The 57,391-nt window shown below is 69.5% G+C and carries 42 protein-coding genes, 1 tRNA gene, 1 rRNA gene, 1 other RNA gene and 3 pseudogenes; 20 read left to right on the top strand and 28 right to left on the bottom strand.

From position 1 onward, the window contains the following. From IEY86_RS31015 to IEY86_RS31005, 3 genes and pseudogenes are all read left to right on the top strand, one after another. Positions 1–333: pseudogene (locus tag IEY86_RS31015) on the top strand (DNA repair protein RadA); the annotation flags it as partial. Positions 334–445: 112 nt separating this feature from the next. Continuing rightward, the gene (locus tag IEY86_RS31010; protein WP_189135233.1) at positions 446–676 is read left to right on the top strand and encodes a helix-turn-helix domain-containing protein; all 231 of its coding nucleotides are present in this window, start codon (positions 446–448) and stop codon (positions 674–676) included. 11 nt (positions 677–687) lie between these two features. Next, a complete protein-coding gene (locus tag IEY86_RS31005) occupies positions 688–1,959 on the top strand; it encodes a tyrosine-type recombinase/integrase (protein ID WP_189135243.1) in 1,272 nt (423 codons plus the stop codon). Between the two features lie 79 nt (positions 1,960–2,038). Here the strand turns inward: IEY86_RS31005 and IEY86_RS31000 are convergent. Continuing rightward, positions 2,039–2,123 (bottom strand) — tRNA-Ser (locus IEY86_RS31000). Positions 2,124–2,221: 98 nt separating this feature from the next. Here IEY86_RS31000 and ffs point away from each other — a divergent pair. The 11 genes from ffs (at position 2,222) to IEY86_RS30945 (ending at position 14,017) form a co-directional block, all read left to right on the top strand. Next, an RNA gene (ffs, locus tag IEY86_RS30995) (signal recognition particle sRNA small type) lies at positions 2,222–2,312 on the top strand. A gap of 120 nt (positions 2,313–2,432) precedes the next feature. Further along, entirely contained in the window at positions 2,433–4,631 is a 2,199-nt protein-coding gene (locus IEY86_RS30990) for a DNA polymerase III subunit gamma and tau (protein ID WP_189135232.1), read from the top strand. A gap of 154 nt (positions 4,632–4,785) precedes the next feature. Beyond that, positions 4,786–5,124 (top strand): YbaB/EbfC family nucleoid-associated protein, encoded by a 339-nt coding sequence (locus IEY86_RS30985; RefSeq protein ID WP_189135231.1) that lies wholly within the window; start codon positions 4,786–4,788, stop codon positions 5,122–5,124. Between the two features lie 178 nt (positions 5,125–5,302). Then, on the top strand, positions 5,303–5,902 hold the full coding sequence (gene recR, locus IEY86_RS30980) for a recombination mediator RecR (RefSeq protein ID WP_189135230.1): 600 nt from the start codon (positions 5,303–5,305) through the stop codon (positions 5,900–5,902). After that, a complete protein-coding gene (locus IEY86_RS30975) occupies positions 5,895–6,596 on the top strand; it encodes a DUF5063 domain-containing protein (protein ID WP_229698905.1) in 702 nt (233 codons plus the stop codon). The genes recR and IEY86_RS30975 overlap by 8 nt, the downstream gene beginning before the upstream one ends. Before the next feature lie 268 nt (positions 6,597–6,864). Further along, a complete protein-coding gene (locus tag IEY86_RS30970; protein WP_229698904.1) occupies positions 6,865–8,025 on the top strand; it encodes a DUF3103 family protein in 1,161 nt (386 codons plus the stop codon). Positions 8,026–8,290: 265 nt separating this feature from the next. Then, positions 8,291–9,562 (top strand): aspartate kinase, encoded by a 1,272-nt coding sequence (locus IEY86_RS30965; RefSeq protein ID WP_189135229.1) that lies wholly within the window; start codon positions 8,291–8,293, stop codon positions 9,560–9,562. Then, positions 9,559–10,647, top strand: a complete 1,089-nt coding sequence (locus tag IEY86_RS30960; RefSeq protein WP_189135228.1) for an aspartate-semialdehyde dehydrogenase — start codon at positions 9,559–9,561, stop codon at positions 10,645–10,647. Before IEY86_RS30965 ends, IEY86_RS30960 begins: the two co-directional genes overlap by 4 nt. Positions 10,648–11,076: 429 nt before the next feature. Beyond that, complete coding sequence (locus tag IEY86_RS30955) at positions 11,077–11,643, top strand: SigE family RNA polymerase sigma factor (RefSeq protein ID WP_189135240.1); 567 nt, start codon at positions 11,077–11,079, stop codon at positions 11,641–11,643. Further along, positions 11,640–12,956 (top strand): hypothetical protein, encoded by a 1,317-nt coding sequence (locus IEY86_RS30950; protein WP_189135227.1) that lies wholly within the window; start codon positions 11,640–11,642, stop codon positions 12,954–12,956. Before IEY86_RS30955 ends, IEY86_RS30950 begins: the two co-directional genes overlap by 4 nt. A 188-nt stretch (positions 12,957–13,144) precedes the next feature. Next, positions 13,145–14,017: an SURF1 family protein gene (locus IEY86_RS30945; protein ID WP_189135226.1), complete on the top strand. Its 873-nt coding sequence runs from the start codon at positions 13,145–13,147 to the stop codon at positions 14,015–14,017. 7 nt (positions 14,018–14,024) lie between these two features. Here the strand turns inward: IEY86_RS30945 and IEY86_RS30940 are convergent, their stop codons facing one another. The 16 genes from IEY86_RS30940 to IEY86_RS30865 form a co-directional block, all read right to left on the bottom strand. Further along, on the bottom strand, positions 14,025–15,800 hold the full coding sequence (locus IEY86_RS30940; RefSeq protein WP_229698903.1) for a S9 family peptidase: 1,776 nt from the start codon (positions 15,798–15,800) through the stop codon (positions 14,025–14,027). Further along, a complete protein-coding gene (locus IEY86_RS30935; protein ID WP_189135238.1) occupies positions 15,797–17,539 on the bottom strand; it encodes an ATP-binding SpoIIE family protein phosphatase in 1,743 nt (580 codons plus the stop codon). The genes IEY86_RS30940 and IEY86_RS30935 overlap by 4 nt, the downstream gene beginning before the upstream one ends. A gap of 159 nt (positions 17,540–17,698) precedes the next feature. Next, a complete protein-coding gene (locus IEY86_RS30930) occupies positions 17,699–18,991 on the bottom strand; it encodes an RNA polymerase sigma factor (RefSeq protein WP_189135225.1) in 1,293 nt (430 codons plus the stop codon). Positions 18,992–19,050: 59 nt separating this feature from the next. Next, positions 19,051–19,497 carry a YciI family protein gene (locus tag IEY86_RS30925; protein ID WP_229698902.1) on the bottom strand — a complete coding sequence of 149 codons (447 nt, stop codon included), beginning with the start codon at positions 19,495–19,497 and terminating at the stop codon, positions 19,051–19,053. 380 nt (positions 19,498–19,877) lie between these two features. Further along, positions 19,878–20,603: an Rv1363c family protein gene (locus tag IEY86_RS30920; protein ID WP_189135223.1), complete on the bottom strand. Its 726-nt coding sequence runs from the start codon at positions 20,601–20,603 to the stop codon at positions 19,878–19,880. A gap of 134 nt (positions 20,604–20,737) precedes the next feature. Continuing rightward, positions 20,738–21,319, bottom strand: a complete 582-nt coding sequence (locus IEY86_RS30915) for an Rv1363c family protein (RefSeq protein WP_373287113.1) — start codon at positions 21,317–21,319, stop codon at positions 20,738–20,740. Further along, the gene (locus IEY86_RS30910; protein WP_189135222.1) at positions 21,286–22,563 is read right to left on the bottom strand and encodes an MCE family protein; all 1,278 of its coding nucleotides are present in this window, start codon (positions 22,561–22,563) and stop codon (positions 21,286–21,288) included. The genes IEY86_RS30915 and IEY86_RS30910 overlap by 34 nt, the downstream gene beginning before the upstream one ends. Beyond that, on the bottom strand, positions 22,560–23,915 hold the full coding sequence (locus IEY86_RS30905) for an MCE family protein (RefSeq protein ID WP_189135221.1): 1,356 nt from the start codon (positions 23,913–23,915) through the stop codon (positions 22,560–22,562). The genes IEY86_RS30910 and IEY86_RS30905 overlap by 4 nt, the downstream gene beginning before the upstream one ends. Continuing rightward, positions 23,912–25,054 (bottom strand): MCE family protein, encoded by a 1,143-nt coding sequence (locus IEY86_RS30900; RefSeq protein WP_189135220.1) that lies wholly within the window; start codon positions 25,052–25,054, stop codon positions 23,912–23,914. The genes IEY86_RS30905 and IEY86_RS30900 overlap by 4 nt, the downstream gene beginning before the upstream one ends. Next, positions 25,051–26,055, bottom strand: a complete 1,005-nt coding sequence (locus IEY86_RS30895) for an MCE family protein (RefSeq protein ID WP_189135219.1) — start codon at positions 26,053–26,055, stop codon at positions 25,051–25,053. The genes IEY86_RS30900 and IEY86_RS30895 overlap by 4 nt, the downstream gene beginning before the upstream one ends. Next, positions 26,052–27,080, bottom strand: a complete 1,029-nt coding sequence (locus IEY86_RS30890) for an MCE family protein (protein WP_189135218.1) — start codon at positions 27,078–27,080, stop codon at positions 26,052–26,054. Before IEY86_RS30890 ends, IEY86_RS30895 begins: the two co-directional genes overlap by 4 nt. Continuing rightward, positions 27,077–28,366 carry an MCE family protein gene (locus tag IEY86_RS30885; RefSeq protein ID WP_189135217.1) on the bottom strand — a complete coding sequence of 430 codons (1,290 nt, stop codon included), beginning with the start codon at positions 28,364–28,366 and terminating at the stop codon, positions 27,077–27,079. The genes IEY86_RS30890 and IEY86_RS30885 overlap by 4 nt, the downstream gene beginning before the upstream one ends. A 9-nt stretch (positions 28,367–28,375) precedes the next feature. Beyond that, positions 28,376–29,203 carry an MlaE family ABC transporter permease gene (locus IEY86_RS30880; RefSeq protein WP_189135216.1) on the bottom strand — a complete coding sequence of 276 codons (828 nt, stop codon included), beginning with the start codon at positions 29,201–29,203 and terminating at the stop codon, positions 28,376–28,378. A gap of 2 nt (positions 29,204–29,205) precedes the next feature. After that, positions 29,206–29,976 carry an MlaE family ABC transporter permease gene (locus IEY86_RS30875; RefSeq protein WP_189135215.1) on the bottom strand — a complete coding sequence of 257 codons (771 nt, stop codon included), beginning with the start codon at positions 29,974–29,976 and terminating at the stop codon, positions 29,206–29,208. Then, the gene (locus IEY86_RS30870) at positions 29,973–30,932 is read right to left on the bottom strand and encodes an ABC transporter ATP-binding protein (RefSeq protein WP_189135214.1); all 960 of its coding nucleotides are present in this window, start codon (positions 30,930–30,932) and stop codon (positions 29,973–29,975) included. The genes IEY86_RS30875 and IEY86_RS30870 overlap by 4 nt, the downstream gene beginning before the upstream one ends. 589 nt (positions 30,933–31,521) lie before the next feature. Further along, positions 31,522–32,730: an RNA polymerase sigma factor gene (locus IEY86_RS30865; RefSeq protein WP_189135213.1), complete on the bottom strand. Its 1,209-nt coding sequence runs from the start codon at positions 32,728–32,730 to the stop codon at positions 31,522–31,524. Between the two features lie 229 nt (positions 32,731–32,959). Between IEY86_RS30865 and IEY86_RS30860 the strand changes: the two genes are divergently transcribed. Then, on the top strand, positions 32,960–33,523 hold the full coding sequence (locus IEY86_RS30860; RefSeq protein WP_189135212.1) for a hypothetical protein: 564 nt from the start codon (positions 32,960–32,962) through the stop codon (positions 33,521–33,523). Between the two features lie 223 nt (positions 33,524–33,746). Continuing rightward, positions 33,747–33,962 (top strand): hypothetical protein, encoded by a 216-nt coding sequence (locus IEY86_RS30855; RefSeq protein ID WP_189135211.1) that lies wholly within the window; start codon positions 33,747–33,749, stop codon positions 33,960–33,962. Positions 33,963–34,109: 147 nt separating this feature from the next. On the opposite strand, the gene IEY86_RS30850 is transcribed toward IEY86_RS30855, so the two are convergent. Beyond that, positions 34,110–34,424, bottom strand: a complete 315-nt coding sequence (locus tag IEY86_RS30850) for a hypothetical protein (RefSeq protein WP_189135210.1) — start codon at positions 34,422–34,424, stop codon at positions 34,110–34,112. Positions 34,425–34,699: 275 nt separating this feature from the next. Between IEY86_RS30850 and IEY86_RS30845 the strand changes: the two genes are divergently transcribed. Further along, positions 34,700–36,160: a glycoside hydrolase family 16 protein gene (locus tag IEY86_RS30845; protein WP_373287112.1), complete on the top strand. Its 1,461-nt coding sequence runs from the start codon at positions 34,700–34,702 to the stop codon at positions 36,158–36,160. Positions 36,161–36,482: 322 nt separating this feature from the next. Beyond that, on the top strand, positions 36,483–37,748 hold the full coding sequence (locus IEY86_RS30840; protein WP_189135209.1) for a DNA sulfur modification protein DndB: 1,266 nt from the start codon (positions 36,483–36,485) through the stop codon (positions 37,746–37,748). Between the two features lie 70 nt (positions 37,749–37,818). Here IEY86_RS30840 and IEY86_RS30835 read toward each other — a convergent pair whose 3' ends face one another. The 6 genes from IEY86_RS30835 to IEY86_RS30810 form a co-directional block, all read right to left on the bottom strand. Beyond that, positions 37,819–39,090, bottom strand: a complete 1,272-nt coding sequence (locus IEY86_RS30835; protein ID WP_229698899.1) for a TIGR02679 family protein — start codon at positions 39,088–39,090, stop codon at positions 37,819–37,821. After that, on the bottom strand, positions 39,087–43,325 hold the full coding sequence (locus IEY86_RS30830; protein WP_189135208.1) for a TIGR02680 family protein: 4,239 nt from the start codon (positions 43,323–43,325) through the stop codon (positions 39,087–39,089). The genes IEY86_RS30835 and IEY86_RS30830 overlap by 4 nt, the downstream gene beginning before the upstream one ends. Then, complete coding sequence (locus tag IEY86_RS30825) at positions 43,322–44,647, bottom strand: TIGR02678 family protein (protein WP_189135207.1); 1,326 nt, start codon at positions 44,645–44,647, stop codon at positions 43,322–43,324. The genes IEY86_RS30830 and IEY86_RS30825 overlap by 4 nt, the downstream gene beginning before the upstream one ends. Further along, positions 44,644–46,266 (bottom strand): TIGR02677 family protein, encoded by a 1,623-nt coding sequence (locus IEY86_RS30820; RefSeq protein WP_189135206.1) that lies wholly within the window; start codon positions 46,264–46,266, stop codon positions 44,644–44,646. Before IEY86_RS30820 ends, IEY86_RS30825 begins: the two co-directional genes overlap by 4 nt. A gap of 817 nt (positions 46,267–47,083) precedes the next feature. Next, positions 47,084–47,617 (bottom strand): hypothetical protein, encoded by a 534-nt coding sequence (locus tag IEY86_RS30815; RefSeq protein WP_189135205.1) that lies wholly within the window; start codon positions 47,615–47,617, stop codon positions 47,084–47,086. 1,422 nt (positions 47,618–49,039) lie between these two features. Further along, positions 49,040–51,079 (bottom strand): ATP-binding protein, encoded by a 2,040-nt coding sequence (locus IEY86_RS30810; RefSeq protein ID WP_189135204.1) that lies wholly within the window; start codon positions 51,077–51,079, stop codon positions 49,040–49,042. Positions 51,080–51,451: 372 nt separating this feature from the next. Between IEY86_RS30810 and rrf the strand changes: the two genes are divergently transcribed. Beyond that, positions 51,452–51,568: ribosomal RNA gene (rrf, locus tag IEY86_RS30805) — 5S ribosomal RNA — on the top strand. A gap of 43 nt (positions 51,569–51,611) precedes the next feature. Here the strand turns inward: rrf and IEY86_RS30800 are convergent. From IEY86_RS30800 to IEY86_RS30790, 3 genes and pseudogenes are all read right to left on the bottom strand, one after another. Further along, the gene (locus IEY86_RS30800; protein ID WP_189135203.1) at positions 51,612–52,604 is read right to left on the bottom strand and encodes a BsuBI/PstI family type II restriction endonuclease; all 993 of its coding nucleotides are present in this window, start codon (positions 52,602–52,604) and stop codon (positions 51,612–51,614) included. A gap of 144 nt (positions 52,605–52,748) precedes the next feature. After that, entirely contained in the window at positions 52,749–54,308 is a 1,560-nt protein-coding gene (locus IEY86_RS30795; RefSeq protein WP_189135202.1) for an Eco57I restriction-modification methylase domain-containing protein, read from the bottom strand. Positions 54,309–54,907: 599 nt separating this feature from the next. Next, a pseudogene (locus tag IEY86_RS30790) lies at positions 54,908–55,484 on the bottom strand (IS701 family transposase); the annotation flags it as partial. Positions 55,485–55,547: 63 nt separating this feature from the next. On the opposite strand from IEY86_RS30790, the pseudogene IEY86_RS30785 reads away from it, so the two are divergent. Beyond that, a pseudogene (locus tag IEY86_RS30785) lies at positions 55,548–57,258 on the top strand (ISAzo13 family transposase). Here IEY86_RS30785 and IEY86_RS30780 read toward each other — a convergent pair. Next, a partial coding sequence (locus tag IEY86_RS30780) for a transposase family protein (RefSeq protein ID WP_229698907.1) occupies positions 57,221–57,391 on the bottom strand: 171 nt, incomplete at its 5' end. The pseudogene IEY86_RS30785 and the gene IEY86_RS30780 overlap by 38 nt on opposite strands.

Below are 57,391 nucleotides of genomic sequence, written 5' to 3'. Positions count from 1 at the left end.
GCCCGCGGACAGGCGGACGGCATCCTGCACGTCACCGGCCGCGACGTGGACGAAGCCGAATACGCCCTCTCCTTCCACGCCGCATCCGGCGCCTGGCAACTCCTCGAAGGCCCCGCCACCGACCACACCATCGGCGACACCCGAGCAACCATCCTGCGCCACGTCCGAGCCAACCCCGGCGCCCGCCCCAAGGAGTTGTCCGAGGCGACCGGCCTAGAGATCGGCCTTGCCCGAAAGACCTGCGCCCGCATGGTCGATGACTGCCAACTGCGTCGGGACTCCGGCGGCGCCTACTTCGCGCCCGGCTCCGAGACACAGGAGGGACAGGTATGAGGCGTCCCGGCTGTCCTACTGTCCTGGCTGCCTGTCTGACCAGCGCAAACAGCCCGGACACGGCTCCCCTAGCCGTGTCCCGGCTGTCCTGGCCCAACGAGAGGACCGAACCGTGAGCGACACCACCGCCGCAGCGCCCACCTTTGATCCCACGTTGGCGTTGCTCACCGTCGAGGAGGCTGCTCGGCGCCTCAGGATCGGCCGAACGACCTGCTACAGCCTCATTCGTTCGGGAGAGCTGGAGTCCGTGCCTGTCGGGCGGCTCCGGCGAGTCCCTGCTGACGCCGTGACGGAATTCGTCTCACGGCTTCGCATGACCCACCGCACCCACACCGCTGCATGAGGAGCCGCGTCATGACAGAGAAAGAGACGCGGACTCGTCAGCCGAACGGGGCATCGTCCATTTATCTCGGGAAGGACGGGAAGTGGCACGGCCGCGTCACCGTCGGTGTGCGGGACGACGGCAAGCCCGACCGGCGCCACGTCGAGCGCAAGACCAAGGCCGAAGTCACCAAGGCTGTTCGGGAGCTGGAAAAGCAGCGCGATTCCGGGACCGTCCGCAAGCCGGGCAAGCCGTGGACGGTCAAGATGTGGCTCTCGCATTGGATCGAGAACATCGCGAAGCCCTCGGTGAGCGAGAACAGTTACGACGGCTACGAAGTCGCCGTGCGCGTACACCTCATCCCCGGATTGGGCGCACACCGAATCGATCGACTCGAGCCCGAGCACCTGGAGCGGTTCTACCGGAAGATGCAGGACAGGGGCAGCAAGCCCGCAACGGCTCACCAGGCCCACCGCACGATGCGTACCGCGCTGGGTGAAGCCGTGCGGCGTGGGCACATCACGGTCAACCCGGCGGAGATCGCCAAAGCCCCTCGGCTCGAAGAGGATGAGATCGAGCCGTACACGGTGGACGAGGTGCAGAGCCTTCTTCTCGAAGCGGCGAAGAGGCCCAACAGCGCCCGTTGGGTTCTCGCGCTCGGGCTCGGACTCCGGCAGGGCGAAGCACTCGGACTGAAGTGGGAGGACGTAGACCTCGAAGCCGGATACATCCGCACCCGCAAGAACCGTCTGCGGCCGAAGTATGCGCACGGCTGTGGTGACACCTGCGGACGAAAACCGGGGTACTGCCCGGAACGCCGACAGATTCGGCGGGAGACAAAGCCCACGAAGTCTCGGGCGGGTCGCCGCACGATCGGCTTGCCGGATGAACTGGTGAAGCTGCTGTGCAAGCACAAGGAAGCGCAGGACCGACAACGGAATGAGGCCGCCGACGGGTGGAGCGAGAAGGGGTACGTGTTCACCAAGCCGGACGGTGAACCGCTCATCCCGAACACCGACTACCACGAGTGGAAGAAGCTCCTGGCGGACGCGGGTGTGCGGGATGGGCGGCTGCATGACGCACGCCACACCGCGGGGACCGTGCTCCTGCTACTGGGAGTCCCGGACAGAATCGTCGACGCGATCATGGGTTGGGAGCCCGGTGGGGCAGCACGGATGCGGGCGCGGTACATGCACGTCACGGATCCGATGCTGAAGCGGGTGGCGAAGCAGGTGGGCAACGCCCTCTGGGGAGCTCCCGACGACGGCGACTCCCCAGAGCAGGGGCCCGACGAGGGCGACTGAGACGGAAACTGAGACGGAAGATCACGAAAGCCCCCGCCGGGACCCGGCGAGGGCTTTCGTTTTGGCTGGTCAGCCGATGCGGAGGATACGAGATTCGAACTCGTGAGGGGTTGCCCCCAACACGCTTTCCAAGCGTGCGCCCTAGGCCTCTAGGCGAATCCTCCGTGGGAAAGAGTACAAGACGTGGAGGAGTGCTCGCGAACCCGTTCCCCGGGGGTGGGGGCTGGTCGGGAGGGGGTGGGGGATCCGCTACGCTGATACCAGCCCCTCGTGCGGCGCTATCTCGCTGAACCCCCCCAGGGCCGGAAGGCAGCAAGGGTAGGTGAGCTCTGGCGGGTGCGCGAGGGGTCCTTGCGTTCCGGGGGCATCGCGTTCCGGGGTCCCTGCGTTCCGGGGTCCCTGCGTTCCGGGGTCCCTGCGTTCCGGGGTCCCTGCGTTCCGGGGTCCCTGCGTTCCGGGAACCGTGGCTCCGGATGTCGGTGGGGACCTATATCGTCGGTAGCGTGTCGCTCGCTCTGTACCGCCGCTATCGCCCCGAGGCCTTCTCCGAGGTCATCGGGCAGGAGCACGTAACCGGCCCCTTGCAGCAGGCGCTGCGGAACAACCGGGTCAACCACGCGTACCTGTTCAGCGGCCCCCGCGGCTGCGGGAAGACGACCAGCGCGCGGATCCTGGCCCGCTGCCTGAACTGCGAGAAGGGCCCCACGCCCACGCCCTGCGGGGAGTGCCAGTCCTGCCAGGACCTGGCGAGGAACGGCCCCGGGTCGATCGACGTCATCGAGATCGACGCCGCGTCCCACGGTGGTGTGGACGACGCCCGTGACCTGCGTGAGAAGGCGTTCTTCGGGCCTGCCTCCAGCCGGTACAAGATCTACATCATCGACGAGGCGCACATGGTCACCTCGGCGGGGTTCAACGCCCTGCTGAAGGTGGTCGAGGAGCCGCCGGAGCATCTGAAGTTCATCTTCGCGACCACCGAGCCCGAGAAGGTCATCGGCACCATCCGGTCGCGCACCCACCACTACCCCTTCCGCCTCGTGCCCCCCGGCACCCTCAGGGACTATCTGGGCGAGGTCTGCGGGCGTGAGCAGATCCCCGTCGAGGACGGTGTGCTGCCGCTCGTGGTGCGGGCGGGGGCCGGTTCGGTCCGGGACTCGATGTCGGTGATGGACCAGTTGCTCGCCGGGGCCGGTGAGCAGGGTGTGACGTACGCCATGGCCACCGCCCTGCTCGGCTACACCGATTCCGCCCTGCTCGACGAGGTGGTGGACGCCTTCGCCGCTCATGACGGCGCGGCGGTGTTCGAGATCGTCGACCGGGTCATCGAGGGCGGCCACGACCCGCGCCGCTTCGTCGCCGATCTGCTGGAGCGGCTGCGTGACCTGGTGATCCTGTCGGCTGTTCCGGAAGCACTGGAGAAGGGGCTGCTCGATGCCCCGGCCGATGTCGTGGAGCGGATGCAGGCGCAGGCCTCGGTCTTCGGCGGCGCCGAGCTCAGCCGGGCCGCTGACCTGGTGAACGCGGGGCTGACCGAGATGCGCGGGGCCACCTCGCCGCGGTTGCAGCTGGAGCTGATCTGCGCCCGGGTCCTGTTGCCCGGTGCCTACGACGACGAGCGGTCCTTGCAGGCAAGGCTGGACAAGCTGGAGCGCCGGGCGGCGTTCGGCGGCGCGGTGGGGGCAGTGGGTGACGCCGGCCCCGTGGGACCGGCCGCTCCCGCGGGTCACGCCCCGCCTGCGGTGAGCGTGCCCGGTCCGCCTCCCGCCCCACCACAGTCCGCGCCGGCGCCCACGCCACCTGCGCCGACGCCCCTGCCACCTGCGGCGGCGCCCGCTCACGCCCCCGGTCAGCCGACCGCTCCGCCGGAGTCCGCCGCGCCGCCTTCCGCTGCTACGGGCGGGGACGGCCAGCGGCCCGGTGCCTGGCCCGTCCCGCGCAGCTTCCCAGGGCAGGGCGGCCAGCCCCCGGCGCAGCCCGCACCCGCCCCCCAAGCGCCCCAAGCTCCGCAGGCGTCGACACCCGCCCCGCAGCCACCTGCCGCCGCCTCCGCCGCGCCTTCCGCCGCCGCGGCGGAAGGCGCCGCCGGGGTGCGCCAGATGTGGCCGCAGATCCTGGAGGCGGTGAAGAACCGCCGCCGCTTCACCTGGATCCTGCTCAGCCAGAACGCGCAGGTGGCGGGCTTCGACGGGAACACCCTGCAGGTCTCGTTCAGCAACCCCGGCGCGCGCGACAGCTTCGCCAACGGCGGCAGCGACGAGGTGCTGCGCCAGGCGATCAGCGAGCAGTTCGGCGTGCAGTGGAAGGTTGAGGCGATCGTCGACCCGTCGGGCGGGATGGGCTCGCCCATTCCCTCCTCGCCGGTGTCCCCTCCCGCCCCGCCACCGCGCCCGGCCGCGCCGCCGCCTCCGCCTCCGGCGAGCCCGCCGTCCCCATCCGGCTCCGCGGCCTCTTCCGCCTCATCCGCACCGGCCTCCTCGGCGTCGCCGACGTCCGCGGCCCCGCGCCCCCACCCCACCGCTCCGCCGCCCCCGCCCGCTCCACCATCGGTGGCCCCCGAGGACGACATTCCCGAGGACGACGACCCCGATCTCGACGACACCGCGCTGACCGGCCACGATCTGATCGTGAGCGAGCTCGGGGCGACCGTGATCGAGGAGATCTCGCACGACTAGGGCCACGACGGCCACAGCCGGGCGGGATCCGTGCCGGGCCCCGGTGTCATCGGGCTTTGCGCAAGGCATACAGCGATCACACGCGGGACCACGTAGGCTCGCTCTACCGCTACTACAAGCGTTACAGCACCGTCGTCAGGTAGGAGCAGAACCAGTGATCCCCGGTGGCCAGCAGCCCAATATGCAGCAGCTCCTCAAGCAGGCTCAGAAGATGCAGCAAGAGCTCGCCGCTGCCCAGGCGGAGCTCGCCGACACCATGGTCGAGGGCACTGCGGGCGGCGGCCTGGTCAAGGCGACCGTGAGCGGCGCCGGCGAGCTGCAGAGCCTGCAGATCTCCTCGGAGGCGGTCGACCCGGACGACACCGAGACCCTGGCCGATCTGATCCTGGCCGCGGTCCGCGACGCCAACAACTCCGCGCAGGACCTCCAGCAGAAGAAGCTCGGCCCGCTCGCACAGGGACTGGGCGGGGGCATGCCGGGACTGCCCTTCTGAGCTCCGGGACTTCTGAGCTCCGGCCGGAAGCGGCACGACAGGCAGGACGGCAGGACAGGCAGGACGGCAGGACGGCAGGACAGGCGGGACAAGCAGGGCGGCCGAACCGGCCGAACCGGCTCAACAAGCCGAACAAACCGAACAAGCCGGACGAGCGGGAGAAGAAGGAAGGCGGAACGTGTACGAGGGCGTGGTCCAGGACCTCATCGACGAGTTGGGCAGGCTGCCCGGCGTCGGTCCCAAGAGCGCGCAGCGAATCGCCTTCCACATCCTGCAGTCCGACCCCGTCGATGTGCGCCGCCTCGCGCACGCGCTCACCGAGGTCAAGGAGAAGGTGCGTTTCTGCGCCATCTGCGGCAACGTCGCCCAGGACGAGCACTGCCGCGTCTGCCAGGATCCCCGGCGCGACATCGCCGTGATCTGCGTCGTCGAGGAGCCGAAGGACGTCGTCGCGATCGAGCGCACCCGGGAGTTCCGCGGCCGGTATCACGTGCTGGGCGGGGCGATCAGCCCCATCGAGGGCGTCGGTCCGGAGGATCTGCGGATAAGGGAACTGCTGGCCAGGCTCGCCGATGGCGCTGTCACCGAGCTGATTCTGGCCACAGACCCGAACCTGGAAGGGGAAGCCACGGCCACCTATCTCGCCCGGATGGTGAAACCCATGGGTTTGAAGGTGACCAGGCTGGCCAGCGGTCTACCCGTGGGGGGAGACCTGGAGTACGCCGACGAGGTCACGCTGGGACGTGCCTTCGAAGGGAGACGACTGCTCGATGTCTGACACGGTCAACACGACAACTGCCGCCGAGGCCGTTCCGCCCGGGTCCGCACGCAAGATCGCGGAAGCGGGTCCCACGGACTTCGCGGTTCAGATCAGCGACCAGATCGAGAGCTTCATCGTCGCGGTTCGGGAAGTCGCCAAGGGCGACGAGCCGGGCAGCGCGATCTCCATGCTGTTGCTGGAGGTCTCCCAATTGCTGCTGGCGGGCGGCCGCTTGGGCGCGGTGGAGGATGTACTGCCCGATGAGCGGTACGAGCCCGACGCGGGCCCCGAGCCGGACGCCGACCAGTTGCGGGAGCGTCTGGCGGTGCTGCTGGAGCCGATCGATGTCTACTCGGAGGTCTTCGACCCGTACGCGTCGCCGCCCACTCCGGTGGCGTGCCGGATCTCGGACGATCTCGCCGACGTCGTCACCGACCTCACGCATGGCCTTGTCCACTACAAGGCGGGGCGTACGGCGGAGGCGCTGTGGTGGTGGCAGTTCTCCTACCTGTCGAACTGGGGCGCCACGGTGAGCGCGGTGCTGCGTGCTCTGCAGTCGCTGGTGGCGCATGTCCGGCTGGACACGCCGCTGGACGCGATGGCCGACGGTATGGACACCGACAGCGCGGCGGCGGACGAGAACATGGAGAAGGAGGCGGGGGCGGTGATGGCGGCCGAAATCGCCGAACCGCTGGGCCTCAAGCCCCGCTGAGGACCCCCTCCGGATTTCGGAGCAGCTGATCTCCCACAGANCCCCCCCCCCCCGCCTCTTGCGCTGCCTGGAGGCAGTTTGCTCCGCCTCTTCTGTTCATGCCGAGTCCCTTGCGGTTTCTGGCATGTCAGCGTCATTCTTTCCCCAGCGGGGTCTACTCGCATAGACCCGCCTGGTTCCGCCAGATCCACGGCTCCATCCTCAGCGCACCCGGAACACCTCAGCCGCCCGGGCCCGGGCGGCTGCCCGTTTGCTCCAGGAGGACCTCTTGAGCAGAGAGAACGTACGGCGCAACGCTTTCGCCGGCGTCATGCTCTCGGCCGCCGCCGTCGCCGCCGTGCAGGGCGCCATCACGCCCGCAGCCCACGCGGCCCCGGCGCCGGCCCCATCCCCACACCACGCCACGCACCCCCGCACGTCCGCCGTCACCCGTATCGAGGACCGGACGGCACGGGCCGTTGCCGCTTCGCTGGCGGACCCGGCCTGGCGCTCCGAGGTGCGGACCGCGGCCCTCGCCTCCCGCCAGGTCGACCTGCGCGCCCTGGCCGCCCATGCCCCCGCAGGGGCCGGGGCGCATCTGAAGTCCGCCGTCACCAAGGCCGACCGGGCCGTCACCGCCGCGAAGGGGCTCGGCAGGAACACCGGCTCCCTCCTGCGCGTCCGCCTGGGCGCCGACTCGATGCGCAAGGACCTCACCGCGGGTGCCGTCCCCCTGGTGGCCGTCGCTCCCGCCGACGACCACGCCAGGACCGCCACCGCCTACGACAGCCGGGGCCGGGCCCACCTCCTGGATCTGACCCGGGTTCCCGAGAGTCCCGTCTACCTCGTCGACATCGACGTCGACAAGGCGCTCACGGCCGGCCTGGACGTGCTGCGCCAGGAGTTCGCCGAGCGGGGCCTGTCCGCCCCGCGCCCGGCGCCGGCCCGCACGGCGGCCGCGGGCATGTGGACCACCCGGATCAACGCGGTCGAGCTCTCGGACGACGAGGAGCCCTGGTTCAAGGGTGACGCCGAGATCTATTCGCTGGTCAGCGGCTTCGGCTGGGACGGCAAGGTCCGCGTCGACCCGGTCGACATGCCCTACCTGGACAACGACGGGCACGTCTACTACCCCAACCAGATCCTGGTCAACTGGTCCAACTACAAGTACAACCTCGCCGACGCCGTGATGATGGAGGAGGACGGCAGCACCAACTACCGCGACCTCGCGAAGGCCATCGCCACCGCCCTGCTCACCATCGCCGACCAGGGCGCCTACATCCCATTGGTCAACGCCGTCCTGGACGCCATCCCGAACGACTGGTGGACCGACGACCCGGACTACGTCGACTCCTGGTACACCCTCGCCAGGAACGACTCCGGCCGCCGCAACGGAGCACGCGGCAACGGTTGGATGACCGTCGAGCCCTACTACGTCCAGGGCTTCTGACACCGAGGCCCGGCCACGCCCGTCGTGTGATGCGCACCACTTCAGGCGTGGCCGGGCCCTCCGCTGGGCAGGTGCCGCCTTCGAGCGGGCTTCCCTGGTCGGTCATGACCGCATGCGATGGATCTGGTTCATTTTCTGAGCAAGAGATCTCAGTATGTGGTATCGCCAGGGGGTTGGGAGCCCGCTCGTTAGACTGAGAGCCGACCGCATTCCCCCCTGCGGGGTCCGGGCAGCGACCCGGAAGACACAGTTGCGAGGAGCGCACGTGGGCCTTGTCGTGCAGAAGTACGGCGGCTCCTCCGTTGCCGATGCCGAAGGCATCAAGCGAGTTGCCAAGCGAATCGTCGATGCCAAGAAGACCGGCCACGAAGTGGTCGTCGTGGTGTCGGCGATGGGTGACACTACGGACGAGCTGATCGACCTCGCGGAGCAGGTATCCCCGATCCCTGCCGGCCGCGAGTTCGACATGCTGCTGACCGCCGGAGAGCGGATCTCCATGGCACTGCTGGCGATGGCGATCAAAAACCTCGGACACGAGGCGCTGTCGTTCACAGGCAGCCAGGCAGGAGTCATCACCGACTCGGTCCACAACAAAGCGCGCATTATCGACGTGACCCCCGGGCGTATCCGGGACGCGCTCGACCTCGGTGCGGTCGCGATCGTTGCGGGCTTCCAGGGCGTGTCCCAGGAGAGCAAGGACATCACCACCCTCGGCCGGGGCGGCTCCGACACCACCGCGGTTGCGTTGGCGGCGGCTCTGGACGCCGAGGTGTGCGAGATCTACACCGACGTGGACGGCGTGTTCACCGCCGACCCGCGTGTGGTGAAGAAGGCTCGCAAGATCAACGACATCCCCTACGAGGACATGCTCGAACTCGCGGCCAGCGGCTCCAAGGTGCTGCACCTGCGCTGTGTCGAGTACGCCCGCCGCTACGCCATTCCCATCCACGTCCGGTCGTCGTTCTCCGGCCACGTGGGCACCTGGGTGCGCAACAAGCCCGAAGGAGCAGAAGCCATGGAGCAGGCGATCATCTCCGGGGTCGCCCACGATACGTCCGAGGCCAAGATCACGGTCGTGGGTGTGCCGGACAAGCCCGGTGAGGCGGCGCAGATCTTCCGCACGATCGCCGACGCCGAGCTGAACATTGACATGGTCGTGCAGAACGTGTCGGCTGCCGCCACCGGCCTGACCGACATCTCGTTCACCCTTCCGAAGACCGACGGCCACAAGGCCATCGAGTCGCTGAAGAAGGCGCAGCCCCAGATCGGCTTCGAGTCCCTGCGCTACGACGACCAGATCGGCAAGATCTCCCTGGTCGGCGCGGGTATGCGCACCAACCCCGGTGTCACGGCGACGTTCTTCGAGGCGCTGTCCAACGCGGGTGTGAACATCGAGCTGATCTCCACCTCCGAGATCCGCATCTCCGTCGTCACCCGCGAGGACGAGGTCAAGGACGCGGTCCGTGCCGTGCACACGGCCTTCGGCCTCGACAGCGACAGCAGCGAGGCCGTCGTCTATGGAGGCACCGGCCGATGACTCCCCAGCTGAGCGGCCGGAGGAAGCCGACGCTTGCTGTGGTCGGCGCGACCGGTGCGGTCGGCACCGTCGTGCTCGAGCTGCTGTCGACGCGCGAGGACGTGTGGGGCGAGATCCGCCTCGTCGCGTCCCCGCGCTCGGCGGGGCGCAAGCTCATGGTGCGCGGTGAGGAGGTCGAGGTCGTCGCCCTGAGCGAGGAGTGCTTCGACGGCGTCGACGTGGCCATGTTCGACGTGCCGGACGAACTGTCCGCGCAGTGGGCGCCGATCGCCGCGTCCAAGGGCGCGGTCGTGGTGGACAATTCGGGCGCGTTCCGCATGGACGGCGATGTGCCGCTGGTGGTGCCGGAGGTGAACGCGCACTCGGCGCGGGTGCGTCCGCGCGGCATCATCTCCAACCCCAACTGCACGACGCTCTCCATGATCGTCGCATTGGGCGCCCTCCACGCCGAACTCGGCCTCACCGAGCTGATCGTCTCCTCGTACCAGGCGGTCTCGGGCGCTGGACAGGTGGGGATAGAGACGCTGCGCGACCAGATCACCAAGGTCGCGGGCTCCAACCTGGGCACGCAGCCGGGCGATGTCCGCCGGGCCGTGGGCGACTTCGGGCCGTTCCCGGCACCGATGGCGCTCAACGTCGTGCCGTGGGCGGGCTCGCTGCAGGACGACGGGTGGTCCTCCGAGGAACTCAAGGTGCGCAATGAGTCGCGCAAGATCCTTGGGCTTCCGGATCTGCGGGTCAGCGCCACCTGCGTCCGCGTCCCGGTGATCACCACGCACTCGCTGACGGTGCACGCGCGTTTCGAGCGCGAGGTCACCGTCGATCGGGCGCACGAGATCCTGCGCGGTGCGCCCGGAGTGGTGCTCTACGACAACCCGGCCGAGGGGGAGTTCCCGACCCCGGCCGACGTCGTCGGCACGGACCCGACATGGGTGGGGCGGGTACGGCGTTCGCTCGACGACCCGACCGCGCTCGAGCTGTTCGTCTGCGGGGACAACCTGCGCAAGGGCGCCGCGCTGAACACGGCGCAGATCGCCGAGGTCGTCGCCGCGGAGCTCGGCCAGTCGGGACCGTCCTCCGGCTGATACGAAGTCCTTCGTCTTGTCAATCAGGGTCCTTCGTCTTGTCAAGCAGGCAAAACGCGGCATGGTTTGCCCCTGTTGGGCCGTTGCGCCCGCAGAAACAGTCTGCTCGGCTTGATCTGAAGAAGAATTCGGTCGAAAATTCGTGCCTCTGTCTCCCGCAGCCGGAACCGCGGTGAGGCAGGGGGCGTCTTTGTGTCCGGGCTTCCCCCGTGCGTGGAACGGTTCGCTGACAGACGGTTGTTGCGCGGAGGGTGAGAAGGCCAGTGGTACCGGACGAACATGGACGCTTCAGGCGCCGGAAAAATCGGTGTCCGCAACGTACAACCCTGGCGGGGGGACGCGTGTCCAACAGTCGTGGCAGAGGCACTGGGTATCGAGACGGTCAGCCGCGGCGAGCGTATGCCGCGGGCGCTTCGTGCGCCCAGCGGCCTGCCCGTGATCGCGCCTTGGCCCATCGTGCGTCTTCCCGCTGACCGCGGCGAGCGCGACGAGACAGTGGCAATCGGGACCACGGTCGACCATCTGACCGAGACCTACCGCGTCCACTACCGATCCCTGCTGGGACTCGCCGCGCTCCTGCTCGACGACACCGCCTCCTGCGAGGACGTGGTCCAGGAGGCATTCATCCGAGTGCACTCCGCGCGCAGCCGCGTCCGGGAGCCCGAGAAGACCCTCGCCTACCTGCGCCAGACCGTGGTGAACCTCTCCCGGTCCGCGCTGCGCCGCCGCATCCTCGGCCTGCGTCTGCTGTCCAAGCCGATGCCCGACATGGCCAGCGCGGAAGAGGGCGCCTACGAGCAGCTCGAACGCGACCAGCTCATCAAGGCGCTGCGCGGCCTCCAGCGCCGCCAGCGCGAGGTCCTGGTGCTGCGCTACTTCGCCGACATGACCGAGGCGCAGGCGGCCGAGACCCTCGGTATATCGGTGGGTTCGGTCAAGGCGTACGGCTCCCGCGGTATCGCGGCGTTGCGCGTCGCCATGGAGGCGCAGTCATGACCTCCTCCAAGGAACCCATGGACCCCAATCCCAAGGAACCCCAGGATTCGGTGGACGCCAGGGATCACAGCGATTCCCCCAACGAGTGTCCCGACCCCACCCAGTACGAGCGGATGGCATCACAAGACGACGACCGCGAGGTCGGACCCACGCCCGAACAGACGCCCGACGCCACCGCCGAGGGCGCCACGGGCGCCGAGAGTCGGCCGTCGAGCGGGCTCCCCACCGGACCCGCGGCCGAGCGCCCCGCCCCGGACGACCTCGCCGTCGATGACTTCGACTTCGTGGACCTCGACTTCGCGGACCTCGACTCCGACGAGTCCGGCGGACTCACCTCGGAGGAGGAGGTGCTGCGCCGCCTCCTCCAGAACTCCGTCCAGGGACTCGAGGGCTCGCCCCGTGCGCTGGAGCACCTGCGCCGCGCCGTTCCGGCGCGGCGGGCGCACCGCCGCCAGGCCCTCGTGGGCGCGGCGGCCTCCATGCTCCTCGCGGTGACGGCCGTCCCGGCGCTCATCCACACCGCCAACACCTCCAGCAGTTCGGCCGCGTCGCCGCTCGGCAACACCGCCTCCCACGAGTCCCGGGGCGGCACAGGCGGGGCCAGCGCAGGTCCGAGCGCGAAGCCCCAGGACAAGCCGCACGGCGCCGACTCCTCGAAGGGCACGGACGAGGGCTCCGGGGGCAAGGACAAGGGCTCCAAGGGCGCTCCGTCCGGCGGGGCCTCCGCCGGTCCGTCCCAGACGCCGGACGTCCAGGCCACCCACGACGCCAACTCATCCGCCTGCACGGCGGGCCAGTTCACCAACGGCAGCCCCGAGATCGGCGCTCCCGACGGCGAGGGCAAGGTCTACGGCACATTCACCGTCTCCAACAGCTCGACCGAGAGCTGCTCGGTCAGCGGCCCCGGATCGCTGAGCGCCGCGGCCCAGAGCGGCGCCGATCCCAGCCGTGTCAGCCAGGCCCAGCACACCGCGGGCGACCCGGCGACCGAGCTTCCCGCCACCGCGGCGCAGGAGTTCGTGCTGGAGCCCGGGCAGTCGTTCCAGGTGAAGTTCGGATGGGTGCCCGCCTCCGGCGGCAACGGCTGCGACACGGGCCCTCCGTCCACCACCGACAGCGGCGGCGGGACGAGCGGCACCACCGAGGGCGACAGCGGCACGGGCAGCACCCCGGCCGCCGAGCCGGACCCGCCGCAGGCCGGCAGCGTCACGGTGACCTATGCCCCGGAGGGGGGCGGCGCGGCGAGCGCCACGGTGCAGAACGTGTGCGCCGGCACCGTCTACTACACCCCGCCGATCGCACCGGCGGCGTAGCGGGGAGCAAAGACCTCGGAGGGGGAGGAGAGCGGGGGCGGGTCCCATGGGACCCGCCCCCGTTGTTTGTGCCGGGGCTCCCGCGCCGGGCTTGCGGGGCGGCCTTCTGGCGGAAACGACCGGGCGCGGGGAGCGCTGCCGTGCGGGGTGGCTGCGGGCGTGGGCCGGGGCGCCGTTACCGTTGACCCGTGTACCGGTTCCTCCTCACCCCGCGCCGGCTCGCCGGCACCCTGCTCGCCGTACTGGCCGTCGTGGTCTGCGTGCTCATGGGCACCTGGCAGCTGGGGCGCTTCGGCGACCGGGTGGAGTCCCACCGCGAGGCGGAGCAGCGGCCCGGGACGTCGGCGCCGGCGGTGCCGTTCGGCCAGGTGCTGGTCTCGCCGCAGGACGCGGTCGGTCCCGGGGACGCGGGGAAGACGGTCACCGCGAGTGGCCGGTACGACGCCCGCCACCAACTCGTCGTACCCGACCGGGCCCTCCACGGCAGGCCCGGGTACTACGTGCTGACCCTCCTGCGCGTGGACGGCGGGGGCGCGGCCGTCCCCGTGGTGCGCGGCTGGCACGAGGGCAGGGCGCCCACCGCGGCGGACGCTCCCCCCTCCGGCCCCGTGACCGTGCGCGGCACGCTCCAGCAGCCGGAGGACAACGACACCGGGGGCGCCCACGCCGGAGGCCTGCCCGTCGGCCAGCTCGGGGTGATCAGGGCGTCGTCGCTGGTCAACGTGGTCCCGTATTCCGTGCACAACGCCTGGGTGGCGCTGTCGGACGCGGACCCGGGACTGAAGCCGGTGCCTCCGGTGGCGCCGCACGGCAGCGGACTGGACATCAAGGCGTTCCAGAACCTCGGCTACACCGGTGAGTGGTTCGTCTTCGCGGGCTTCGTGCTCTTCATGTGGTTCCGCTTCGCTCGTCGCGAGGCGGAGGCCCGGCGCGACATCGAGCTCGGGTTGGTGCCGGACGCGCCGGACGTGAGGGACGCGCCGGACGTGAGGGGCGTGCCCGCGACGCCCGCCGCGGGGTCGGCGGAAGAAACGACGACGGAACCGGCACCCGCCCCGTAGAGCGCGCTCACCCCAGGTGGCGCCTGGCGAAGTCCAGCTCCAGCCGCACCTGCTTGATCCGCTCCTCCACGACCAGCGACCCGTGCCCCGCGTCGTACCGGTAGACCTCGTGGACCTTGCCCAACTCCTCCAGCTTCTCGACATAGTTGTCGATCTGCCGGATCGGGCAGCGCGGATCGTTCATCCCGGCGCTGATGTACACCGGCGCCATGACCTTCTCCACGTAGGTCAGCGGGGACGATGCCTCGTACCGCTCGGGCACTTCTTCCGGCGTGCCGCCCACCAGCGTGCGGTCCATCGCCTTCAGGGCTTCCATCTCGTCGTGGTACGCGGTGACGTAGTCCGCGATCGGCACGGCGGCGAGCCCGACGGTCCATGCGTCCGGCTGCGTCCCGAGGCCCAGCAGGGTGAGATACCCGCCCCAGGAACCCCCGGACAGCACCAGTTTGCGCGGGTCCGCGAGCCCGGACTGCACGGCCCACTCGCGCACGGCCGCGATGTCCTCGAGCTCGATCAGCCCCACACGGTGGCGCAGCGCGTCCGTCCACTCGCGCCCGTAGCCGGTCGACCCCCGGTAGTTGACGCGCACGACCGCGAACCCGTGGTCCAGCCAGGCGCCCGGCCCGGCCGAGAACGCGTCGCTGTCGTGCCAGGTCGGCCCGCCGTGGATCTCGAAGACGGTCGGGAACGGTCCCTCACCGGCCGGTCTCTGCACCAGGGCGTGCACCCTGCCGCCCGGGCCCTCCACCCACGCGTCCTCCACGGGCAGCGACTCCGGCGCCCGCAGCCCGGGGGCCTCCAGCACCACGTCACCGCTCGTCGTCCGCACGGCGGGCGGCAGGGCCGAGGAGGACCAGAGGAACTCCACCTGCCCGTCCGGCCGCGCCGTGGCGCCCGACACCGAACCCGGCGGGGTGTCGAGCCGGGTCAGCTCGGCGCTCGACAGGTCGTAGCGGAAGAGTTCGCTGCGGGCCTGGAAGGAGTGCACGACCAGCAGGGCGCTTCCGTCCGCATACCACTCCGCGGCCACGTCCCCCGGCAGCTCGAAGTCGAGCTCGGTCTCGCCTGCCCCGGCCGTGTCCCAGATCAGCGGCTCCCAGCGTCCCCGCCGCTGGTGCCCGACCAGCAGCCGCCGGTCGCCCTCGACCGGGGCGAAACCCAGGCACTCCAGGCCGAGTGGCTCGTCGCCCCGCCCGGTGTCGTCGAGTTCGGCGACGGTGGCGCCGCTCAGGTCCACGACCCTCAGCGCGGCATGCATGGCGTCGCCGTGCTCGGTGTGCTCGATCGCGATCAGCGTTCCGTCGTGGGACAGGTCGCCGACGCCGGCGGACTCCCGGTGGCGGTAGATCTCCACGGGCTCGGCATCGGGACGGACCACATGGACCGTCGAGCCGTCCTCGTCCGTGGAGCGCCCGACGACGGCCAGGCCGTCCCGCCCGAGGGCGAGTCCCGCGGAGTAGGAGGGCTCGAGGCCGGGGGTGGCCGGCTCGTCCTCGCCGCCCGTGAACGGCTGGCGCATCCACACGCCGAACTCGTCGCCGTCGGTGTCGCGGAACCACCAGATCCACTCGCCGTCGGGGGTGAGAACGCCGTCCGTCGTCCCGTTCGGCCGGTCGGTCACCTGCCGCCGTGAGCCGCTCGCCCGGTCCCAGGCGTAGAGCTCGTAGGTTCCCGTCGTGTTGGAGACGAACAGCGACCTGTCCGGTGCGTCCTCCGCCCAGTCCGGCAGTCCCACCCGCGGCGCCCGGAACCGCTTCTCCCAAGCAGGCATCTCATCGGTCATCCCCCCATCAAACCCGATGCCGTCCCGGAACCCGCCGGGATGTCCTGCTCCGCCCACACCACCTTGCCGGTCGTGGTGCGGCAGGAGCCCCAGCGGCGGCAGAGCATATTGATCAGCTGGAGGCCGCGGCCGCCCTCGTCGATGAGCGAGACGGGCTGGATCTGCGGCAGGTCGGGACCGGTGTCGGAGACCTCGACACACAGGCGCTCGTACCGGATCAGCCGCAGCTCTCCGGGGGCGCCTCCGTAGCGCAGGGCGTTCCCGACCAGCTCGCTCACGACCAGCTCGGTGACCTCGACGAGGTCGTCCATGCCCCACAGCTCGAGCTGTTCCTTGACGATCTTGCGTGCCTCGCCGGCCGCCGACCCGTCCGGGGAGAGCGTCCAGACCCGCACCTCGGCCTCCGGCTCCAGCGGCTTGGTGCCCGCCACCAGCACGATCGCGTCGTCCGAGCGGTCGCCGCCCATCCGGGCGCTCAGCAGCTCGCACGGATTGCCCTCGCCCGGCCGAAGACCGCGTGCGGCCTCCCGCAGAAGCTCCAGCTGAGTGTCGAGATCCTCGGTCCGGGACTTGATCAGGCCGTCCGTGAAGAGCAGCAGCCCGCCGCCGTCGGGGGCGCGGCACTCCACGGGGTCGTAAGGGATCACCCCGGCGCCGATCGGGCCGCCGACGGGCACGTCCACGTACTGCGCCTCGCCGTCGGCGAAGAGCAGGAGGGGAGGCGGGTGGCCCGCGCTGGCCATCCGGAAGGTGGCGGTGGCGGCGTCGTACACCGCGCACAGGCAGGTCGCCACCTGGTCCTCCTCCAGGTCCCGCGCGGCGAGGTCCAGACGGGCGAGCACCCGCTCCGGCGCGATGTCCAGCGCCATGAGGGTGCGGGCCACCGAGCGCATGCTGCCCATCGTGGCGGCCCCGGACAGGCCCCGCCCCATCACGTCCCCGACCATCAGCGCGGTCCGCCCGCTCGGCAGGGCCACCACGTCGAACCAGTCGCCGCCCACCCTGCCCGGGTCGGGCGTGGGGGTGTAGCAGGAGGCGACATCCAGACCGGGGGTGCTGGGGGTGACCCTCGGCAGCAGGGCGCGCTGGAGGGTGACGACGTGCTCGCGTTCACGGCCGTAGAGGCGGGCGTTGTCGATGAAGACCGCGGCCTTGGAGGCCAGCTCCATGGCCAGCGCCAGATCGGTGGTGCTGAACGGAGGCCGCTTCCCCACCCGTATGAAGTCCGCGGCCCCCAGCAGCACGCCGCGGGCGATCAGCGGCACCGCCATGTAGCTGTGGACGCCCTCGCGCCGCATTTTCAGCGCGGCACTCCTCGTCGGCGCTATCCGGTTGAAGGTCTCCGAGGTCATCCTGGTGACCAGCACCGGCTCCCGGGTCTCCAGGCAGCGGCTGGACAGCCCCTCCGGGGTGTGCGTCGACAGGTGCCCCACCGGATCCGGCTCCAGGTCGAGGCCGTCGATCTGCGCCACGGCCATCGCCCGGGTCACCGGGGTGCCGGGCAGCCGCCAGCGGTCCCCCTCCTCGCCGCGCAGAATCGATTCGAGCAGGTCCACCGCGCATCCGTCGGCGAGCCGGGGCACGGTGAACTCGGCCAGCTCGCCCGCGGTCCGCTCCAGATCGAGGGTGGTGCCGATGCGCTCGCCGGCCTCGTTGAGCCACGCCAGACGCCGCGGCACGGTCAGCAGGTCGGCCACCGCCCCCACCGCCCGCCGCAAAGGCAACGGCCCACGCGCCATGCGGTCCAGACGCCACCGAGAGCGTCCCGGCCACCGGTCGTCGCGCACGCGCTGCCTCCTCCCGTGCCCCTGCTCCCGATTCTGCCCTCTGGCGGCATCCGCGGCCTCTGGAGCGCGAGAAGTCGGGATTCTCCCCGGATCGGCCTGGATCAGCAGGGATCAGGGGATGGCGGTGGCGCCCTCGCCGCGCGCGCAGGCCCCAGCACGGTCGAGGAGCAGGGCGCGTTCACGCTCGTTCCGCGTGAGGGAGGCCGCGCGCTCGAACTCCTCCCGTGCCTCCTCGTACCGCCCGAGCCTGGCGAGCAGGTCACCGCGCACGCTCGGCAGCAGGTGGTAGGCCTTGAGCGACGGCTTCGACGTCAGTGTGTCGACGAGCTCCAGGCCCTCGGCGGGGCCGAACGCCATGGAGAGCGCGACCGCGCGGTTCAGCTCCACGACGGGTGAGGGCGCGCGCCGCGCCAGCGCTTCGTACAGCGCCGCGATCCGCACCCAGTCCGTCTCCTCCGCGGTCCCGGCGCGGGCGTGGCAGGCGGCGAGCGCGGCCTGCAGGGCGTAGGGACCGGCCGCCCCGCCCAGCGCCTCCGCCCGCTCCAGGGCGGCGAGACCGCGGCCGATGAGCAAGCGGTCCCAGCGGGAGCGGTCCTGCTCCAGTAGGAGGACGGGCTCCCCGGACGGCCCGGTCCTGGCCGCCGAACGCGATGCCTGGATCTCCATGAGCGAGACGAGGCCGTGCACCTCGGGCTCCTTCGGCACCAGCTCGGCCAGGATCCGGCCCAGCCTCAGCGCCTCCTCGCACAGCGCCGGGCGCATCCACTCGTCACCGGCCGTCGCCGAGTAGCCCTCGTTGAAGACGAGGTAGACCACCTCGAGCACCGACGAGAGGCGGGCGTCCCGCTCGTCCCCCTCGGGGGCCTCGAAGCGGACACCCGCCTTCGCGAGGGTGCGCTTGGCGCGCACGATGCGCTGGGCGATCGTCGGTTCGGGGACGAGGAACGCCCGCGCGATCTCGTCGGTCGTCAGCCCGCCGAGCAGGCGCAGCGTCAGCGCCACACGGGCTTCGGTGGACAGGACCGGGTGGCAGGCGGTGAACACCAGGCGCAGCAGATCGTCGCCGATGTCGTCGTCGAGGCCGGCGCTGAAGTCCGGCTCGGCCCACTCACCACCGGTCTCGAGCTCATGGCCGAGCTCCTCCAGCTTGCGCTGGAACCGCTCCTTGCGGCGCAGCAGGTCGATCGCCCGGCGTTTGCCCGTGGCCATGAGCCAGGCGCCCGGATTGCGCGGGACGCCCGACTCGGGCCACTGTTCGAGCGCGGCGACCAGAGCGTCCTGGGCGAGTTCCTCGGCCAGGCCGATGTCGTGCACCATCCGCGCGAGACCGGCGATCAGGCGCGCCGACTCGATGCGCCAGACGGCGTCGATGGCGCGATGGGTGTCGGAAGCGCTCACGGACATCCATCAGATCAGCCCCGCTCCCGGCGCCGCAAGCGGTCGGGGCCGCGCCGTGCTCGGTGCTACTGGCCGGCGGCGTTCTTCTCGACCTGCAGGCGCAGGGCCTCCTCGCGCGCGGCGGCCTCGGGGGAGAGCACGTCCTCCGGAAAGTCGCTGATGTCGAACACCTGTCGGACCTCGATCTCGGCGACACCGTCGCTGGACTGGGGATCGCCCGCCTCCAAGGGGACGCGCAGCGCCCACTCCAGTGCCTCCTCCTTCGACTTGGCCTGGATGATCCAGAACCCGGCGATCAGCTCCTTCGCCTCGGCGAACGGCCCGTCGGTGACGGTGCGCTTGCCACCGGAGTAGTGGACCTTGGCCCCCTTGGAGCTCGGCTGCAGGCCCTCGGCGGCCAGCAGCACCCCGGCCTTGACCAGTTCCTCGTTGTACTTGCCCATGGCGTCGATCAGCTCGGGGCTCGGCATCACTCCGGCCTCGGCGTTGGCGTCGCTCTTGATCAGCAGCATGAATCGCATGGTCGTCGTGCCTCTCTCGTCTCATGTCCTGAGCCGGGCGGCGGGCCGGTCCGATGACCGGCCGTGTTCCCAGCCTCTGCCTACGCGTCGAACGAGGCACGGCGAAATCGACATGGTCCGCGAAGTTTTTTTCCGGCGCACGGCGCCGGGCATCCGGAGGCGAGCGGGGCTCCCCGTGGCGGGTGCCGCTTTCGGGGGGGCGGGCTGCGCCGCTTCTGCGGCTGGGGGCGCAGACCTCCCGTCCCCCCGTCCCCCCGTCCCCCCGGTCCCCCGGTCCCCCGGACCCCGGACCCCCGTCCCCCCGGTCCCCCGGACCCCGGACCCCCGAACCCCCGGACCCCCGGGTGGGGACATCCGGAGGCGAGCGGGGGCTACAGCGCGTCGACCGTGGTGATCTTCCAGCCGTGGGGGGTCGGGACGAGGGTCAGGCGGACGCGGTTGAGGTCGAGGCGGGGGCCGGTGACCTGGGTGCTGTTCGTGACCTGGTTCATGAACAGCAGGACGACGACCCTGTCGGGGGAGGCGGACACCACCGAGGCGGCCGGGGTGCCGCCGGTCGGGGGCTCGGCCACCGTGGCCCTCACCACCCCGTGGTACTTCCGGGCGGTGGGCGCGACCACGCCCTCCGTGGTCTTGCGGTACTTCTCCCGGAAGGCACCGGTGAGGTGACCGCGCGCGGCGGCGAAGTCACGGTCCAGACGCCTGTAGTCGTACGACATGATCACCGGCGCCGCTTTGCGCGCGGCCGCCAGCGCCTGGGTCCGCGCCTGCCGGGTCCGCTCCGCCTCGCGGTACTGCCACGCCAGCACCCCGGTGGCGGCCAGGGCGGCCACCACGAGGATCGCCAGGACCGCGCTCAGCAGCCCCCTGCGGCGCCCGGCCGGAGCGGCGTCCGCACCGGCCGTGGAGGGCTCCTTCTCCGTGATCCTCGCCGCATTCGCGGCCCGCGAGGCTTCGGGTGCCCCGACGGCTTGCGGCGCCTCGGGGGACCGGTGCGCCCTCTCGGTTCGCCTCGCCGCGGCGCGGGCCGCCGCCGCCACGCCTCGCCGACGGGGTGTGCCGCTCCCGGCACGCTCTCGAACGGACAGCTTCGACACTGGGTCTCTCCTTACGGGCGTTGCGGGTGTTACAGGCGCTACGGCGTTTTGGGCGTTATGGGCGTTGCGAGGCCTACGGCGCTACGAGCCTTGTGGGCTTGCGGGCCTTGCCGGTCTTGCTGGCCTGCGGGGGATCAGCCGACGAACTCGACGTCGGACGTCAGCCAACGCCCGCCCTCGTGCACGAGGTCGAGTTGCAACCGGTAGTTGCGCGACCGGCCCTTCGGCGCGGCCACATTGGTCACCGTGCTGTCGGCCACGACCAGCACCCGTGCCGACTCGTCGTCGGCGTCGGCGATGCCCGCCTCGAGCACCTGCCCCTGCGACACCGACCTGTTCTGCGCGACCAGCTTGGTCAACTGCCTGGTCTGCGCCGCGAACTGCCGCTTGAAGTCGCCCGTGGCGCCGCTCAGCACGTTCTGGCTGTCCCGGTCGTAGTGCCGGTAGTCCAGCGAGGTGAAGTTGAGCGCCGACTGCCGGGCCGCGGCCAGGATGTCCTGGTCGCGCCGCTCCTGCTGGTGCTGCCGGTGCTGCTGGACACCGAGCCACCCCGCGGGCACCGCCACCAGCGCCAGCGCGAGCGCGAGGCCCACCGGCAGTGCCCTGCCGCGCCGGGCCGCGACCACCGCCGCGACCAGCGCCCGGCGCGGCGGACTCGTCACCCCGGCCAGGATCCGGCCGGTCATGCCATGGGTCCCACGAGCAGCCATTGCCAGGACTCCTTTCCGAACATGCTCTGTTCTCCGCCCGTCGAGCCGATCTCGACGGGCTTGCCGTCCGGGCCGTTCGCGGCGCCGGTCTCGGGGTCGTAGGGCGCGATGTACGACGCCTGGTCGTACGGTCCGGCGTCGGCGGATCCCGACGGCCGGGGTGCGTTCTGCGCACCGCGGACCGTGGACGCGCTGCCCCGGGGGGCCGTGCACTCGGCGGAGGTGTTCGCCCGGCGCTCACGGGTGTCCGAGGGGTCGCGCCGCTTGGTGCCGTACCCCTGGCGGCACGGCTGCGGGTCGTCGGCGTTGAGCACCATCCCGAAGTGGACGGTGCCGTCCCCCGGCAGGACGGTGAAGCTGCCCGCCACCACCACGGGGAAGGTCACCAGCGTCTGCTCCAGTCCGGGCAGCCGCGCCACGGTGATCTGGCTGCCGCTGACCAGGTTTCCCAGCAGGACGGGAAGCGCCTTCCGGTTGGCCTTCAACAACGAGTCGAGCTCACCCGCCGCGGGCGCGCCGCCGTCCACCGCCCTGCGGATGTCCCCGTCGCTCTTCTTGAGCTGTGTGGTGAGGTCCGCGAGGTCCCGGGAGAACGACTTGATCGACGAGCCCTCGTCGGCCTGGGTCTTGAGGACCTTCTGGGAGTCCTCGATCAGCGAGATGGTCTGCGGGAGGTTGTCACTCGCCGTCTCGATCAGCGCGTTGCCCGAGTCCACGAGCTTGGACAGGGGCGGGCCCGTGCCCGCGAACGCCTTGCCCAACTCGTCGACCGTGGTCCGCAGGTCGTCCTTGCCGACGGAGTTGACCAGCCGGTCCAGGCTGTGGATCAGCGAGGTCGTGGGCAGCGGTGTGCGGGTGTCACGGCGGGCGATCCTGCTGCCCTCGCGCAGGTAGGGGCCGCTCTTGCCGCGGGGCTGGAGGTCGACGTACTGCTCGCCGACCGCGGAGCGGTTGGCCACCACGGCGAGGGTGTCGGCCGGGATGCGGGGGCCCTTCTTGATGCGCAGGTCCACCGAGACCCCGTCGGAGTCCAGGCGCAGCCGGCCCACCCGGCCCACGGGAGCACCGCGGTAGGTGACCTCGGCGCCCGAGAAGATGCCCCCGGAGTCGGCGAAGTCGGCCCGCACGCTGTAGTCGCGGTCCACGACCTGGTCGGCCAGCCCGGCGTACTCGGCGCCGACATAGGACACACCGAGCGCGGTGACGGTGGCGAAGCCGAGCAGTTGGGCCTTGACGGTTCGAGTGATCACGGCTGCATCCCCCTCGTCATCAGCTCGGCCAGGGACATGTCGACGCCGCTCGGCGCCGGGGGGCCGCCGCTGTTCGCGGTGTAGCTGCTGTGGCACACCGGCGGACAGAGCACGCCGCCGCCCGATCCTGCCGAGCCGCCCGAGCTGCCGGATCCGGTCGACCCGCCCGGGTCCGGCGTGGGCGTCGGCAGATGGGGCAGGCCCGAGGGCTCGGGCAGCTGGGGTTCCGGCAGGTCCGGCGGATGGGGCAGGTCCGGTACGTCCGGGGGCTCGGGGAGCTCCGGGTCCGGCTTGCCCGGCAGCTTGGGCCCCTGCCCGTCGAGGTTGCCGTAGAGGCTTTTCAGGTCGAGATCGGCGGTGATCCTCAGATTGACGTAGTCGCCCTTGATGGCGCTCGAGGCATTGCGCGGGAACGGATACGTCGTGAGCATCTCCAACGCGTTGGGCAGGTCGTCGCCCGCGGCGTTGAGCCGGTCCAGGATCGGCACGAGGTTGCGCAGGTCGGCGATCGTGTCGGCCCGGGAGGCATTGATCACCTTGGTGCCCACCTTGCCGAGGCTGGACAGGGAACGCAGCATCTTCGTCAGGTCGCGGCGCTGGTCGGCCAGCACCTTCAGCCCCGACGGAATGGCGTCGACCGCCCGGCCGATCGTGGTCCTCTGCGCCCTGAGCGTCCTGCACAGCTTGTCGATGCCCTTGAGGGCGCGGGTGATCTCGGTCCGCTGCTCGTCGAGTCCGCCGACGAACGTGTCGAGCCGGCTCAGCAGGTCCTTGACCCGGTCCTCACGGCCGTGCAGCGCCTTGTTGAGCTCCACGGTGATCGTCTTCAGCTGGGCGACCCCACCGCCGTTGAGCAGGGACGACAGCGCCGACAGCACCTCTTCGATCTCCGGGTTGCGGCCGCTGCGGGAGAGCGGGATGCGGTCGCCGTCGGTGAGCCTGCCGACCGGCTTCACCCCGGTCGGCCGGGCCAGCGACACATACTTCTCGCCCAGCATGCTGGTCCGGCGCAGCTCGGCGGTGGCATTGGCGGGGAGCCTCACGGAGTCGGAGACCCGGAGCCGGACCCGCGCATGCCAGCCCTTGAGCTGCACCTTCTCGACCGCGCCCACGGTGACGTCGTTGACCTTCACCGCCGACTGCGGCACCAGGTCGAGCACGTCCCTGAACTCGACGGTGACGTGGTAGGCGTGCCCGTCCGCCGCGGCGCCGCCCGGCAGTTGGACGTCGCTCAGGCCGTTGAACTCGCATCCGGACAGCAGGAGCACCGATCCGACCGCCGCCCAGACCGGCGCTGCGCGCAGGTCCCGGCACGGGTGGCGGCGCGAGGATCCACGCGCGGGGGCGCTCATGCCTTGCCTCCCAGGATTCCGCCGAGCGTGCGGTCCATCGAGGCGGTGGCCGGTGACGACTTCGGCGCTCCGGTGAGGGGATCGCCGGACGGCAGGTCCGGCAGGGAGTCGAAGAGCTTGCGCAACCGGGCGCAGTCCCCCTTCCGACCCGCCGACTTCAGCAGCGAGCAGAGCGCGCCGCCCGGATCCTGGGCCTGCTCGGCGTTGTTGCGCGTGTCGAGCGTTCCCGACGCCGGGTTGTACGCGTTGGCGAGGTTCCCGAGGCCGGTGGGCACCACGTCCATCAGCTCCCGCAGCGCGGCGCGCTGTTCGACCAGCACGCGGGTGACCTGGCTGAGGTCCTTCACATTGGAGGTGAGCGACTTCTTGTTGTCGCGCACGAAGTCGGCCACCTCGGGAAGCGCTGCCGCCAAGTGCTTCAGCGCCGCCGCGAGGTCCTCGCGCTCACCGGAGAGCTGCCCGGCCACCGTGGCCAGGCTCTCGTTGAACGAGCGGACATCGCCGTCGTCGGACGCCAGAGCCGCGGTGAACACCTGCAGATTGCGGACCGTCCCGAACAGGTCCCCGCGGCCGTCCGACAAGGTGGTGACCGCCGTGGACAGGTCCTCGACGGTCCGGTGCAGCTGGTCGCCCTGGCCGTGCAGGTTGGACGCGCTGACGCCGAGGAGTTCGGACAGCGCCCCGTCCTTGTTGGCCCCGCGGGGACCGAGGGCGCCGGCCGTCGTGTGGAGGCTGTCGAAGATCCGGTCCAGCTCGACGGGTACGGCCGTGCGCCGCTCGGGGATGACGGCGCCGTTCCTCATCGCCGGACCGCCCCGGTACACCGGCAGCAGCTGCACGTAGCGGTCGCTGACCACCGAGGAGTTGATGATGGCGGCCTTGGCGTCCGCGGGGACCTTGCGGCCGGCCTCGTACCGCAGCCCGACCCGCACGGAGCGGCCCTGCGGCTTGATGGAGGTGACCTCGCCGATCTTGACGCCGAGCACCCGGACGTCGGATCCGGGGTAGATCCCGACCGTTCGCGGGAAGTACGCGGTGACCTCGACCTGCCGCGGCCTCGGCCAGAACACGAAGGCCAGGCCGGCCACGAGCAACAGCACCGGTACGAGCGCCAGGCGGCGGGCGAAGCGCCGGCTCATCGTGACCCTCCTGAGGGTGTCTTCGCGGATGGACCGTTCTTCGGGGCCACGGGAACGGCGACGAGGTTCTGCACATAGCTGTCGAACCAGCGGCCGTTGCCGAGGGTGTTGGTGAAGACCCGGGCGAAGGGCGCCAGCAGCTTGACGCTGCGGTTGAGGCTGCCCTCGTTGCGCTTGAGCAGGGTCACCACCGCGTTCAGGCGTTTGAGGGCCGGACCGATCTGCCGCCGGTTGTCGGCGACCAGACCGGACAGCTGCACACCCAGCGCCGAGGCGTTCTTCAGCAGGGCGTGGATCGCCCTGCGCCGGGCGCTGATCTCCCGGAACAGCTTGCCGCCGTCGTCGATCAGCGTGGTGAGGTCGTCCGAGCGGTCGGAGAGCACACCGGTGACGCCCCGGGCATGATCGAGCAGGTCGCGCAGCGCCTGGTCGCGGGAGGAGACCGTCCGGGAGAGCCGGGACAGGCCCCTGATGGACGCCCTGACCTCCGCCGGTGAGTCCTTGAACGTCGAGGACATCGTCCTCATGGCCGTAGCCAGCTGCCGGGTGTCGACCTTCTCCGTGGTCGTGGTGAGGTCGCTGAACGCCGCCACCACGTCGTAGGCGGAGACCGTGCGGCTCAGCGGGATCTCGGTCCCGGGAGACAGCCGGCCGGGCCCCTTGGGCTCCAGCGACAGGTACTTGGCGCCGAGGATGGTCTTGACCCGGATCGAGGCGCCGGTGCGGGTGCCGAAGCGCGGCCCTTCCTTGATCCGGAAGGTGACCCGCACATGGTCCCCGTCGAGGTCGACGTCGTCGACCTTGCCCACCTTCACCCCGGCGATCCGCACCTCGTCACCGGACTTGAGGCCGCCCGCCTCGGAGAAGGCGGCCGTGTACCTCTCGCCGCTGCCGATCAGCGGCAGGTCCTGGACATTGAACGCCGCGACGATCAGGAGCACGACCACGGTGAGCCCGACGGCTCCGATCGTCACGGGGTTGCGCTCGCGGAAGGGGGTCACCGGCCGCACCTCGCTCGGCCGACGTGGAAGTCGGGGGTGATCGCCTCCGCGGTCTTCGGCAGCACGATCCGGCCGTCGAAGTCGCACAGGTAGAAGTTGAACCAGGACCCGTAGGACGCTGTCCCGGTCAGCTTGTTGAGCTTGCGCGGCAGCCGTTTCAGCACGCCCTCCACGGTCCTTCCGTTGTCGTCGAGCGTCCCGGAGAGCTTGGACAGCCCGGCGATGTCGGTCTTCAGCGCCGGACGGCCCTGCTCGAGCAGACCGGACGTCGCGGCGGACAGGTCGCTGATCCCCGTCAGCGAGTCGCCGATGGCCCTGCGGTCCGACGACAGGCCCGAGACCACCCGCCGCAACTGCCTCAGCAGTGAGGAGAACTTGGCGCTTCGCCTGTCCACGGTGCCGAGCACCTCGTTGAGGTTGTCCACGACGGAGCCGATGAGCTTGTCGCGGTCCGCGAGGGACGAGGTGAGCGAGGCGGTGTGGGCGAGCAGGCTGTTGACCGTGCCGCCCTCGCCCTGGAGGGTCTTGATGATCTCGAAGGCCAACTGGTTGACGTCCTTCGGGCTCAGGGCGGCGAACAGCGGCTTGAACCCGTTCAGCAGGGCGTTCAGATCGAGCGCCGGCTCCGTCCTTGAGAGCGGGATCCGGCTGCCCGGGCGCAGCCGTGTGCCCCGGCCCGGCCCCTCGGTCAGGGCGATGTACCGCTGCCCGACCAGGGTGCGGTAGCGGATCACCGCGCGGGTGCCGGACAGCAGCGGACGGTCGCGGGAGACCGTGAACCTCACCTCGGCCAGCGTCCGGTCCTTGATCCGGATGTCCTCGACTTCCCCGACCCGCACACCGGCGACCCGGATGTCGTCGCCCGTCTCCAGGCTGGTGACGTCGCTGAACACCGCGGAGTACGTGTCGGTGGGCGTCAGGCGGAAGTTGACGATGGTGGCGGCGAGCACGGTGGTCGCCAGCGCGGTCACCACCGCGAAGATGCCGAACTTGACGAGCGGAGCGGTCGTTTCCCCGGCCCTCATACGACGCTCACCGCCGTACCCCGGGCCATCGGGCCGAACAGCAGGGTCGCCACCGACGGCACCTCGTCCGCGGGAACCCCCAGGACGGGGGCGACGAGCGAACCGATCACATGCTGCTCCGCCGCGGTCCCGGTCACGGTGCCGTGCCCGCCGGGGGAGGCGCCTGCCGCGCCCGCGGCCTTCGTTCCGTCGTTGAGCTTGACGCCGGGGGCGGGAATGCCCGGACGCGGCAGCCCTCTGCAGTTGGGCCCCGAGCGGTCGGCGTAGCGCGGTTCCTCGCCGGGGCGGTAGGCGGATCGCGGCAGGACGACCTCCAGGGTGATGTGCATCCGCCCAGCGCCGAACGCCTGCTCCGCCAGCGGCTGCGACCTCGTCAGCCCGCCCAGCAGGCAGGGGTATTCGGGCGAGTAGCGGGCGAGCAGGGCCAGCGTGGGACGGGAGAGGCGGTTGAGGGAGATGATCCGGTCGGAGTTCTCGTCGAGTACGTCCTGCGCGGTGCCGGCGAACGACGTGGTCCCGCTCAGCAGGGACGCGAGCGCCTTCTTCTTGTCCACGAGGGTCCGGCTGCCGGTGATCGCGTTGTCCAGCACTCTCAACAGGTCGGGGGCGGCGTCGCCGTAGACCTCCGCCACATCGGCGAACCGGGAGATATCGGTCTTCAGGGCCGGCATGTGCGGATTGAGCCTGCCCAGGTAGCGGTCCAGCCGGGTCAGATTGGCGCCGATCCGGTCGCCGCGCCCTTCGAGCGCGGTGGAGAACGCGGACAACGTGGCGTTGAGCTTGCCGGGCTCGACCGTGCGCAGCAGCGGCAGCAGGTCGTTCATCAGCCGCTGGAGCTCGATGCCGAGCCTGGTGCGGTCCTGGGTGATCACGTCCCCGGCCCGGATGGGGCGTGCGGAGTGCCGCTCGGGGACGACCAGGTCGACGTACTTCTCGCCGAACAGCGTCTTGGGCAGCAGGCGCGCGTGGACGTCGGAGGGGATGAGGGTGACGTGCTCGGGCTTCAACGCGATGTCGAGGGTGGCCTTCTCGCCGTCGGCCCGCACATGGCGGACCTCTCCGACGATCAGCCCGCGCAGTTTGACGTCGGCGGGCGGCTCCAGTTGGTTGCCGATGGTGTCGGCCTGCAGCGTGATCCGGACGACGGAGGTGAAGACCTGCTGGTAGACCGCGACGGTCAGGGACAGCAGCAGCGCGATGACCGCGATGAAGACGGCGCCGTACAGCCGCAGTTCGGCCGGCCGGGAGAGCACCGCGGTCCTCGACGGCGGGGTGGTTTCGCGCATCAGCATCGGCTACCCCGCGATCCGCACGGTCGTGTTGGCTCCCCAGATCGCCAGGCTGAGGAAGAAGTCAAGGATGTTGACCGCGACGATGGAGGTGCGCACCGCGCGGCCGACCGCGACGCCGACGCCCGCCGGGCCGCCCTTCGCGTAGTAGCCGTGGTAGCAGTGCACGAGGATGATCACGACGGCGAAGACGATCACCTTGCCGAACGACCAGAGCACGTCGACGGGCGGCAGATACTGCTGGAAGTAATGGTCGTAGGTGCCCGGCGACTGGCCGTAGTAGCCGGTGGTGATCGTGCGGGCGGCGAAGTAGGAGGACAGCAGGCCGACCACGTACAGCGGGATCACCGCCACGAACCCGGCGATCATCCGGGCGGTCACCAGGAACGGCAGCGAGGGGATGCCCATCACCTCGAGAGCGTCGACCTCCTCGCTGATCCGCATGGCGCCGAGCTGGGCGGTGAACCCCGCGCCGACCGTCGCGGACAGCGCCAGGCCGGACACCAGGGGAGCGATCTCGCGGGTGTTGAAGTAGGCGGACAGGAACGCCACGAAGTTGGACGTGCCCAACTGGTTGAGGGCGGCGTACCCCTGGAGCCCGACCTCGGTGCCGGTGAAGAAGGACAGGAAGGCGATGACGCCGACGGTGCCGCCGACGACCGCCAGCGCGCCTCGGCCGAAGCTCACCTCGGCGAGCAGGCGCAGGACTTCCTTCTTGTAGCGGCGCAGTGTGCGGCCGGTCCAGCCCAGCGAGCGCCCGTAGAACGACAGCTGGTCGCCGAGCTCCTCCAGGGAGCGGAGCGGCCGTCCGAAGACTCGATCCGCCAGAGCCATCGCTATCCCCTCTGCGGAACGACTTGGAAGTACACGGCGGTCATCACGAAGTTCGTGACGAAGAGCAACATGAAGGTGATCACCACCGACTGGTTCACCGCGTCGCCCACACCCTTCGGACCGCCCTTGGCCGTCAGGCCCTTGTACGAGGCGACGATCGCCGCGATGGCGCCGAAGACCAGCGCCTTCAGCTCCGCCGTCCACAGGTCGGGCAGCTGGGCGAGGGTGGTGAAGGAGGCCAGATAGGCGCCGGGGGTGCCGTGCTGGAGGACCACGTTGAAGAAGTAGCCGCCGGCCACCCCGACCACCGAGACCAGCCCGTTGAGCAGGACCGCGACGGCCATCGAGGCCAGGACGCGAGGCACGACGAGGCGGTGGATCGGGTCGATGCCGAGCACCTCCATGGCGTCGATCTCCTCACGGATCTTGCGCGCCCCCAGGTCCGCGCAGATCGCCGAGCCGCCGGCTCCCGCGATCAACAGGGCCGTCACGATGGGCGAGGCCTCCCGCAGGACGGCCAGCACGGACGCGGCTCCGGAGAAGGATTGGGCGCCGAGCTGCCTGGTCAGGCTGCCGATCTGCAGGGCGATCACGGCCCCGAACGGGATGGAGACCAGTGCGGTGGGCAGGATCGTCACACCGGCGACGAACCATGCCTGCTGGATGAACTCCCGCGCCTGGAACGGCCGCCGTGGCAGCGTACGGAGGACGTCCAGGGCCAGCGCGAACAGGCTGCCCGTGTGCCGCAGACCCGCGGTGGGCGACAGGCTCACAGGTCCGCCCCCTCCCGTGCGCGCGGCCCGGACTCCCGGTCCGCGATGTCCTGCCAGCGAGGCGGCCGGACGATGCCGGGGCTGGGCAGCAGACGCGGAGTGACCCCCGCACCCGTCGCGCCCTTGCCGCCCTGCGGGCCGCGGCGGTGCCCGGCGCCGAGCTCGGCCAGTTCCTGTTCGACCTGGGCCGCGTCCTTCTCCTCAGCCATACCGATCGGCCCCTGCATCCGGCCGTTGAGGAACTGGCCGACGACCGGCTCGTCGCTGTCGAGCAGCACCTGACGGGGGCCGAACATCACCAGTTCGCGGCGGAAGAGCAGCCCGATGTTGTCGGGCACCTGCCGGGCCGAGGCGATGTCGTGGGTGACGATGAGGAAGGTCGCGTTGATCTGCGCGTTGAGATCGACGATCAACTGGTTGAGGTATGCCACCCGCACCGGGTCCAGACCGGAGTCGGGCTCGTCGAAGAGGATGATCTCCGGATCGAGCACCAGCGCCCGGGCCAGCCCCGCGCGCTTGCGCATGCCGCCGGAGATCTCGCCGGGCAGCTTCCTCTCGGCTCCGATCAGGCCGACCATGTCCATCTTCTCGAGGACGATCCGCCTGATCTCGCTCTCCGGCTTGCGGGTGTGCTCGCGCAAGGGGAAGGCGATGTTGTCGTACAGGTCCATCGAGCCGAACAGGGCGCCGTCCTGGAAGAGGACGCCGAAGAGTTTCCGCACCTCGTAGAGGTCGTGCTCGCGCAGCCGGGTGATGTCCCGGCCCGCGATCGTGATCGAGCCCCGGTCCGGTTTCAGCAGACCGACGAGCGTCTTGAGGAAGACCGACTTGCCCGTGCCCGAGGGACCGAGCATGACCGAGATCTCCCCGGCGGGCAGGGTCAGCGAGACGTCCCGCCAGATGACCTGGTGGCCGAAGGACTTGGTCAGCCCTTCCACACAGATCTCGACACCCATCTGGGACACCCTTCAGCCGTGGACGGACGGACGATGCGGAGGCGAAGCCGGGTGTGCGGACCAGAAGGAGGGGGGAAGAGTCCGCACACCCGGCAGCTCAGGTCACCGCCCGCGCTCGGTGCGCGAGGCGGTGCCGCCCGCTCGGAACCCTGTTTCCAACAGGGCATGGGGTGCGCGCGGGCAGACAACGAGCGGCGTCCCCGGCCGCCCGCGAAACGACGCGGAGGTCGGCGGGCTCCGTCCCGCACCTGTGTCGAGCCACTGGGCCCACTTGGCGATCCCCTTCCCGTGTGCGTGGAGCAGGTCTGTCATCTGCTCTACGGGGGCGGGCGGGGCGTCCGTCGCGGAGAAGGGAAGATTTTTTGACAGGCCCGCGGGGCGCCGGTCAGGGCCGGTCAGGGCTGGACGGGGTGCCGGTCAGGGCTGGACGGGGTGCCGGTGGGGGTTGGACGGGGTGCCGGTCGGGGTCGCCGGTCGGGGTTGGACGGGGTGCCGGTCGGGGTTGCCGGTCGGGGCTGGACGGGGTGCCGGTCGGGGTGTCCCGGCGTCGGCTCGGGGCGGGGTGTGCCGCGGGGTGGCCGGACCCGGGTCAGCGCTGGGGGACAGGCGCGTCCGTGGGGACGGGGGTGAGGGCGCCGGCACCGGGGGCCGTGGTGGTGGTCCAGGGGGCTGCGGCGGTCTTGACGGCTCCGGTGGTCTTGGTGGGGACCGAAGGCACCGCGGGCGTCAGCGAGACGTGCGGAGGGTGAGAGAGCGAGGGAACGGACGGCACCTTCGGCGTCGACGGCACATCCGGCACATCCGGCACGGACGGCACCGGCGGCACATCCGACATGGGCGGCACGGACGGCACGGATGGCACGTCGGGCACCTGGGGAACGGACGCGACCGCCCCGGAGGGCAGCCCCGGAATCGCTGGGAGGCCGGGCATCGTGGGAAGGGTCAGCGCGGGCAGCAGGTCCTGCGGGCCGCCGGAACCCCTGCCGGGGCTGGGCGGGAGGGTCCCGTCCGCCCGGGACTGGGCCTTGGTGTCGTCCCACACGGGGGGCGGCCCTTGATGACCCGGGAGGGCCGGGCCCGGGGTCCGGTAGGAGGTGGAGGACTGCGGAGGGCGGGAGGGCTGCGGGTCGTGCGCGTAGGGAACGGAGAGCCCCAGGACTGCCAGCGACGCCGCCGTCGAGACCATGGCCACGGCCTGGGTGCCCCCGCCACCGCCCCCGCCACCGCCCGCGCGGGGCCGGCCTCGGTCGCACACCCACAGCACGAGGGCGAGCGTGCCGGCGAGCGAGTTGCGCAGGGTGCGTCTGGCCCTGGCCAGCAGCGACTCAACAGCCTCGTAGCTCAACCCCATCTCGTGGGCGACCTGGCCGACGTCCCGGTCCTCCGACTTCAGCCGCAGCGCCTGCGCCTGCCGGGCGGGCAGTTCCCCGCTCCGATCGGCGAGCCACTTCGCCTCCGCGCGGTCGCAGACCACTTCCTCGACGGGAACGGGGCCCGGGGCGGCGAGCGTGGAGCGGCTGCGGACCTCGACCTCGCGGTTGACCTGGCGGTGCCGGTCGATGCACAGCCGCATGGTCACCGTGGTCAGCCAGGCGCCCAGCCGTTCGTCGTCGACGTGCGGGTTCTCCACGGCACGGAGCATCGCCTCGTGCACCGCGTCCTCGGCGTCCTCGACGCTCACCGACCGCCGTCGCGCCACCTTCAGCAGCTGTTCCCGGTGGCTCCACATGCGCTGCCACCGCTCGCCCGAACAGGCACCCGGTCCGCCCGGATGCGCGGGATGCTTGTACGTCGCCATCAGTGCCCCTTCGCGCTGACGCCCAAGGTGCGGGCGCCGATGGCAGGGGACATTACCGTCCGGTAAACACGCTGGGGAGTGCTGGGAGCCCACCGAAACACGCTGGTGATGTGCGGTGAGTCCGCGCCCGACTACGGAGGAGAAGGCGCCCAGGCCGGACGGGGTGGTGGGCGCCGCCCGGTGGGAACCCGTCGGCTGTTCGGCGGGAGGGGTCGGCCAGACTGTGGCCATGGATGCGGGGACGGCTGCCGTTCTGGGAGCGATGGTGGGAGCGGTGGGGACGACCGCCGCGGCGTTCGCGACCAGCTGGTGGGGCGCTCGAAGCACGGAGCGGCAACTCGCCGCTCAGGAGCGGAGCGCCCGGCGTCAGCTCGGCTTCGACCACCACCGCGAGCGACGGGAGCCTCGTCGGCAGGCGTACGCCGACTTCATCGCCCAGGGGCGCGCGGTGGAGCGAGCCCTCGGCAGGTACCAGGACGCCCATGTGGGCGAGATGGACGTGTTCCATCAGGAGGTGGAGAAGCTGGACCACCTGGGGACCCATGTGCAGCTCGAGGGGCCGGAGTCGATCATCGAGCCGATGCTCGAGGTCACCGGCGAGGCGCACCGGTGCATCAAGCCCCTGGGAGAAGCCATCCGCGCCCTGGAGGATCATCCGCAAGCCGACGAGCGGTACCGCCGCTCGACGACCGACGACCTGGCCATGGCGGGGCTCGAGTTCACCGCGGCCCTCAAGGCGTTCGCGGACGCCGGGCGCCGAGCACTGGAAGCCGACGGCACCGCGGCCGGCTGAGGTCGGGGACCTTCGCCGAAGTGGCGGAACTCCTCCATGGCATCCGTGGGGTAGGCGGACGTGACGTCGTATGAACGCTGGTCTCTCATAGCTTCGTTGGGCACTCTCGTGGTCGGCGTCGTCGCCTTCGGCGCGCTGGCATGGCAACTGCTGATGCTGTCCCGTTCCACGACGCTGGACCACGACGACGCTGGACCACGACCGGCGGCGCGAGCAGGCGACGATGGAGTACCTCAGCGCCACGATGGACCGGCGCAGGGCACTGCGCGACGAGGGCGTCCCCGACGACCGGGACCAGGCGGCCGTGGCGGCGCTCATCAGCCGGTCGGCGGTGGGCGACGGCGATGCGATGAGGCTGGTCTCCGGGTACCTGACCATCTACAACTACCTGGGTGTGGCCGCGCAGTCGGACGCCTTCGGCGTTGCCGTCATCGACTAGGCGTGGGGCGGGGTGATCGCGCCCTGTACGAGAACTACCGCCCATGGATCGAGAGCCAGCGGCACGACCAGGGCGAACCGCGCCTGCACGCGTCGAGTCGCAGCCACTTGGCTCCTGCCCGAAATGCCCGATCCACGGCCCAGTCGATCAACCGCCCTCGAGGTTCTGACCGCCGTGTGTCCGGGCCACGGTGAGTTTGGAGACCAAGCCCGCGGGCTCACCGAGCTCGCCATCCCCCCAGAGCTCCGGGTCGGCGTCGACGGTGAGCGTGAGCGTCGCGGCAGTCACCGCTGCGTCGCGCACCAAGAAGACGCTCCCCGAGTCAATGCCGTCCGACAGCCGCTCCGGAGGATAAGCCTGCCGCCACTGGTCGTATCCAAGCTCCTGGATCCACCCCGCGGCCTCCTCCCGAAAGGCGATCAAATGGGACAGATCGCTGGATTTGGCCGGAGTGGCGATCACGGGGCGGCGCACCACCATCCTGTTTCAAGGGGGTCGACACTGTATTCGACCCCCAAAGTTGGAGGCAACGGGCCATATCTGTGCGGTAGTTGACCGATCTGCCATTGCGGATGCTCAAAAGCGTTCAAGAAGTTAACACGTTCAAAACATTGACGTCATTCGGGGGCGGGGCCTAAAAAGCCTGAGAGCGCTCTCAATCCTGCGCGAACCACCCTCCCGTCAGGAGGTGCTCCTCCGTGAGCACGAGAACCACAGACACCGCCCCACCTCCGCCCCTGCCCCGCCGACGCCGTGCACTACTGAGTGCGCTCATAGCCACGACCCTGGCCCTCGTCGGCGCGGCCGCTTCCCTCGTCGCCACTCCCCAGGCGCACGGCGCCGTCCCGTCCACCCCCGGCTGGAACCTGGAGTGGAGCGACGACTTCAACGGCGCCAGCGGCACACTGCCGTCGTCGGCCAACTGGCAGTTCGACCTGGGCCACTCCTACCCCGGCGGACCCGCCAACTGGGGCACCAACGAGGTCCAGAGCTTCACCGACTCCACGAACAACATCAGCCTCGACGGCTCGGGCAACCTGAAGATCACCCCGCTGCGTGACGGCTCCGGCAACTGGACCTCGTCCCGCATCGAGACCCGCCGGGCGGACTTCAAGGCACCGGCGGGCGGTACCCTGCGCATCGAGAGCCGCATTCAGATGCCGAATGTCACAGGAGCCGCCGCCAGCGGATACTGGCCGGCCTTCTGGGCGGTCGGGTCGCCCTACCGGGGCAACTACTGGAACTGGCCCAGCATCGGCGAGTACGACATCATGGAGAACGTCAACGGCTTGAACTCCGTGTTCGGCACCTTGCACTGCGGCGTGAACCCCGGCGGGCCGTGCAACGAGACGACAGGTCTCGGCAGCAGCCGTGCCTGTCCCAACTCCACATGCCAGTCCGCCTTCCACACCTACACATTCGAGTGGGACCGCAGCGTCACCCCCAACCAGCTGCGCTGGTACGTCGATGGAACGCAGTACCACAGCGTGAACCAGAGTCAGTTCGACGCCGCCACCTGGTCCAACATGACCGATCACGCGGGCTACTTCATTCTGCTCAATGTCTCCATCGGCGGCGCCTTCCCCGACGCGCTGGGCGGCTCCACCCCGACCGCCGCGACCGAACCCGGCCATCCGATGATCGTCGACTACGTCGGCGTCTGGAGCCGCGGCGGCTCCACCATCACATCCCCCTCGCCGTCGCCCTCCTCCACACCTCCGGCGTCCGGTTCGCCCACGCTCTACCTGCGTAGCGGAGGCGCCCTCGGCGACTCGACGGGATCCGCCGCCGACGTCACCGTGGCCTCGGCCGGCGGCGCCAACCACGACGGGACGCCGACCCAGCCGCAGACGTTCACCTCCTCCGGCATCACCCGCACCTACAACGGCGGCTCCACCCAGTTCGACCTCTCCGTGGACGCGGGGACCGCGGTCGGCAACGGCCAGCAGGTCCGCGTCTCGTACGACCTGACCGGCGACGGCAGCTGGGACCGCACGGAAACGTACAACTACTTCGCCACCGACCCGGTCACCGGCTACGAGCACTACACCCAAAGCCGGGGCCTGAAATCCAGCACGGGCAGCCTGGGCAACCTGGTCAACGGAAAGGTCCGGGTCGAAGTCTGGAACGCCATCGGCAACGGCCCCTCCACGGTCGGCGTAGGCAACCAGTCAGTGGTCGACATCCCCTTCAGCTGACCTCTCACGAGGACGGCCCGCCCAGCGGGCGGGCCGCCCCGCTCCCCCCGGAAGGTCGGCAACGCGTCAGGGCCTGATCCATTGGAATGGATCAGGCCCTGGCCTGTGTCGGGATGGCGGCCTTTTACCCCTCACGGGCTGCGCCACACGCAATCGGGCAGTCGCCGTCAAATTCGGTCGTGCACATCCACAACTTGAGGACAGCTATCGCCAACTTAAGGCGAAAGGTAAAAAGTTAACCGTATGGATTACCGACTGCACCCTACGGTTTGGTTGTTGCCGCGCCAGTCAAGTGCGTGGCTGATTCCATTGGGGGCTTCTCGTGAGCATCGCCGTCGACCCGCTGCGACTGTCCAAGCCGCAGGACTCCAGCACGTACCTCGCCATCAAGACCCCTCAGGGCGGCCGCACGGTCTACAGCGTGCGCGTCCCCCTCCTCGACCTGCCGACCATCCTCCCCGTCCCCGATCCGAACAACGTCGACAAGGACAACCGCAAGGTCGACCGGCTTCACGCCAAGCACTTCGGCGAGTACCTCGACACGAAGCAGGACTGGGTGGCCCCCGCTCTGCTGGCCCGGGACGGCGGCGGATGCACCTTCGAGAAGGTCGATGACCAGGGCGCCGTCGGCTACCTCACCGTTCCGTGGGCGATCGGCGGCATCTCCAGCCTGCGGACCATCGACGGCCAGCACCGCGTGCTGGGCGTCGCCATTGAGAAGCAGCGCATCACGGACGCCATCTCCGCGGTCGACCGCGAAATGGCTCGCAAGGTCAGCCCGGAGAAGGCCGAGAAACTCGAGGCCGAGCGCGAGAAGCTCATCGGCCAGATGAATCGCCTCAAGGCCGAGTACGTCGGCCTGGACATCTATGTCGAGCCGGACCCGATCAAGTCTCAGCAGATGTTCGTGGACGTCGCCGACAACGCCAAGGGCATCAGCAGCGCCGTCCGCGCCCGGTTCGACAGCTACAAGGTTGCCAACCGCACCCTGTCCGACGTCATCGACCACCCGCTGCTGAAGGGCCGAGTCGACGCCGAGCAGGACCGCATGACGCTCAAGAACCCCAATTTCATGGGTGCCAAGCACGTCGCCGACATCACCCGCGCCGTCATCGCCGGTGCCGGCGGCCGGATCAGCAAAAAGGCCGAGCAGACTCTCACCGACGGCGAGGTGATCGAGCAGGTCAAGGACTTCCTCGACGTCATCTCCAACGGCTTCACCGACCTCGCCTCCCTCACCGAGGACGACCCCGAGGCGGAGCGTCAGCCCGGGGAGCTCACCATGGCCCAGGAAGTACGCCGGGCATCGCTCCTCGGCTCGGTGGGTATGCTCCGTGTTCTCGGTGGAGTGTTCCGAGAACTGCGGGCGGGCGAGAACCCGGTAGAGCTCGACGACGTCACCGACTTCTTCAAGCGCCTCGACCCGCACATGGCCGCGCCGGTCTCCGAGACCAGCATTTGGCGTACCACCGCGGCCAACGTCGACTTCGAGCCGAACGCTTCGGCACCGATCATGCGGACGCAGAACATCGTCCACCTAGTGGGCGTTATCGCCAGCTGGTACAAGAAGGCCCCCGCCGCCCTGTAGGCGATGAACCGGAACGAAGAGCGCCGCTCCTGAAGGACGGCGCTCTGATGGCTCCCAGAGCCCGGCACGCCTACGTCTGGTGTGACAGGTCGTCGACCAGAAGTTCGAGGGTGGCCTCCTCATGGAGCGCGACGCCGAGGGCGGTCATGGCAGGGGCGAGATCCGGGTCCCAGTCCGCGCTGACCGGCTGGCCGTCGAGCGCCAGCTGAGGGATGCCCTCAGCCTGACTGCGAGCGACCAGGTGCTCGTAATCCGCGGTGCCCATGCGCCACGGCAAGGCGTCGTAGCGGCGGATGACCCGGTTGGCCAGAGCGACCCCCGGCCAGTCGAAGTCACCGTGGTACGCGAAGCGGCAGCCCGTGGCGGCGAGGGCGTCGAGAAGCGTGAGGACCACCGTGGCGGCGCTGCCGGACGTGCACACCAGGGGTTGGACGCAGGCCGCGTCCGCCGCGGCTTCCACCACGCGCGGGTTCTCGCAGATGTGGATCATTGTTCCGGCGGGAAGTCGCAGCCGCAGGCCATGCAGGTCGCGCGGTGTGAGGTGGGCTTCGGAGTGATGTTCAGCCCGCTCCCGCAGGGCACGCTCCCGCCAGCCCTCGCCGACGGGTCGCAGCCCGTAGGCCAGCACCGTGCTGGAGACCTCGTCCGGCGTGATGGACACCAACCGCCACAGAGCGCGTCGACCGGCCGCGTCGTCGGGGAACTCGGTGCCATGGGCGAGGGCGACACCGCGTTGGACGAGGCGTGCGAGCCATGTGCCGTCGTCCAGGCCGTGAGCGGAGCCGGTCACCACGGCGGCGAGTTCTCCTCGGCCGTGTGTGCCGCTGCGCTCGGAGCCGAGGAGAACGGTGAGGACTTGGACCGCCTGCTGGAGTGTCCATGACGCTGCTTCGGGCGTCACGCCTCTCGGAACGCCGGCACGGCGCAGCAGGTCGTACCACTGCCGGGGCCATTCCTGGCCGGCGAGGGGGGAGGCGTCCAACGATGAAGCGAGGGACGACCAGACCCGCTGCCGCCGCGCCGCAACGTCCGCGCGGGCGGCACGGCGGTCGGTGAGTGGCGGGCCGAGTTCCTCAAGGGTCTCCCTGAGGCCGAGTCCGGCGGCCGAGACGCGTAGCCGTGCGTCGAGCACGTCGAGCCGTACGGTCACTGCGGCACCTGTGAGGGGTTTGCCCAGGAGGAGAGACAGGTCGTTGCGTTCCTGGGCGTTCACCACGGTCAGCCGGAGCGAACCGGTGACCTGCACGCCGTTGCTCTCCAGACGTTTGCGTACCCCCTCCCAGAGCCGGGTGAGCCCAGGTCCCGTCAGCCAGTCGCGCGTTGCGGAGGGCAGCCCGCTCACACCGACACCAGACGCCGGTGCCGACCGTCCCAGGTGTAGTGCAGGGTGGCCACCCCGCGCACATGGGGATCACGCAGACACTCGTAGATGTGCAGAGACGGAACCTCGGGCCAGTTGCCCATGAGCCGCTCGCTGGTGAGGACGAAGTCGAGATCGAGGTCCACGAGGATGCGGCCCAGTCGGCCATGGGTGGGTTCGTCGACCTTGGCGAAGGCGTCGTCCAGGAGGATCAGCCGTGGCGCGTGTGGTGCCGACTCGGCGAGGCTGGTGAAGTGGGCGGCAGCCGCGGCGAAGAGCACGAGGTAGGAGAGCACCCGCTGCTCGCCCTGGCTGAGCCCGGTCCGGCCGGTGAGCTTCCGACGGCGGCCCGGGGCCGCGTCCTCGACCACGAAGGTGTGGAAACGGAACCAGTCGCGGTAGTCCAGCGCGGTCCGCAGATGGGCGGCGTAACCGGCTGACGGGTCGGCGCGTCGGGCGTCCTCGATCCGGCGTTGCAGTACCTCGCGGAGCTGCTCGGTCTGCTCGCGCGTCCTGAGGCTCGACGCACTGCGCAGCAGCTCGACGGCCGCGCGCACGTCCGCGTCCACGTCCTCGTCCAGCTTCCACAGCAGCTCGACACCAAGACCGTGGGATGTGCGTACGGTCCGCAGGGTGTCGTTGAGAGCTGCGACCAGGTTCGCCGCGGTGATGACCTGTGCCGAGAGGTGGTCGCCGAGCTCGCCGGTCAGGAACCGCTGGAACACCTCGCGCTCGCGCTCGGTGAGCCGTCCCCGGGCCTCCGCGGCCTGGACCGCGATCCGCTCGCCCACGGCCGCGACGTCATGGGATCCGTGGTCGTCGACCAGGCGGCACACCTTGATCCCGTCGCGTTCTTCCAGCTGCGCGTCGAACCCGCCGGCCAGTTGGTCGCGCAGCTCGGTGTGGCGGTTGAGCAGGGTACTGTCCGACACCTCGCCCTTCGGGCGGCCGAGGGCCTGCTCCACGGCGTCGGCGAGCGCCCGCAGTGCTCGCAGACGGCTGCGGACGTCCGCGCCGGGATCGTCCGATACGTACTCGGGCAGCGAGGACCGGTCCAGCCCGGCACCGCGCACCACCTCTTGTCGGCCGAGAGCACCGCGAAGAGCGCTGCCGGTGTCGATGACCGCCGTCTCCTGGTCCGCCAGGTTCCCCCGCAGGCGCTTCTCCTCCTCTTCCGCGCGCACGCGCAGGTCGTGGAATTCGTTGCGGGCTCGCTGCGCCGCGGGGAGGGCGTGGACGGCGTTCGCGATACGTTGCTTGGCCTCCTGCTCGCGGGTGAGGATCTCCTCTTCGGACGACCCGATGGCCTCCTCGCGGGTGCGCAGGTCCTGTTGCGCGGTACGCAGCGCGGCGAGGTGGAGTCCGTAGCCTTCCTCCGCGTCCACGCGGTCCTCTCGGGCACGTTCGTGCCGCTCGGCATCCGCCTGGTTCGCGCCGAGCCGCTCGCCCGTACCGCCGACGGCCCTGCGCAGATGCCCGATACCGCTGAGCAGAGCAGCCAGCGCCGTGCGTACGCGGTCCAGGGCGGCGGGGTCGCTGGGCAGGTCGTGGGCGGTCGAGGTGGCTTCCGCCTCGGCGCGCGCCGATACCGCGAGAACGCGGGCCTCCTCGGCCAGCCGTGCCGCTCGGGCCGCCTTGGTGGTCAGGTCACCCAGGGCCCTCTCGGCTGATTCGGTCCTGCTCCAGGCATCCGCGAGGTTCCGCGCCCGGGGGAAGTCCCGCTCCGCGAGAGTGAGAGCCCGACGCATGGCATCGGCCACGGCGAGCTCCTCGCGGACGTCGGCCAGTCGCTGTTCGGTCTGCGCGATCCGCTCCTCCAGCTCGGCGAGGATGCGCCGCCGGGTCTCGGCACGTACGGCGGCCCCCACGTACTCGGTGACACCTTTGTCGTGACGGCCGCTGAGGACGCCCAGACGCCAACTGCCGTCGTAGTACACCGCGTCGTGAGCGGAGGCCTCCTCTGCTGGCGCGAGCGCGAGCGCGGTCAGCAGACGCTCCACCCGCTCGGACGTGACGCCGCAACCCGGTTCAGGGGCCGGGCGCAGGGCCGAGGCAAGACTCGGCCCGTCCGACAGCACGGGACCGGGCCGGAGAAGAGTGTCCCGGGTGCCGGGATCGAAAAGGACGCCGTCCGCGCCCACCCACGCGTCCAGGATTCCGCTCGCCTCCAGGGCTCCTTCCAGACCGGCCCGGTCGGCCGGAGCCAGGTCGTCCGCGAAGTCCACCAGCCGGTAGAAGGGTGCTCCGCTGCCCGGCGTCCTCGCGGCGACACGATGGGGCGGGGCCGTCGGCTCAGGGTCGGTACGCCGCTCCCAGTCCCGCTTCTGCTCGGCCAGGCGGTCGAGTTCCTCGCCGAGCCGGCCGGAGCCGAGCGCCAGGGCGTCCCGGCGCGCGGTGAGTTCCTCGCCGTACGACTCCAGGGCGGCCTGAGCGGCCTGCCACGCCTGGCTGTCGATGTCGGGCGGCAGTGTGCGGTCCGCGAACGGTGCGTCGGTGGAGGTCTCGCGGCCGACGGCGGCGTGGACGGCGTCCAGTGGCGGGCAGCCCGGCCCCAGCGCGGTCCCCGTGTGCGCCGCCCACTCGGTGACACGGCGCGCATAGGCGCCGCTCTCCTCGGCGACCTTCTGGCGGCTGACGTCGAGACGGCCGGCGGCCTCTTCCGCCTCGCCCTCCAGCCGTTCCCGCTCGGCATCGGCCTGAGCCGCCCGGGCGCGGGCCTCGTCCGCCCGCGAGATGAGACGGGTCACCTCCTGAACCATCCGGGCCCGGTTCCTCGCGACCGCCTCGACATTCTCCAGTTGGTTCTGCCAGGACCGCAGCCCCTCGTGCGTGGTGGCCGTGTCCACGCGGACCACCGACCGGTGCCGTACGGTGCGCGTCTCCCCGTCCGGAGTGGTCAGCTTTGTCTCGGTGGCCTGGGCAAGAACCGTGCCCGGCAGGGCCACCGCCTCGCCGAGATGGCCGGTGGGAAGCCCGGCCTTCTCTGCCTGCGTCAGCAGTTCCCGGTGCTCGGTTCCCAGCTCGGCCAGCCGGCTCCCGAGGTGTTCGACACCTTCGGCCAGCCGCTCCGCCGCGCTCTCCTCCGCGTCGTGTGCGTTCCGCACAGTGGTAAAGGCGGCGACGGCCGCGGAGTGCAGCGCCTCCACCGTGCCGCGGCGTTCCGACAGTTCGCCCAGGCTGCGGTAGGCGTGACTGGCGTGCAGGGCGGCCAGGTCGGTCCGGGCGGCCTGTTCCCCGTCGCGGAGGGTCTCCAGTCGGCCCTCCGATTCCTCCTCTTGCGTCCTCAGGTCGCTCGTCCGCTGTGCGGCGTCTCCGGCAGCCCGGCGCCGCTGCTGGAGGACGCCCAGCTCGTGGCTCACTCTCTGGGCGGATGTGCGCAGGACTCCGGCCAGGTAGCCGCGGTAACTGGTGAGGAACGTGCGCAGTGCAGCGTTGGTGCGTTCCAGGCGGCCCAGTTCGTCCCGGACGGCGTCGAGGTCGTGGAGGTTGCGCGCCACCTTCTCGACCACGTCCTCGTCGAGCCCCGGCAGGGTCTCGCTGAGCAGGGAGGCCAGGCCCCCGTGCTCGATGCGGTCCCCGACCGTGGGGCGCCGCAACCGGTGGAGGAGCTGGGTCAGGTTGCGGTAACGCGTCGCGTCGGTGATGCCGAACAGTTCCCGGGCCACACGGGAGCGGTGCAGGACCGCACGCTCGGTCGCGTTGTCGGAGCCTACGATCTCCTTGAGCCGGTCGACCGGCAGCGGCTTCCCGGCCTCGACCAGCTGCAGGTCCTCGCCGATCCGCAGCGGGGTGACGAAGAACGTCGGCAGTGCCTTCTGCGTCGACTTCGAGGCACGGATGGCGGCACCGAGCGTCAGGTGGCGGTGACTGCCGTCGTCGGCCGTGCCCCGGAACTCCGCCCACAGGTAGCCGAGGCGGTTGGTCTGCTCGAACCCGTCCAGCATCAGCCAGGCGAGCGTGGTGCGGCCGGTGCCTGTGGCGTCCAGTGCCCGGGAGTCGCCGTCCAGAAGATACGGGAGCAGCATTTCCAGGGCCTTGGACTTGCCCGCGCCGTTCTTGCCGCGCAGCAGCAGCCGTCCGTGGCCGAAGGAGAACTCCTGTGCGTCGTACTGCCAGACGTTCTGGATGCCCGCCCGGTGCAGCCGGAAGCGGACGCTGGTAGTCGTCGCGGGGCCGGAACGCGGCAGCGGAACGAGGCCACGCGCGTCAGTGGTCATAGCGGCAGCTCCTCTTGAACGTCCGTGCCTTTGCCGGCCGCGGTGGCAGGGCGCACGGTGACGTGGGTGGCGTAGCGCGCCGCTGCGGCCAGCAGCACCCAGCCGTCGCCGCCGGGCCGTGCGCCATGGACATCGGTCACCGTGCGTCCTTCCGGTGCCTCTTCGACGTACCCCTCCGGCAGCCCTTCCCCCTCGGCACGCAGCCGCCCGGCGCGGGCCATCAGCTGCATGCGGACGAGCAGATCCAGCGCGGCCTCCCGCAGGGCGGGGAGGTCCTCCAGGTAGCCGCGCCGCCAGTTGCTGCGCTGCCCGTACTCGGCGATCAGCCCGGCCAGCAGCTCGTCCACCAGGCCGTCCGGCACAGCCACCCCGATGACGAGAGTCCCTCCAGCCGCTGGATGCCCTGGTTCCTGCGGCCGAAGCCGCTCCACGAGCCGCTCCGCCAGCAGCAGCGCGGCCTGTGCGACGGTCCCGGTGCCCGGCAGGTGCAGATCCGTCAGCTCCTCCTCCGGATCCACCAGCGCGACCCCCTCGGCACGGATCTCCATCTCCAGACCCAGGAGTTCGGAGAAAGCCTGGGCTTCCCGGCGCTGCCGGGTGCGCAGCCAGTCGCGCTCGGCATCGGTCAGCTCGTCGAGGTGGACGACGGGCGTCTCGACCAGCATCCGGCGCACATAGGTGCGAGGTCCACCGAACCCTGGGTCCGCTGCCCGCCGGACCAGGTCGGCGCCGTCCCGGGCCTGTGTGAGCGGGCCGGCGACGACCGCGCGTGCCAGCTCCCGATCCACCGTGATCAGGGCCTCTCCGCCCGCCTCCTGCGCAATCGCGGTCACATGGCCCTCGGTCTCGATGAGCATGCCCCAATCGACCAACTGACGCAGAGCCGTGACCAGGGTCCGCTTCCCGGCCACCCGGCCCGTCTCCTCCAGCTCGATCCCCGCGTCGGCCGCGGCTGCCCTGATGTCGGCGACCAGCTGAGACAGCAGCATCTGCTCGGGCGCGGTCACCAGCACGGACAGCGCCAGCGCGAGGCAGGCGTACGTGTGCGGGGTGAAGGGCGTGCCGGAGGAGCGCTCCAGCCGGTGACCCGAACCGGCCCCCAGCCCCGCCTTGAACAGCCGGGCGAAGGAGCTGTCGACCAGCAGGCGGTAGCCGAGCACCTGCTGGAACCGTTTGCCCAGCCAGTCGGCGTGCCTGCGGATCAGCGGGAAGAGATCGGCATGGGGGCCGTCCGACGCGACCAAGGGGTGGGCGAGCAGCAGCCGGGCGGCGGTACGGCGCTCGGCCGCCAGGGCCACGTCGTGAGTCGAGGGAAGGGTCATGACACGCTCGCCTCCGCTTCGCCGTCGACCGCGGCGGAGATACGACCGATGTCCAGCTCCAGGTCGTCCAGCAGCAGGTCGCCGTCGGCCGAGTACAGCACCGTCCGCGTGCCCGCCGTCCGGCGCACGGTGAGCCGGATGCCCAGTTCGGCGTCCTCGCTGCGCGCCGAGTCCAGGTCGAACCCCTCCGTCCCCTGCCCGTCCGTACCGGCGCGCCTCCTGAGCTGAGCGTTTCCGAGTGCCGTGGCCAGCAGCTCCAGGAGCAGCCCGAGCGCCGCCGACGTGAGTCGTACCTCGGCGAACCGGCCGGACGCGCTGCGCAGTTCGTCCGCCGCTTCTGCCCTGGCTACTGCCCGCTGACGGGCGGCCTCCCTCAGCCGCTGCTTCTGCGCGGAGTGGTCCTCCACCGCGGAGGCCCGGCCCCGCTGGGCGTGGCTGCCCCTTTCACGCAGGGCCACCGGTACCTCGACCCCCGGACCGGTCCACCAGCTTGTGTAGGCGGGCACCACCTCGTCGGTGGCCGGAGATATGCCCAGATGGCGGGCGCCGTACAGTCCGAAGGCGGCGACGGCGATGTCGTGTGCGTCCTGCGGCGCCGCTTCGTCGAACCAGCGGGCCAGCCGCAGCAGATCCTTGCGCCGGGACATCTCCCCGGTGGCCGACCGCAGCATCCGCTTGGCGTTGGCGAGCAGCGACTGCAACGCGCGCAGGGTGGCGTCCCGCAGCTGGTCGACCTGGCTGCCCTGGCCGTCGGTGTCGCTGAACCAGCCGCGCAGGCCCTCCCAGTCCGCGAGCTCGCGGCCCCGACTGCGCTGGACCCGGATCTCCATGCGGTTCTCGCCCTGCGGAGACAGCCCGACGAGGCCCTGGGCATGGGTGTCCAGTCGGTCCAGCAGGGCCGGGATGTGCGGCAACAGGGTGTCCAGTGCCCCCGAGATACGGGGCGCGCGGAACGCCACGTCCTCCGTGATCGCCTCGACGTAGTCCAGGAGCAGTTCCTTGAAGCCCTGGTACTCGGCGCTGTCCAGGTCGTAGCGGGACAGCACCTGGCCGAGGTAGGCGTAGAAGTCGCGTATGGAGTCCGCGAACTCGGTGAACTGCACGAACAGCGTGCTGACCCGCTCCAGCCCGTCCTGCGGCTCGATGCCGCCCGGCGCGGTCACGAGGTCGGCCAGCTCCCGCAGCCCGCGCTCGACCAGTGCCAGCAGTTCGTTGCTCACCTCGCGGGCAGCGTCGGCCTCGGCCAGGACCCCGTCGGCGTCCCGCTGGATGCGTTCTCCCAGTTTCGACAGCTGGTAGCGCGAGCGGGAACGCTGGTACTCGCTGATGCTGGACGCCTTCACCATATGGCTGCTGCGCAGCAGGTTTCCCCACTGCACCAGTTGCTCCAGCCGGACCGTGAGGGGGTCGGCGTCGAGCCCCGCGGCAGAGCCACCGGCCTGGCGCAGTTTCGCCATGATGTCCGGAACGGCAAGATCGGCCAGCAGTGTTCCGCAGAAGACCCGCATGATCGCGACGTGCTCCAGCCGCTCGGGCGCGCTCAGGTACGTGTACGCGTTCAGCCGTCGGCGCGCCTCCTCGTCGGCGTCCTGAGCTGCGCCGGATGCGGATGCCCCCATGCCCGTGAGGTTACGCGGCGCATCCGGTCGCCGCCGGTGTGTGGCCGAAAATGCCACGGACGTGTGCCAAGCAGCGGCTCGGTCTCCGTCAACAAGCCGGGCTGGCCCGCTTCCTCTGGCGACAGGCTCGACCAGGCGCTCTGTCTCGTGGTCTGTGAGCACCATCCGGGGGAGCCCAGAAAATGACAGGCCAGGCAGGCACGTCGGTCCCGAGGCCGGCCGCGCCCCGCTCGGCATTGGTTGCAGCAACGCCTCTCGCCGTGCCCGTGGGAGTGGGACAACCCCAGAAGCAGGAGACCGGGCCTGTAGCGCGGTTCCGTGGCAGCGGCGTGTGTGGCAATGGAGTGCGCCAGGCCCGCCCTGAATGGGCCCTTCGACTTCTGTGCCGAGTGGCTTCTAGGAAAATGGGGTTCGTTCAGGCCCGTATCGATGGGGGCATGGGGGCGGAAGGAGGTGCGGGGCGTCGTAAGAACCCAAACCCGCTGCGGCTCATTCCCGCGCCACGCTGCGCCAGCTGTCCCACTGGCGCCGAGCCTCCGGGCCCAAGGGCGCGATACTCGTGCCCGAGATCTCCAGTGAGAGGCCGATCCTCTACTCGTTCCGTGACGTCGTCGTTCCGTGACGTTGTCGCGATCGACCCGACCCGGCAGAAGTGCCTCCAGATCACGGACCCGGCCGTCACCCCGCCGAAGCACTGGCCCAGGTGCGATTCGGCCGCTGAGTCCTGACACCTCGATCCACGAAGGCTCCCAAGCCGGTAACCCATCGCAAGCGATGCCGGGCAATGACCCGGCGTCGCCCGCTGCGCTTCATCTCATCAGGACTCGCTGCCGAGCCTGTCCTGGATATCGGCAATACGACGTTGGGTTGCCGCCGCATTCTTCTGCTGACGGGCCAGCTTCGCCTCGGCAGCTGCCAGTTCCCGGGCGAGCCGTCCTCGATCGGCTGCCGCACGCTCACGAATGGTCCCGCCATCGCGATACGCGGGCCCTACCCGCTCACGGCTCACCACCCCGCGACGCTCCCCGCATTCTGGGCAGTCGACGACGCGGGTGGAAACGTAGGTGCCCTCGCGATGCTGAATGTGGGGCACCACGTGGTCGCAACGGAGAATGAGGTTCCAGGTATCGAGGTCCTTCTTGCGTTCCTCCGGTGAGGGCCAGGAAGCGAACAGCCTGGCGAGGCCCTCGATCTGCTTCGGCCCCATCGGCGGCAGTGGACAGCAGAAACAGCAATGTGTCACCCGAGAACCACTGACGCTCCACCGAGCATCCCGGCAGTCGGCGTGCCGCTCGCGGAACTTTCGGTCGGCTTCCTCGTACTCGCGCTTCTCCGGCTCGGACAACTTCATGGGGGCGGCCAGTTCCCCAGCTCGTCCGTCATGGGCTGACCGCAACCCCGGCATGGCTCACCGGCCACGTACTCCGACCAGCTGAGGTGCGTACCTTCCCGCTTCCACCGCTCATCCCGCTCACGGCGCCGCTGGTCATCTGCTTCGGCATCGAGGGCCGAGCGTAGAGCACGTTTGGCGGCTCGTCGTCGCTTCTGCTCCTCCGTGAGCTTGGCCATGGGCTTCGCCTCCGCTGCACCAGTGTTCTCGTGCACTACCGCAGACTCCATGTTGGCGTGGCCACCCCTTGTGCCGTCTACCCGTGCGCCGGATGACGTCCCCTGACCTGACTTGGATCGCAAGCGGTCTGCAGGTGACTGTTGTCGCCTGGTGCAGGCTTTCGGAGACTGCTGATTTGATACCCCGTCAGTAAGCCCGTCTCGGGCCGTCAGCAAGACTGACCCTCCGCCGAGGTCTCATCCTCGCCGGTCACTCTGAGCAGGCCGAGGAAGAAGTCCCCCTTCGCCCACCCGCTGTACTTCAGGCTGTACCCCTCGGGGGCACACTGCCGGGCTGCGTCGAACGCCCTGCGCTAGCGGGCTCGCTCCTCGTCGTTGGGGTTCGGGATCCGGAGGAACCGCCCAGCCTGCTGTTACCTCCGCGATCAAAGCCGCTCCGACTTCCGCCGACGACGGCCGTGAGGGCTTCGCGGTGCGCTGGGGCGCCGTCGTTGACGAGGCTGCGGCTCGCTTCTGAGCTGGAGGGGGTGTTCGCGTCTTGCTCGGCACCTGCCGATCGCTGCTTGCGCGGAGCTGGTTCCGGCCGGTCCGGGTGATGGCCGTGCTCAGTTAGAAGCGTCCTGCGTCAGTGATCTCCGCCTGCCACTTCCCATTCTGCTTGGGCATGGTGATCAGGCGCCGTTCCTTGAGCGCGCGGGCGGTGAGAGCGAGCTCGGGACTGTCCGACGTGACGGGGTCGGTTCCGCCCCGATGCGAGTGAGGAGCGGCGGGCTGCCGGCCATTAACGGAGACCATCGGTGCATGTCTATCGTCGTACCGCCTGTGGTCTCCTCGGCACAAGCCGTGGGGTGACTCTTGCGGGGCGCCCGCGGCGCACGGCGTGCTCGAAGACGGAACGCCACTCGCTGGGAGCCGCCGGGGAGCCGCTCCCCGAAGCCAGCTGCCAAAACAGGCCCGCAAAGGAGGTCAGACCCGGTGCTGATCTCTCAGTACCGGTCCTGACCTGGTGTTTCTCTGAAGGGGTGGCGGGATTTGAACCCACGACCTCTTCGTCCCGAACGAGGTTCGGTCAAGATCGCCACCGGGTGGTTTGCTGTTTTGCCTGGTCAGGGCGCCGGGGTGGGGCGGTCTCGGGTGGTCTCGAAGGGGCTTGGGGAGCGGGTTGGCTCCCAGACGGCTCCCAGTAACGACGTCGTGCAGCCGCCTACTCGACGGCGGAGTGCAACGGCAGACGGATGTGGAAGGAGGCCCCTCCGAGCTCACCATACGCATCTGCCGAAACGCAGCCCTCCCCAGTGTCTGCCAACGGTCCGTACATGTCGGCCACTGCGTCTCGGACCACCGTCAGTCCGAGGCCGACGCCCTTGGACCTTCCGCCGGTAACACCCGGGCGCCACATATCCACGATGTCGACATCAACGATGCCGGGGCCTGAGTCCGAGAAGTCGACCACCGCGTGGCCACCATCTACCCGAATCCGAACTAGTATCGCCCGCTCCCCCAAGAGGTCACCTGCTCCTGCCAGCGCACTCAGGGCGTTGGCGGCGAGGTTAAAAATCGCCGCTTCCAGGTCAGCAGCTGCGCCCGCGACGTGGATCGGCTCATCCCGGAGCTCCTCATGGAGAGTGATGCGCCGCCGCTCCAGCAGAGGCCGCATCACACTCAAGGCACTCCCGACCACCTCGTTCAGTTCCAGGATCCGAACCTGGAAGGCCCTCGTCTGGGCGGCCCGACTAGCGATCCCTGCAAGCTCGACTGCCCCGAGACCACTCTCGCCCTCGGCGGCCACATCATGCGCGAAGGCGACAGCAAGGATCCCGGCCGTGGCAAGCGACCGATAGAGAAGACGCTCCTGCGGCACCATGGGCAACCGGGCCTCGTGACGCTGGGCGGGCACACTGGGTACCAGAGTCAGCAGTTCCGGCTGCGCCACGAACTCACCAGCCTCCCCACCCCTTGAGGGATCCTTGGAAGCCGTACTGGGCTTAACGGCAGGGATGAATGCAGCACGTTGAGTTGGTGCAGGCTTCCCAAGCCGCTCCTCGTCTCGGATCCGCTTCCGCTCCCTTGCCGCCCAGTCTGTGGCGCTTCGTGCGAACTCCCGAAGTTCTATGAACGCGGCGTTTTCCTGGAACCCCATCCGGTCGGTCTTGGGGATGAGCGAGCCCTCCGGGTCCTCGACCGACACTCGCCCGATGCTGGTGTTGGTTGAAGGCCGCAGCTCCGGGCTACGAGCCCGGAGGAGGTTGAGGTCTAGCCAATCGAAGCCCTGGTCTCCGTAGGGATGCACGCGCAGCCCCCGATGGAACAGGTGCACACCGCCTACGACGCGTAGCCAAGGCCGTAGATCAGCGAACTTGCGCTTCGACCCTCGCAGTTCGAACGAGCGCTTGTTCAACAGGAACATCCACAGCTCGAAGGAGGCAGCTGGCGCCTGGTACTGAAGCGGGGGCTGCAAGCGGCCGCTGCGGTCGCCCGGTGCCACATCGATGTGGTCTCCGCGTGTGATCACCTGGCCCTTCCAGTCGTAGAGGACTGTGCTCGCATAGCCCTGTTCATCGAGATGGGCCTCGAGTTTGTACTCGTACTCGTCGAAGAAGCTGCGGTTCACCGCGTCGGATACCTGCTCGAACTGCGGGGCGACCAGCGTCGCTGTGAAACCGGTATCCTCGTCGTTGAAGAAGCCTGTAAGTAGCCGCATGGCCCGTGCAAGACGCTCCATCTGCTCCTTGTCGAAGCCCTGCCGCAAGCGGTGTACGGCCAGCGAGGTGCCGGGAGCCTTTGAGGTAGCCCGGCTAACGATCGAGAGCTCAACTTCCTCAACGGAGCGAACCGAGTCGTAGTCAGACCAGTCGATGACAAGCGTGTGCTCCATGCCGGGTTCGCTTCGCGGGCGGGACACCAGCTCTACCCGGCGTCCCAGACGAAGCGCTGCCAGTCGGCCGAGGCCCTTTTCTCCAATCCGGCGTCGGTTGGACCGGCTGTCCGGTGTTCCTGGTTTCGACGACCGCCCGATGAGGAGGAAACCCTCTCGGATCTCCTCAGCTGTCATGCCATCACCGTCATCCTCGACGACAAGGGTGCCGCCAGGCTGCGTGGCGTTGTGGAGCTGGACGGTGCTCTTCGTCGCGTCCGCGTCGTACGCGTTGCGGACCAGCTCGATCACCCCGAGGTCTGGATGGGGGATCAGCTCCTCACCCAGGCGGATCAGGATCTCCGGTGCAAAGCGCAGATGAGTGCTCAAGCGTCCTCCTTCGGGTTAGATCCGCCCGATTCACAAGATCTATTGGAGGCACGTCAGCGTAGCCATCAGCACAGACGGTCACGGGCCAGTGGCCGGATAACTCCCCTGGCGCGCGGCACACTTGGCTGGTTCTCATCCATCACTACGCAAAGGCCCCGTCGGCCCACCTGAGCATCGTTGACTGCGGGATCCATCCGATGTCCGCCCCATGCGGTCATGTGGGTAGCCGGTTGCCCTCTGCTGCCGTCCCGCCCACTCTTCGGCAGCTGTGCATGGTGGGCGGGTCCAGCTGGGCGTGTCCATTCAGTCGGCACCCGCCCTGTATACACACCTCACGAAAGCGCTCCTACGCAAGGGGTCGCTCACCGAACTTTCGGTGACCATAGCGGTGGGGAAACGCCCGGCAACATTCCGAACCCGGAAGCTAAGCCTGCCAGCGCCGATGGTACTGCGAGGGGGACCTCGTGGGAGAGTAGGTTGTCGCCGGTCTCTGATTGAGGGCCGCTCCGCCTCGCGGGGCGGCCCTCGTCGCTTATTCGTGAGTGTCGTCGTAGGGGCCGAGGAAGCGCTCGCCGTTGAAGTGCACCATGTGCGTCTCTTCCTCCGCGACCCAGACTTCCGTTTCCCACGCGATGTCGGCTGCGAACTGGCGGAACTTCCTCTTCGTCTGAAAGGCAGTGACGAAGACCAGTCCCGGGCGCGCTCCCTCGAAGAGTTTCTTGAGCTGTGCGACCCGCAAACCGTTGACTGGCCCGGTCGAGGTGACTGCCTCTACAAGCACCAGCCAGTCCCTCTCCGTGTAGTGAATGACCACGTCAGGCATCTTGCCGTGAGCATCCACGACCACGCCGAGCTCGGCGAGGTACTCGAGCTCGTTGACGATCCACTTGGAGCCCGTGTCGCCCAAGTAGACGACCGTGCCTCCCGGGGTGAACTGGGATGCGAAGCGTTCGACGACAGTCCCGATGAGTTCGCTGTGCTCGCCAGGGCTGAGCTCGACCTCCCTCCCGTCGGGAAGCCTGACGGGGACTCGATGAATCGACCTCTCGGCAGCCCAGAGCTCGGTCAGCTTCTCCCATTCGGCGTGGAATTCGTCAAGCGATTCCTGCCATGTCGAAGTTCCGTAGGTCATTAGCGCCCTTATAGCCAGCTGGCTCGGGTGGTATCGGTTGTTCTTATCGTTTGTGGCCCGTCCAGGGGCGTCAGAATTCTTGACGAGGATGCCGGCATCGATGAGCTGGTGGACAGATTCCTTGCGCACGGACTCGCGACTGTTAGGGGCGTACCTGCTCGGGTCCTTCGTCCCTTTTGGTATATCGGGGTAGTAGGCGGCCATCCAATCCATGCACTCGGTGATGCCGAGTGTGTTGGAGCTCACCTCCGCCCATTCTTGATCCGGGCGAAGGTCGAACATTGCAAGCAGGACAAGCGCGGTCCGGGTGTTCTGCTGCTTCGGGGGCATCCCTATAGCGGCGAGAATATCCTTCGCCTCTTCGAGCTTCTTTTCTTGCTGTGCCTTTGTCACTCGCTGGCCCTCCCCAGCCACATCGATGCAGTGAGCGCGGCTCAGGCTACAGGGCATCGAGGGGGCGCGCTGCCAGTGGATGAGGGGCGCCAAGTTTCCGCCACGCCAACCTTAATAGCCACTCTGCGGCTGCGGTCGCGGACACTACGCTCCGCCGGACGAGACGGCCTCCTCCACCTCTAGATGACGTTCGACGAGGTCGTCGAGCTTCTCCTGGTCGGGCCACCCATCCTCTATCCACTCGCCACCGATGGCTCGCAGCTGCGCCTCGCTCGGGTAGCGGAGGTTCCGTAGGTCGGTCGCGTTCACCTGTGTGTGGCCGCTGAACCGACGAATGAGCCGGTCTAGCAGGGTGGAGTTGAGCCAGAAACACAGACCGCGTGCGACGTCCTTGGGGAGTCCGGCCCCTGACCTGTGGAACACGTTTACGTGATTCTCGAATCCAATCCGAGGGTCGGTTGTCACTTCTGGATCGAATACGGTAGCGACCACGCGGCGCTTCTCCTCCTTGGAGGAGAGGCGCTTCACCACAACGTAATACCCGGATGGGAAAGTCATCTTATGGTTGTCTGGGGTGAGCATGATCGCATTGTTTTTTTTGGCGCCGGGTACAGGCCAATGGATTCCGCCGTTACGCATGTGAAGCGGATAGATTAGGGGAACCGCGCCCTCTTCTGGGTCGGCTCGCAGGTGTTCCTTGGAGCGGAAGTCTACAACGCGCCCCGTCGAAACCTGGCAGTCGATTTGTGTGAGGGTGGCGGGAAGGTTGGCATGGGTAGCCGCGAGCTGTGCGTCTTCCTCATCTGCGCTGATGTGGATGAAGTGCTCGCCGTCTTCTGGATTCACCATCTCGCCGTACTCCACCGAGCGGCTGCGGATTGCATCGCCGTAGCTGTGGCTTGAGGAAACGATGATGGGGCCTCGGTCGGACGTGTCGGTGCGCGTTGCCGAGAAGATCACGTTCTCCTGGAGTACGTCCGTATCGGCAAATACCTTGTTTCGCGATTCAAACAGGTGTACGCGATCAATATGCATGCGGTCCAGAAGATACTTGCGGAACGGTCGGAAGTAAGGGCCGTTCGCGAAGCTCCGGGGCGTGATGGCGACGAGCTGGCCGCTTGGGGCGAGGAGGTGGATCCCCAGTGCCATGAATGCCGAATAGAGGTTCGAGGTCTCTGTGCAGGCCGCAGCGACTGCCCTGCGCTCACGTGAGTTGGCGGCCAGCTTCTTGTAGGGGGGGTTCATGACTACGAGGTCGAACGGACCCCGATCCTCACCGAACAGTCCTGCATCCTCGGTCGCCCAGGTGATGAAGTCGTCCTTCACCAGGGTGGTCTCAACTCTTCCGCCGGCTGCTCGGGCCGTGCTCGCGCAGTCCTCCAACGTTGCAGAGAGGGTCTTGAGAAGCTGTGGATCGTTCTCGCATGCGGTCACGTTGATCTGGGCTTGTGGGTGTTCGCGGAGGATGCGCGCTACGACCGAGGCGGTCAGAGACCCCGTCCCAGCACCGGGGTCGAGGAGCCGAATCGGGGCTGCGCCGTCCAGCCGCGCCAGCGAGGCAATGAAGTCCGCAGCGGGGGCAGGCGTGAAGTACTGACCGCGCTTCGCACGCTCCTTGGGATCAAGAGCCGAAGATGACTCCTGCCTCCTCGCTTCCGTGCGGGTTACAAGATCCGTTTCCGCTGCTGCTACCTCTGCTGCCATGGGCACAGCGTAGCCAGATCGCGCTGGATCCGATGAGCCTGTGGAAAACCCTTCGTGTGATCGCCCCTACCGGATTCACGGCTGCTTGCCGAGGGCTGCAAAGTGGAGTGCGAAGCTGTCGGTCAGACTTGCGAACACGGCCTTTACTTTGGTCGGGGTAGCGAGGGGCGGGAAGCCAATAACCCCGGATTCGGTGTCTGCCCCATTCCCTGGGTGAGGAGAAAGGGGCGCGGCCCGCCGCCGTTGTCTGACTACAGCTCGCGTCAGGAATCGCCCGATGAGCATCGGGGCCGCTTGCGCGCTGCTGGCGCCGGGCTCCCGGGGGTGGCGCCGGGATGAGAGTGGACACCTCTACCCAGACGGACTTTCCGCCGGATGTGTGGCAGTAGAGCCCAACGGTTGGCTCTGGCCCGGATCAGGAGGAGTCCGAGGCCCCGGTCGCTGGCGTCGTCGGTGCTCAGTGTGGCGGTGCCTAGAAGGCTGATGAAGAATCTTGGGTTCTGGCCCTGCCGCGTGAGCGGCAGGGCCAGACTCGTTGTGTGGCGATGGGTGAGTGGGTCGGCGAGATGGTCGGGCCGGACGTGTGGGAGACGTGCCGGGATCTGATCAGCGACGGCGGTTCCGCCCGGTGCGTAGGCGAGATAGTAGGCGATCTCGTCCGGGCGGGCCAGGCTGCGGCGGGCCAGGACCCACCGCTCGCGGGTGGGCTGGTCGCCGTCGAAGTCGTCGATGGCCGGCAATCGGGCGGCCGCCCAGTCGTAGACGCGCGGGCCCTTGGCCCCCTCGCCGCAGGTGTGGCGCTCCCATGCCTCCTCGGGGGCCCTGGGTGATGGCGAAATCGATGCGGCCCAGACCGTGGACGTGCTGGGATTTCGGCACGGCCAGGACGTAGCCGACGTCGGCTTCCTCCAGCATGCGGCGGAAGCGCCATTCCTGGGCGTAGGCGGAATCCGCGGTGACCCAGGCGTTCGGCGGCGGCGAGCTCAGCGCCCGCACCACCATGGCCTTGGCCAGTTCGCCCTTGGTGGCGAATCCCCGCTCGTCGGGGATCTTCGCTGCCCGGCAGCGGCCTGAGTCGGATGTCCAGGACTTCGGCAGATACAGCTCCCGGTCCACCAGGGCCCGGCCCTTGGACGAGGCGTAGGCGGCGAAGACGCCTATCTGGCGGTTCTCGGTGCTGCGGGGGGGCCTGTACGTCAATGAGTGCTCGGTAGGCGGGTGTTGGTGGGGGCCTGGGATATGACCACGTGTCTGCCAGGCTATCTCTCCACCGATGCGCTGCGGGCCGAGTTCGATCAGATACTGCCGCACTTGGACGAGCGCCGCCGTCGGCTGTACCTGGCCAGCGAGGCCACCGCCATCGGCCACGGCGGGATCACTCGAGTCGCCGCCGCCTCCGGCACCAGTACCGCAACTATCGCGCGCGGTATCGCCGAGTTGGCCGGTTGCTCCGTGCCGACCCTACGGATCCGGGCTCCAGGCGCCGGCCGCAAGCGGCCGACAGACACCGACTCCGGTCTGCTGTCCACGCTGGAGTCGCTGATCGAGCCGCACACCCGAGGCGACTCCGTCTCCCCCTTGCGGCTGGACCACCTTGTCGCTGCGAGCCCCGGCCACGACCCTCACCGCACAGGGCCATTCGGTCAGCGCTTCAACCGTCGGACACCTGCTGCACACCCTGGGCTACAGCCTGCAGGGAACCGCGAAGACGACGGAGGGCATCAGGCATCCGGACCGCGATGCCCAGTTCTCCCACCTCAAGGCCACCGCCACCGCCTTCCTCAACGACGCTCCGCCGGTGATCAGCGTCGACACCAAGGCCAAGGAATGGCTCGGGAACCGTGACCGGTCCGGTCGCACCTGGCGGCCGGGCAAAGACGCGATCAAGGTGGACTGCCACACGTTCACCACCAACGACCAGCCGATGGCGATCCCCTACGGGATCTACGACATCGCCAACACCGGATGGGTCAACGTCGGAACCGACCACGACACCGCCGAGTTCGCGGTGGAGTCCATCCGTCGCTGGTGGCAGCACCGCGGGCGGGCAGACCACCCGAATGCCACCCGGCTCCTGATTACCGCCGAGGCCGGCGGCTCCAACGACCCCCGCCGCTGGACATGGAAGAACAACCTGGCCGCCTTCGCACGGGAAAGCGGGTTGGAGATATCGGTCTGCCACCTACCGCCCGGAACTTCGAAGTGGAACAAGATCGAGCATCGGATGTTCTGCCACATCACTGCAAACTGGCGGTGGCGGCCGCTGACCAGCTACCAGGTCGTCATCGAGACCATCGCCGCCACAACCACCAGAACCGGGCTGCCCATCGGGGCCGAACTGGACACAGGCAGCTACGACCTGGGGATCAGCGTCACTCCCGCCGAGTTCCACGCCCTGCCGATCACACCAAACGCCTTCCACGGCGACTGGAACTACACACTGGTTCCCATCCCGCCTCGAACGCCACAGGCGCCGGCAAGCGCTCGCCGGATCGACCCGAACCTGACCATGATGCTCACCGATCCGGCCCTGACCGGCATGTCACGGACCGACTTCGAGCATTTGGTAGCGGTCCCGGGAACCCTACTGGGACGCCATGGCCGAGGCGGCATTCCAGCGACGCTTTCACCGCCCGCGAAGCTACCTCCACCCGCAAACCAGCAGCGTGGACCACCTCCACCGGCTCCTGGCAGCCATCTTGCGCCGCCGCAGAGCGGTGACCACTACCTTCCTGGCCCAGTTGCCGGGCGTCACTCGCACCAACTCGTCCAACCAATGCCAGGACGGAAACACGCTCCTGGACCTGCACCAGGCCGTCGTCCCGCCCTTACCCGGATCGGCAGCCCGCATGTTGGAACAGCTACACACCCGGGCGACTCCCACCGAACCCCGTCGCTGACAGTGAGCGTTTTCAGCGCTGCCGCTCCAGGGCGAGGATGGCTGCGGTGATTGACGACATTCGATTCGGACTGCGTCGTGCCCTGCGGAGGATCCGCCATGACTTCAGACGTGCGACGCCGCGCTCGACCGGTGCCCGCGCTGCGGACAGTGCGCGGTTGACGGTTTGCTGGGTTGGCGTGAG

Source organism: Wenjunlia tyrosinilytica (assembly GCF_014646055.1).
Classification (GTDB): Bacteria; Actinomycetota; Actinomycetes; order Streptomycetales; family Streptomycetaceae; genus Wenjunlia; species Wenjunlia tyrosinilytica.
The sequence above is the reverse complement of the archived record's forward strand: the minus strand, read 5'-3'. Positions and strand labels throughout refer to the sequence as shown.

Excerpts from the sequence above, each read along its gene's own strand:
- IEY86_RS30885 (WP_189135217.1), bottom strand. The coding sequence starts at position 28,366 with ATGCGCGAAACCACCCCGCCGTCGAGGACCGCGGTGCTCTCCCGGCCG.
- IEY86_RS30890 (WP_189135218.1), bottom strand. The coding sequence starts at position 27,080 with ATGAGGGCCGGGGAAACGACCGCTCCGCTCGTCAAGTTCGGCATCTTC.
- IEY86_RS30990 (WP_189135232.1), top strand. The coding sequence starts at position 2,433 with ATGTCGGTGGGGACCTATATCGTCGGTAGCGTGTCGCTCGCTCTGTAC.
- IEY86_RS31005 (WP_189135243.1), top strand. The coding sequence starts at position 688 with ATGACAGAGAAAGAGACGCGGACTCGTCAGCCGAACGGGGCATCGTCC.
- IEY86_RS30865 (WP_189135213.1), bottom strand. The coding sequence starts at position 32,730 with ATGGCGACGTACAAGCATCCCGCGCATCCGGGCGGACCGGGTGCCTGT.
- IEY86_RS30940 (WP_229698903.1), bottom strand. The coding sequence starts at position 15,800 with ATGACCGATGAGATGCCTGCTTGGGAGAAGCGGTTCCGGGCGCCGCGG.
- IEY86_RS30830 (WP_189135208.1), bottom strand. The coding sequence starts at position 43,325 with ATGACCACTGACGCGCGTGGCCTCGTTCCGCTGCCGCGTTCCGGCCCC.
- IEY86_RS30880 (WP_189135216.1), bottom strand. The coding sequence starts at position 29,203 with ATGGCTCTGGCGGATCGAGTCTTCGGACGGCCGCTCCGCTCCCTGGAG.
- IEY86_RS30870 (WP_189135214.1), bottom strand. The coding sequence starts at position 30,932 with ATGGGTGTCGAGATCTGTGTGGAAGGGCTGACCAAGTCCTTCGGCCAC.
- IEY86_RS30855 (WP_189135211.1), top strand. The coding sequence starts at position 33,747 with ATGGAGTACCTCAGCGCCACGATGGACCGGCGCAGGGCACTGCGCGAC.
- IEY86_RS30860 (WP_189135212.1), top strand. The coding sequence starts at position 32,960 with ATGGATGCGGGGACGGCTGCCGTTCTGGGAGCGATGGTGGGAGCGGTG.
- IEY86_RS30935 (WP_189135238.1), bottom strand. The coding sequence starts at position 17,539 with ATGGCGCGTGGGCCGTTGCCTTTGCGGCGGGCGGTGGGGGCGGTGGCC.
- IEY86_RS30975 (WP_229698905.1), top strand. The coding sequence starts at position 5,895 with ATGTCTGACACGGTCAACACGACAACTGCCGCCGAGGCCGTTCCGCCC.
- IEY86_RS30925 (WP_229698902.1), bottom strand. The coding sequence starts at position 19,497 with ATGCTGCTGATCAAGAGCGACGCCAACGCCGAGGCCGGAGTGATGCCG.
- IEY86_RS30795 (WP_189135202.1), bottom strand. The coding sequence starts at position 54,308 with ATGGCAGCAGAGGTAGCAGCAGCGGAAACGGATCTTGTAACCCGCACG.
- IEY86_RS30820 (WP_189135206.1), bottom strand. The coding sequence starts at position 46,266 with ATGGGGGCATCCGCATCCGGCGCAGCTCAGGACGCCGACGAGGAGGCG.
- IEY86_RS30905 (WP_189135221.1), bottom strand. The coding sequence starts at position 23,915 with ATGAGCGCCCCCGCGCGTGGATCCTCGCGCCGCCACCCGTGCCGGGAC.
- IEY86_RS30950 (WP_189135227.1), top strand. The coding sequence starts at position 11,640 with ATGACCTCCTCCAAGGAACCCATGGACCCCAATCCCAAGGAACCCCAG.
- IEY86_RS30825 (WP_189135207.1), bottom strand. The coding sequence starts at position 44,647 with ATGACCCTTCCCTCGACTCACGACGTGGCCCTGGCGGCCGAGCGCCGT.
- IEY86_RS30900 (WP_189135220.1), bottom strand. The coding sequence starts at position 25,054 with ATGAGCCGGCGCTTCGCCCGCCGCCTGGCGCTCGTACCGGTGCTGTTG.
- IEY86_RS30815 (WP_189135205.1), bottom strand. The coding sequence starts at position 47,617 with ATGAAGTTGTCCGAGCCGGAGAAGCGCGAGTACGAGGAAGCCGACCGA.
- IEY86_RS30960 (WP_189135228.1), top strand. The coding sequence starts at position 9,559 with ATGACTCCCCAGCTGAGCGGCCGGAGGAAGCCGACGCTTGCTGTGGTC.
- IEY86_RS30930 (WP_189135225.1), bottom strand. The coding sequence starts at position 18,991 with ATGTCCGTGAGCGCTTCCGACACCCATCGCGCCATCGACGCCGTCTGG.